Source organism: Mitsuaria sp. RG (assembly GCF_028369275.1).
Classification (GTDB): domain Bacteria; phylum Pseudomonadota; class Gammaproteobacteria; order Pseudomonadales; family Pseudomonadaceae; genus Aquipseudomonas; species Aquipseudomonas peradeniyensis.
The window spans coordinates 1-50,282 of the sequence record NZ_JAQMYQ010000043.1 but is presented as its reverse complement, the minus strand read 5'-3'; the positions used below and the strand labels follow the sequence as shown (position 1 = coordinate 50,282).

General features: G+C 66.5%; 47 protein-coding genes and 1 pseudogene. 25 read left to right on the top strand and 23 right to left on the bottom strand.

What is annotated here, in order from left to right:
• Nucleotides 1-245 precede the first annotated feature (245 nt).
• The 3 genes from POF53_RS20670 (at nucleotide 246) to POF53_RS20660 (ending at nucleotide 3,578) form a co-directional block, all read left to right on the top strand.
• Nucleotides 246-1,061: an isocitrate lyase/PEP mutase family protein gene (locus POF53_RS20670; protein ID WP_498969215.1), complete on the top strand. Its 816-nt coding sequence runs from the start codon at nucleotides 246-248 to the stop codon at nucleotides 1,059-1,061.
• 301 nt (nucleotides 1,062-1,362) lie between these two features.
• Entirely contained in the window at nucleotides 1,363-2,403 is a 1,041-nt protein-coding gene (locus POF53_RS20665; RefSeq protein WP_254464685.1) for a hypothetical protein, read from the top strand.
• A 311-nt stretch (nucleotides 2,404-2,714) separates the two neighbouring features.
• Nucleotides 2,715-3,578, top strand: coding sequence for a sensor domain-containing diguanylate cyclase (locus POF53_RS20660; protein ID WP_203647288.1), 864 nt, complete (start codon nucleotides 2,715-2,717; stop codon nucleotides 3,576-3,578).
• Nucleotides 3,579-3,684: 106 nt separating this feature from the next.
• Here POF53_RS20660 and bla read toward each other — a convergent pair whose 3' ends face one another.
• Nucleotides 3,685-4,560, bottom strand: a complete 876-nt coding sequence (gene bla, locus POF53_RS20655) for a class A beta-lactamase (RefSeq protein WP_332880092.1) — start codon at nucleotides 4,558-4,560, stop codon at nucleotides 3,685-3,687.
• Nucleotides 4,561-4,765: 205 nt separating this feature from the next.
• Between bla and POF53_RS20650 the strand changes: the two genes are divergently transcribed.
• The 4 genes from POF53_RS20650 to POF53_RS20635 all read left to right on the top strand — a co-directional run bounded on the left by POF53_RS20650 (nucleotide 4,766) and on the right by POF53_RS20635 (nucleotide 6,505).
• Complete coding sequence (locus POF53_RS20650; RefSeq protein WP_203647290.1) at nucleotides 4,766-5,083, top strand: hypothetical protein; 318 nt, start codon at nucleotides 4,766-4,768, stop codon at nucleotides 5,081-5,083.
• A gap of 99 nt (nucleotides 5,084-5,182) precedes the next feature.
• Nucleotides 5,183-5,566, top strand: coding sequence for a tautomerase family protein (locus tag POF53_RS20645; protein ID WP_232856893.1), 384 nt, complete (start codon nucleotides 5,183-5,185; stop codon nucleotides 5,564-5,566).
• Nucleotides 5,567-5,616: 50 nt separating this feature from the next.
• Nucleotides 5,617-5,835 carry a hypothetical protein gene (locus POF53_RS20640; protein ID WP_232856894.1) on the top strand — a complete coding sequence of 73 codons (219 nt, stop codon included), beginning with the start codon at nucleotides 5,617-5,619 and terminating at the stop codon, nucleotides 5,833-5,835.
• Between the two features lie 16 nt (nucleotides 5,836-5,851).
• Nucleotides 5,852-6,505 carry an HD domain-containing protein gene (locus tag POF53_RS20635; RefSeq protein WP_232856895.1) on the top strand — a complete coding sequence of 218 codons (654 nt, stop codon included), beginning with the start codon at nucleotides 5,852-5,854 and terminating at the stop codon, nucleotides 6,503-6,505.
• A gap of 124 nt (nucleotides 6,506-6,629) precedes the next feature.
• Here POF53_RS20635 and POF53_RS20630 read toward each other — a convergent pair whose 3' ends face one another.
• Nucleotides 6,630-7,091 carry an Lrp/AsnC family transcriptional regulator gene (locus tag POF53_RS20630; protein WP_232856896.1) on the bottom strand — a complete coding sequence of 154 codons (462 nt, stop codon included), beginning with the start codon at nucleotides 7,089-7,091 and terminating at the stop codon, nucleotides 6,630-6,632.
• Nucleotides 7,092-7,220: 129 nt separating this feature from the next.
• Here POF53_RS20630 and POF53_RS20625 point away from each other — a divergent pair, with 129 nt between their 5' ends.
• The 6 genes and pseudogenes from POF53_RS20625 (at nucleotide 7,221) to glsB (ending at nucleotide 13,348) form a co-directional block, all read left to right on the top strand.
• A complete protein-coding gene (locus POF53_RS20625) occupies nucleotides 7,221-8,456 on the top strand; it encodes a Zn-dependent hydrolase (protein WP_232856898.1) in 1,236 nt (411 codons plus the stop codon).
• Between the two features lie 37 nt (nucleotides 8,457-8,493).
• Nucleotides 8,494-9,699 carry a diaminopropionate ammonia-lyase gene (locus POF53_RS20620; RefSeq protein WP_232856900.1) on the top strand — a complete coding sequence of 402 codons (1,206 nt, stop codon included), beginning with the start codon at nucleotides 8,494-8,496 and terminating at the stop codon, nucleotides 9,697-9,699.
• A gap of 196 nt (nucleotides 9,700-9,895) precedes the next feature.
• Nucleotides 9,896-11,065: a MerR family transcriptional regulator gene (locus tag POF53_RS20615; RefSeq protein ID WP_498969210.1), complete on the top strand. Its 1,170-nt coding sequence runs from the start codon at nucleotides 9,896-9,898 to the stop codon at nucleotides 11,063-11,065.
• A gap of 25 nt (nucleotides 11,066-11,090) precedes the next feature.
• Nucleotides 11,091-11,651: pseudogene (locus tag POF53_RS20610) on the top strand (HD domain-containing protein); the annotation flags it as partial.
• A gap of 6 nt (nucleotides 11,652-11,657) precedes the next feature.
• Nucleotides 11,658-12,164, top strand: coding sequence for a GNAT family N-acetyltransferase (locus tag POF53_RS20605; protein WP_234562457.1), 507 nt, complete (start codon nucleotides 11,658-11,660; stop codon nucleotides 12,162-12,164).
• A gap of 266 nt (nucleotides 12,165-12,430) precedes the next feature.
• Complete coding sequence (glsB, locus tag POF53_RS20600; protein WP_028691427.1) at nucleotides 12,431-13,348, top strand: glutaminase B; 918 nt, start codon at nucleotides 12,431-12,433, stop codon at nucleotides 13,346-13,348.
• A 7-nt stretch (nucleotides 13,349-13,355) separates the two neighbouring features.
• Here the strand turns inward: glsB and POF53_RS20595 are convergent, their stop codons facing one another.
• The gene (locus POF53_RS20595) at nucleotides 13,356-14,390 is read right to left on the bottom strand and encodes an AraC family transcriptional regulator (protein WP_203647295.1); all 1,035 of its coding nucleotides are present in this window, start codon (nucleotides 14,388-14,390) and stop codon (nucleotides 13,356-13,358) included.
• A gap of 238 nt (nucleotides 14,391-14,628) precedes the next feature.
• Here POF53_RS20595 and POF53_RS20590 point away from each other — a divergent pair, with 238 nt between their 5' ends.
• A complete protein-coding gene (locus tag POF53_RS20590) occupies nucleotides 14,629-15,576 on the top strand; it encodes a SphA family protein (RefSeq protein WP_498969207.1) in 948 nt (315 codons plus the stop codon).
• A gap of 183 nt (nucleotides 15,577-15,759) precedes the next feature.
• On the opposite strand, the gene POF53_RS20585 is transcribed toward POF53_RS20590, so the two are convergent.
• The 8 genes from POF53_RS20585 to POF53_RS20550 all read right to left on the bottom strand — a co-directional run bounded on the left by POF53_RS20585 (nucleotide 15,760) and on the right by POF53_RS20550 (nucleotide 29,312).
• Entirely contained in the window at nucleotides 15,760-17,037 is a 1,278-nt protein-coding gene (locus POF53_RS20585) for a DSD1 family PLP-dependent enzyme (protein WP_498969205.1), read from the bottom strand.
• A 15-nt stretch (nucleotides 17,038-17,052) separates the two neighbouring features.
• On the bottom strand, nucleotides 17,053-18,447 hold the full coding sequence (locus POF53_RS20580; protein ID WP_232856904.1) for a D-arabinono-1,4-lactone oxidase: 1,395 nt from the start codon (nucleotides 18,445-18,447) through the stop codon (nucleotides 17,053-17,055).
• A gap of 15 nt (nucleotides 18,448-18,462) precedes the next feature.
• Nucleotides 18,463-18,819: a c-type cytochrome gene (locus POF53_RS20575; RefSeq protein WP_203647298.1), complete on the bottom strand. Its 357-nt coding sequence runs from the start codon at nucleotides 18,817-18,819 to the stop codon at nucleotides 18,463-18,465.
• A gap of 302 nt (nucleotides 18,820-19,121) precedes the next feature.
• Complete coding sequence (locus POF53_RS20570; protein ID WP_498969203.1) at nucleotides 19,122-23,357, bottom strand: hemagglutinin repeat-containing protein; 4,236 nt, start codon at nucleotides 23,355-23,357, stop codon at nucleotides 19,122-19,124.
• A 39-nt stretch (nucleotides 23,358-23,396) separates the two neighbouring features.
• Entirely contained in the window at nucleotides 23,397-25,070 is a 1,674-nt protein-coding gene (locus POF53_RS20565; protein ID WP_498969201.1) for a ShlB/FhaC/HecB family hemolysin secretion/activation protein, read from the bottom strand.
• Nucleotides 25,071-25,869: 799 nt separating this feature from the next.
• Nucleotides 25,870-27,195, bottom strand: coding sequence for an MFS transporter (locus POF53_RS20560; protein ID WP_232856908.1), 1,326 nt, complete (start codon nucleotides 27,193-27,195; stop codon nucleotides 25,870-25,872).
• Nucleotides 27,196-27,223: 28 nt separating this feature from the next.
• On the bottom strand, nucleotides 27,224-28,294 hold the full coding sequence (locus tag POF53_RS20555; RefSeq protein ID WP_498969199.1) for a C45 family autoproteolytic acyltransferase/hydrolase: 1,071 nt from the start codon (nucleotides 28,292-28,294) through the stop codon (nucleotides 27,224-27,226).
• 100 nt (nucleotides 28,295-28,394) lie between these two features.
• Entirely contained in the window at nucleotides 28,395-29,312 is a 918-nt protein-coding gene (locus POF53_RS20550; protein WP_498969197.1) for a LysR family transcriptional regulator, read from the bottom strand.
• A gap of 186 nt (nucleotides 29,313-29,498) precedes the next feature.
• On the opposite strand from POF53_RS20550, the gene POF53_RS20545 reads away from it, so the two are divergent.
• Nucleotides 29,499-31,220: an amidohydrolase gene (locus tag POF53_RS20545; protein WP_498969195.1), complete on the top strand. Its 1,722-nt coding sequence runs from the start codon at nucleotides 29,499-29,501 to the stop codon at nucleotides 31,218-31,220.
• A 24-nt stretch (nucleotides 31,221-31,244) separates the two neighbouring features.
• Here POF53_RS20545 and POF53_RS20540 read toward each other — a convergent pair whose 3' ends face one another.
• Nucleotides 31,245-31,820 carry a hypothetical protein gene (locus POF53_RS20540; RefSeq protein ID WP_498969193.1) on the bottom strand — a complete coding sequence of 192 codons (576 nt, stop codon included), beginning with the start codon at nucleotides 31,818-31,820 and terminating at the stop codon, nucleotides 31,245-31,247.
• A gap of 142 nt (nucleotides 31,821-31,962) precedes the next feature.
• Between POF53_RS20540 and POF53_RS20535 the strand changes: the two genes are divergently transcribed.
• From POF53_RS20535 to POF53_RS20495, 9 genes are all read left to right on the top strand, one after another.
• Nucleotides 31,963-32,421, top strand: a complete 459-nt coding sequence (locus POF53_RS20535) for a GNAT family N-acetyltransferase (protein ID WP_498969191.1) — start codon at nucleotides 31,963-31,965, stop codon at nucleotides 32,419-32,421.
• Nucleotides 32,422-32,700: 279 nt separating this feature from the next.
• Nucleotides 32,701-34,203 carry a glycine betaine/L-proline transporter ProP gene (gene proP, locus POF53_RS20530; protein ID WP_203647303.1) on the top strand — a complete coding sequence of 501 codons (1,503 nt, stop codon included), beginning with the start codon at nucleotides 32,701-32,703 and terminating at the stop codon, nucleotides 34,201-34,203.
• A 148-nt stretch (nucleotides 34,204-34,351) separates the two neighbouring features.
• Nucleotides 34,352-34,807 carry a (2Fe-2S)-binding protein gene (locus POF53_RS20525; protein WP_203647304.1) on the top strand — a complete coding sequence of 152 codons (456 nt, stop codon included), beginning with the start codon at nucleotides 34,352-34,354 and terminating at the stop codon, nucleotides 34,805-34,807.
• Nucleotides 34,807-37,050, top strand: a complete 2,244-nt coding sequence (locus POF53_RS20520) for a xanthine dehydrogenase family protein molybdopterin-binding subunit (protein ID WP_203647305.1) — start codon at nucleotides 34,807-34,809, stop codon at nucleotides 37,048-37,050. Before POF53_RS20525 ends, POF53_RS20520 begins: the two co-directional genes overlap by 1 nt.
• Before the next feature lie 17 nt (nucleotides 37,051-37,067).
• Nucleotides 37,068-38,402 carry a c-type cytochrome gene (locus tag POF53_RS20515; protein WP_498969188.1) on the top strand — a complete coding sequence of 445 codons (1,335 nt, stop codon included), beginning with the start codon at nucleotides 37,068-37,070 and terminating at the stop codon, nucleotides 38,400-38,402.
• A gap of 216 nt (nucleotides 38,403-38,618) precedes the next feature.
• Nucleotides 38,619-39,635 carry an XdhC family protein gene (locus POF53_RS20510; protein ID WP_232856918.1) on the top strand — a complete coding sequence of 339 codons (1,017 nt, stop codon included), beginning with the start codon at nucleotides 38,619-38,621 and terminating at the stop codon, nucleotides 39,633-39,635.
• Nucleotides 39,636-39,840: 205 nt separating this feature from the next.
• On the top strand, nucleotides 39,841-40,422 hold the full coding sequence (locus POF53_RS20505) for a hypothetical protein (protein ID WP_203647308.1): 582 nt from the start codon (nucleotides 39,841-39,843) through the stop codon (nucleotides 40,420-40,422).
• A gap of 64 nt (nucleotides 40,423-40,486) precedes the next feature.
• Nucleotides 40,487-41,041: a lipocalin family protein gene (locus POF53_RS20500; RefSeq protein WP_498969186.1), complete on the top strand. Its 555-nt coding sequence runs from the start codon at nucleotides 40,487-40,489 to the stop codon at nucleotides 41,039-41,041.
• 58 nt (nucleotides 41,042-41,099) lie between these two features.
• Nucleotides 41,100-41,405, top strand: a complete 306-nt coding sequence (locus tag POF53_RS20495; protein WP_203647310.1) for an NIPSNAP family protein — start codon at nucleotides 41,100-41,102, stop codon at nucleotides 41,403-41,405.
• Between the two features lie 61 nt (nucleotides 41,406-41,466).
• Here POF53_RS20495 and POF53_RS20490 read toward each other — a convergent pair whose 3' ends face one another.
• The 10 genes from POF53_RS20490 to POF53_RS20445 form a co-directional block, all read right to left on the bottom strand.
• Nucleotides 41,467-41,733: a hypothetical protein gene (locus POF53_RS20490; protein WP_203647311.1), complete on the bottom strand. Its 267-nt coding sequence runs from the start codon at nucleotides 41,731-41,733 to the stop codon at nucleotides 41,467-41,469.
• A gap of 71 nt (nucleotides 41,734-41,804) precedes the next feature.
• Entirely contained in the window at nucleotides 41,805-42,359 is a 555-nt protein-coding gene (locus POF53_RS20485) for an EndoU domain-containing protein (RefSeq protein ID WP_203647312.1), read from the bottom strand.
• Nucleotides 42,360-42,437: 78 nt separating this feature from the next.
• Entirely contained in the window at nucleotides 42,438-43,220 is a 783-nt protein-coding gene (locus POF53_RS20480; protein ID WP_203647313.1) for a glycoside hydrolase family 19 protein, read from the bottom strand.
• A 96-nt stretch (nucleotides 43,221-43,316) separates the two neighbouring features.
• A complete protein-coding gene (locus POF53_RS20475; protein WP_186732609.1) occupies nucleotides 43,317-43,703 on the bottom strand; it encodes a hypothetical protein in 387 nt (128 codons plus the stop codon).
• 31 nt (nucleotides 43,704-43,734) lie between these two features.
• Nucleotides 43,735-43,908, bottom strand: coding sequence for a hypothetical protein (locus tag POF53_RS20470; RefSeq protein WP_225933215.1), 174 nt, complete (start codon nucleotides 43,906-43,908; stop codon nucleotides 43,735-43,737).
• Between the two features lie 43 nt (nucleotides 43,909-43,951).
• Nucleotides 43,952-44,257, bottom strand: a complete 306-nt coding sequence (locus tag POF53_RS20465) for a hypothetical protein (protein ID WP_232856924.1) — start codon at nucleotides 44,255-44,257, stop codon at nucleotides 43,952-43,954.
• Nucleotides 44,257-44,529: a hypothetical protein gene (locus POF53_RS20460; protein WP_050706449.1), complete on the bottom strand. Its 273-nt coding sequence runs from the start codon at nucleotides 44,527-44,529 to the stop codon at nucleotides 44,257-44,259. Before POF53_RS20460 ends, POF53_RS20465 begins: the two co-directional genes overlap by 1 nt.
• Nucleotides 44,530-44,616: 87 nt before the next feature.
• On the bottom strand, nucleotides 44,617-45,225 hold the full coding sequence (locus POF53_RS20455) for a DUF2589 domain-containing protein (protein ID WP_050706450.1): 609 nt from the start codon (nucleotides 45,223-45,225) through the stop codon (nucleotides 44,617-44,619).
• A gap of 11 nt (nucleotides 45,226-45,236) precedes the next feature.
• Nucleotides 45,237-45,725, bottom strand: a complete 489-nt coding sequence (locus POF53_RS20450) for a DUF2589 domain-containing protein (protein WP_232856925.1) — start codon at nucleotides 45,723-45,725, stop codon at nucleotides 45,237-45,239.
• Between the two features lie 196 nt (nucleotides 45,726-45,921).
• The gene (locus POF53_RS20445; RefSeq protein WP_232856926.1) at nucleotides 45,922-46,962 is read right to left on the bottom strand and encodes a helix-turn-helix domain-containing protein; all 1,041 of its coding nucleotides are present in this window, start codon (nucleotides 46,960-46,962) and stop codon (nucleotides 45,922-45,924) included.
• Nucleotides 46,963-47,186: 224 nt separating this feature from the next.
• On the opposite strand from POF53_RS20445, the gene glpT reads away from it, so the two are divergent.
• Entirely contained in the window at nucleotides 47,187-48,539 is a 1,353-nt protein-coding gene (gene glpT, locus POF53_RS20440; protein WP_203647318.1) for a glycerol-3-phosphate transporter, read from the top strand.
• Between the two features lie 48 nt (nucleotides 48,540-48,587).
• Here glpT and POF53_RS20435 read toward each other — a convergent pair whose 3' ends face one another.
• Entirely contained in the window at nucleotides 48,588-50,192 is a 1,605-nt protein-coding gene (locus POF53_RS20435) for a mechanosensitive ion channel family protein (protein ID WP_498969180.1), read from the bottom strand.
• Nucleotides 50,193-50,282 lie beyond the last annotated feature (90 nt).

The following is a 50,282-nucleotide window of genomic DNA, read 5'->3' as shown; positions in this document are numbered from 1 at the left end:
TTGAGACAGGTGAGGCGCCAGTGGTGCCCACATTGAAACCGCGTCGTACCAACAAGGCGGACAAGGTATTGGCACAGGATTGACTGGCCCGAAACAGATGTAGGAGCGGCCTTGCGTCGCGATGCGCCGCGCGGGCGGCGCTCGATCTCACAGGCGCTGCAACACTCTCGTCGAACCCCAGGGAAAATGGCAATCTAGGTCCCGCAGTGAACCATCAACAGGATGTTCAAGGGAGTCATGTCGTCATGGCAGCACTGGATCGCGTATTTCATGGTCTTCACCAGCAAGGGTTGTTACTTCTGGCCAACGTGGCGGACGCCGGCGGCGCGCGCCTGGTCGAGCGCCAGGGCAGCCAGGCGGTCGCCACCAGCAGCGCCGCCGTGGCCTGGTCGCACGGTTACCAGGACGGCGACAAGCTGCCCCTGGCACTGCTGACCGGCACCGTCGAGTCGATGGCAAGGGTGCTCAGCGTGCCGCTGACGGTGGATATCGAAGGCGGCTATTCGCACGCCCCCGAACAGGTTGCCAAGGTCGTCGACACGGTCATCGCCGCAGGCGCGGTGGGGATCAACATCGAGGACGGCACACAGCCTCCCGAACAGCTCCTGCGCAAGCTCGACGCCGCCAGAAACGCCGCGAGCCGGCGCGGGGTCGACCTGTTCATCAACGTGCGCAGCGATGTCTACCTGAAGAACCTGCTGCCCGCCGAGCAGCGCCTCGAGGAGCTCCTGCGGCGCGCCGCGCGCTATGCCGCTGGCGGCGCGAACGGGCTGTTCGCCGCCGGCGTGGTCGAGCCCGACGAGATCGCTACGCTGTGCCGGGAGCTGACGCTGCCGGTCAATCTGCTCTGGCGCGCAGGCTTGCCCGGCCCGGCCGAATTGCAACAGCTTGGCGTTCGCCGCCTGAGTGCCGGATCGAGCATCGCCGAGTTTCTCTATGGCGCCATGAGCGGCCTGGCCCAGCGTTTCCTGGAAAGCGGCCAACTCGACACCAGCGGGTTGAAGGCACACAGCTATGGTGAACTCAACGCACTGATGGCCAGCCAGGCCGATGGTTCCTGAACGGTAGGGAGAGCCTGTAGAAGCTGAAAAGCACCTGGCCCTCATCGGTTCGCTCCACTACCGTGGGCTGATCATTTCCGGCCCACTGGACCAGGCCTTTCAAGGTGTTCGACGACAGAGTTGCAGCGCTCTTGAGACCGAGCGCCGCCCGCGCGGCGCTCGGTCTTATAGGCGTTGCAAGGTTTGCGGCGGACACCTTGAGGCCCTTATCCGGTAAAGACCTTGAAAGGGATGGCCCACTGGACGAATCGCCGGAATCGCCCTAGCATCGGCGCCCCCACGGCCTCACTCACGGACGATCATGCCCCCCGCCACCCGACTGCTTGCCCTGTTCGCCCTGTCCACCCTGGTCAGCGCCTGCAGTGTCAATGGCACCTATATCGACAGCACCCGCCCCGATGCCGCCAAGCTGCGCTACATCTCGGGCAATAGCAGCTCCACCCTCGACCTGTTCGACAGCGAGCGCTGTGAAGGGCGGACCACCGGCATGCTCAACAACCTGTTCGTCCCCGACTCCCGCCGGCGCGCCGACATGAGCGTACCGCCGCCAGCGCACAGCAACAGCTACTACGAGATCCGCCTCGAACCCGGCAAACCAGTACATGTTCGCGCCAACACCCAGGGCGCCACCACGGTCTGTGCGGCCTCGTTCACCTTGACACCGCAGGCAGGTTCCGAATACGAACTGAGCTTCGACAAGTCGCCTGGCTACTGCCAGGTGGAACTGGTGCGCCTGCAACGGGTCGAGGGAGAGGACCAGCGCCAGCCCTATCCGATGATCGACACTGTTCCAACCGTCTGCTGGGGTACGTCAGCGCTGTTCCCGAAACAACCCACGCCCCTGCCCGATTCCGCCCGGCGCACCGCGCTGATCGACAGCATCCTGCGCGACAGCGTCACACCGGAGATGGAACAGTTGACCACGTTGCGCACAGCCGTGGTCCTCACCCGCCAAGCCTCCCCCGAAGTACAGGTAGCGGCACGCAAACAGGAAATGGGCCTTGATTTGACTGAGGCCTATTGGCAGCAATACCAGCAGAACCTGCAGACATTCGCCGAGGCGCTCGCCAACCTGAAGACTCGTACGCTGGAGCGCTACGACACCGACAACCGCGCCTACCTGCGCAGTGTCCTTGACCAGCAACTGCAGGTCTGGGCTGGTGACAACAACGACCCGCACCTGCCCAGCAGGGCCCAGCGTATGCGCGACATGGCGCACTACTACAACTATGTCCTGCAAGAGACGGTCGCCCAGATCAGACTCGAACACTTGCGCAGCATGGCTGAACTGGACCAACGCGAAGGGGTTTGCAAGCGCTTCGCCGGATGCTGGAAACTCTAGGCCGTCAACCGAGCGAAGGGCTGCCCCATGCCGTCGGGGCATGACGGTCACGGTCTTCGACCCCGACCTGGACCCCGATGGGCGCTGCGCGACGACAATCGTCGAGTTGCTGGGGCGGTTGCCGTTTCCGCCAGACAGGGGCACTTGAAGCAGCCGACAGTCTGCTTGCCCACAGGTAGTGTGCCGCGCCCCCGAGCCTGTGTATGCTGCACGGGCGCGGCAAGCGGCCCCCGGCGGCTTGCAGGACCTCGCGCCGCCGCCCTGCGTGATCGGACCATGACCGGGCTACCCGTATCGGACACCCCTGCCCTATGCCCGTCGACCTGCAAGCGCTCTACCCCAGGCTGATCCACCTGATGCTGGACACCGTGTTCGTGGTCGACCGGGACGACACCATCGTGTTCGTGAGCAACGCCTGCGAAGCCTTGCTCGGCTATCGCGCCGACGAACTGACCGGCACCCCGATCACCCGCTACATGCACCCGGACGACCTGGAAACCACCCGCGCCTCGATCGTCCGGGTCATGGACGGCACCCCGCACTTCGACTTTCGCAACCGCTATGTGCGCAAGGATGGCGAGATCGTGCATATCCTCTGGGCGGCCTTCTGGTCCGACGAGGTGGGCGCGCGGATCGGCGTCGCGCGCAACATCACCGCCCTCACCCAGGCCGAGCAGGAACTGCGCTTTCTCGCCCATCACGACCCGCTGACCAAGCTGACCAACCGCTCGCTGTTCAACGACCGCCTGGCCTCCGCCCTGCGCGCCGCCCGTCAGCAGCAGCGACGGCTGGCCCTGCTGTTCCTGGACGTCAACGACTTCAAGGGCATCAACGATGTGCACGGCCACGCGGCCGGCGACCGCGTGCTGTGCACCATCGCCCGACGCCTGCAGGACAGCGTGCAGGAAGCAGACACCGTGGCGCGGATCGGCGGCGACGAGTTCATCGTGCTGCTGACCGATGTGCCGTCGGAGGACGCCGTGTACGAGGTGGTCGAGCAGATCGCCATGGTCATGGAGGAGCCGCTCGGGGCCGAGTTCGGCGATGTCAGGATGCCGTCCTGCAGCATCGGCGTGGCCTGCTATCCCAGCGATGGCGAGGATGCCGACACCCTGCTCAGCCATGCCGATGGCGAGATGTACCGCAAGAAGCGGCGGCGAGTGCGGGTGGGGTGATGGCCTGTTGTGGCCTCATCGCGGGGCAAGCCCGCTCCCACGCTGATGAGCACGCGCAACCACTCGTGGGAGCGGGCTTGCCCCGCGATGTGGCCCGCACACTTGCTCAGCCCTTCCAGGCCTCCACCACGATCCGCGTGGCCGCCGCAATCGTCTCGCTGTTCCACGGCGCGTCCTGTTTCGTAGCACGGCTGAACACCACCAGGATCCACGGCGCCCGGCCCTTGGGCCAGATGACCGCGACATCGTTGGCCACGCCATAGTCACCCGAGCCGGTCTTGTCGCCCACCACCCAGTCCTTCGGCAGCCCGGCGCGAATGCGCGTGTCGCCGGTGGTGTTGCCCTTGAGCCAGGCCTGCAGCTGTTGTTGCGCGGCGGCGGGCAGGCCATCGGTGAGCAGCAGGCGCTGCAGGGTCATGCCCATGGCCAGGGGCGTCGTGGTGTCACGCGGATCACCCGGCAAGGCGGTGTTCAGCGTCGGCTCGTTACGGTCGAGGCGGAAGGTCGGATCGCCCAGGCCACGGACGAACGCCGTCAGCCCGGGTGGACCACCGACCAGCTCGAGCAGCAGGTTGCCGGCGGTGTTGTCGCTGTACTGCACCGCGGCGGCGCACAGTTCGGCGACGGTCATGCCAGGCCCGACATGCTTTTCGGTGACCGGCGAATAGACCACCAGTTGCTCGGCGCCATAAGCGATGCGCCGCGCCAGCAAACCCGGCTCGGACGCGCTGCGGTGCAGGACGGCACCGGCAAGGACGGCCTTGAAGGTGCTGCAGAAGGCGAAGCGCTCTTCGCCACGCCAGGCCAATTGCCGACCGCTGCCGGTGTCCAGGGCCCACAGGCCGATGGTACTGCCGCTGGCCGCCTCGAGCTGTTGCATCGCCTGGCGCAGCGAATTGTCCGCCCAGGTGGGCAGGGTCAGCAGGGCCGAGCAGCCGAGCGCGCCCTGGAGCACGCGGCGGCGGCTGAGGGTGGGGATCATGCAGGCATTCCTTAAGAAAATGAGCAAAACGCGAAGGCTAGAACGTTTTAGCACCTGAGCCAAGCACCGCCTTGTCCCTCCAGCAGGACCAGCCATGCCGTGGGAAAGCGGATTCTTTTCGCGCCACTGCCCTGGCCACCCTTGCGTTGACCGGCAAAAGGCAGGACAGTAACCGGGTGTTCCCGCAATGAAACGGAGATTCGCCTTGACTACCGATCGCCTGAGCCTGCTCCAGTTCGAGCAACTCAGCCTGAAGCCCGCCGCCGCCAGCCAGTTCGCCCTCTCGCTGAAGGACCTCGAACAGCTGACACTCCCCGAGCGCTACGCCTATCGTGCTGCCCACTACCTGGGCGACATGGCCGAGGCAGAGAACAGCCAGCAGCTGGCTGTCGCCAAGGAGCAGGGCATCGGTTTCACCCAGGGCCTGCTCACCGCCGCGGCCATCGAAGACGCCCTGGCGAAAAGGCTGATCGAGGTCTTCAATAACGCGAGCGAGCGCGCCTCCAAGCTGCTGCCACAGTAACGGTAGTTGCCTTCCCGAGCCCGGCGCCTGTCCGGGCTCATGCCTGATCCTGCCCTACCAGCTTCTGCGTCTCGCCTGGCCATCGTCCAAGGAGTCCACATGCCACTGGTACGCATCGATATCAAGCGCCACCCCGACCCGGCTCATCTGCGCACACTCGGCCAGATCGTCTACGCCTGCATGCGGCGAACGATCAATGTGCCCGAACACGACAATTTCCAGATCCTTACCGAACACGATGGCGAACACCTGGTGAGCGACCCGCAGTACCTGGGCATCCAACGCTCCGACGGCCAGGTGTTCATCCAGATCACCCTCAACGAAGGCCGCACCCTGGAGCAGAAGAAGGCGCTGTACCAGGCCATCGCCGAAGGTTTCGAGCGCGAGGCCGGGGTGCGGCCGCAGGACGTGTTCATCAACCTGGTCGAGGTGCGCAAGGAGAACTGGTCGTTCGGCAACGGTATCGCCCAGTACGCCAGTTGACGGCAGTGGGCTGCCTGGCACCGTCCTTACCATGGCCGCAGGAGCCTCCGATGATCAGCGAACTGTCCGTTCATGTCCTGTTCCGCAGCCTGTGCTATCCGCTCGGTTGGCCACTGGTGAAGCTGGCCACGCTGGGCAGGTATCCGTCCAGGGGCGCCTGGTACACCGAGCGCGCCGAGGCCGAGTGGACAGCTGCCATCGGCCTTGTCGTACTCTTGCTGCTACTGATGCTGTTGCTGGGACAATTCGACATTGCGCCTTTCCCCTGATCCGCTGGAGCCCTCGTTGACCAACACGCCCTTCTTCCCCTTGCAGGCCCTCGCAGCCGAGTTGCTGCCCCACCTGCCCGCCGACAGTAACGACGGCTCCCATGACCTCGCCCATCTGCAACGGGTCTGGAGCAATGTCCGGCGTATCCAGGCCAGGGAGGGCGGCGACCTCGAAGTGCTGCTCGCCGCCACCGTGCTGCACGATTGCGTGGCGGTGGAAAAGAACTCGCCCCTGCGTGCGCAGGCCTCGACGCTTTCGGCCGAACGCGCCGCCGCGATCCTTGCCGACATGGGCTGGCCGCAACCGCGCATCGAGCAGGTGACCCATGCGGTGATGACCCACAGCTACTCGGCGGGCCTTTCGCCGCAGAGCCTGGAAGCGAAGATCCTCCAGGACAGCGATCGCCTGGACTCCATGGGCGCCGTCGGCATCGCCCGCTGCTTCTATGTGTCCGGGCGCATGGGGTCGGCGCTCTACGACGTCGAGAACCCCACCGCCGCAGGCCGGGACTATCGCGACAACCGCTTCACCATCGAGCATTTCCAGACCAAGCTGCTCAAGCTTGCCTCGGGCTTGCAGACCGGTGAAGGCGCGCGCCTGGCCGCGCTCAGGCATCAGCGGCTGGCGTCGTTCCTGGCCGAATTCATGGAGGAAATCGGGGTGGAATGATACCCGTCCCGGTCTACTGCTCGTGGAACTGGGCAACGGCCAGGAGCACGACCGCAAGGAGTGGCCTGCGGAGCGCTTCGTGTACCTTTTGCAAAGCGGCTGAATCGATCACGTCGGCATCGACTCAGGCCGCAGGCACCTGCATGCCTGTCTTCACATTGCTCATCGACACCAGTGTCTTGAACCGCTTGACATTGTTGCTCTCGAAGAACAGCGCTCGCGTCAGCTGGGTGTACTGTTCCATGTCTCGCACCAGCATGATCAGCACGAAGTCGCATTCCCCCGCCACGTAATAGCACTGCTGCACCTGCGGGCAGGCCATGAAGGTGCGCTTCATGGCGTCGAGCAGGTCGAGTCGCTCGTTCTCCACCTCCACTTCGGTGATCACGGTCAGGCTGTAGCCCAAGGCGGCAGCGTCCACCTGGGCCACGGTGCGCTGGATCACACCGTCGTGGGTGAGTTTCTTCAGCCGGCGATTGACCGCAGCTGACGACAGGTTCACCTGCGCGCCCAGCTCGATCTGCGAAGTGCTGGCGTCACGCTGCACGGCGTCGAGCAGTGCGCGGTCGAAGGCGTCGAGGCTCATGGCATGAGTCCTGAAAGGTGTACGAAAACGCAATGAAATTACGTTTCATACCCAAAAATCAATATTTCAGTTCGCAACTACTAAATACCATTTCAGCAACACCGCATGAAACGCTTACCGGAGAACCCCATGAGCGAGCTGCACCTCAATGGTCCGAAACTGTTGGAGCAAATCCAAGATTTGGGCAAGATCGGTGCCGATACACTCGGCGGCGGTCGGACCCGCATCGCCTTCACCGACGCCGACAAGGCCGGCCGCGACCAGCTGGTGGCCTGGATGCGCGAGCTTGGACTGGAGATCGACGTCGATCGCATCGGCAATATCTTCGGCACCCTGCGCGCCTCCAACGATATCGCGCCACTGATGATCGGTTCGCATATCGACAGCGTCACCAACGCCGGCGCGCTGGACGGCTGCTACGGCGTACTGGCCGGGCTGGCGGTGCAGCGTGCCTACCGCGAAGCCGGCGTGCTGCCAGCGCGGTCGATCACCGTGGCGGCCTTCAGCAACGAGGAAGGCGTGCGCTACCAGCCGGACATGATGGGCTCGCTGGTTCATGCCGGCGGGCTGGCGGTACAGGCGGCGCTGGACACGCTCGGCAGCGATGGCACGCGCCTGGGCGACGAGCTGCAACGCATCGGCTACGCCGGCGACCTGGAGCCTGGTGCCATCGTGCCCCACGCGTATCTCGAGCTGCATATCGAACAGGGCCCGATCCTCGAAGCCGAGCAAACGCTGATCGGGGTGGTGGAAAACCTGCAAGGGATTTCCTGGCAGCAAGTGACGGTGACAGGCAACGCCAACCATGCCGGCACCACCCCGACCCGGCTGCGACATGACGCAGGTTACGTAGCCTGCGCCGTGGTCACCGAACTGCGGCGCCAGGCGCGCGACAGCGGCACGACGCTGGCCACCACCGGTTGCATGCGCTTCGAGCCCGATGTGATCAATGTGATCCCGCGTCGCGCCACCTTTACCGTCGACCTGCGCGATCCGGACGAACAGCGCCTGCAACAGGCCGAGACACACCTGGCAGATCTTCTGCGGCAACTTGCCGAAGCCGAAGGCGTGGTCATCGAAACCGAGCAAAAAGTACGTCTGGAGCCGGTGATTTTCGATGCCACGCTGGCAAGTGCCATCGAGGCCAGCGCCGGGCGCCTGGGCCTGAGCCACCGGCGCATGACTTCCGGCGCCGGCCACGATGCGCAGATGATCGCGCGTATCGCCCCAGCGGCGATGATCTTCGTGCCCAGCCGTGGCGGTATCAGCCACAACCCGCGTGAGCACACCGACGACGACCAGTTGCTCGATGGCGCACGGCTACTGCTGGACGTGGTCGTTCAACGCCTGAGCGTCATGCGCTGAAGCCTGCCCCCTCGCCGCCTGTCGAAAGGAGATCCCCATGCTGTTCGCCAACCCCAACGCCATACGCACGCCCTACCCCGCCTCCCTGCAAGCCCTGATGAGCATTCGCCGGGCCAACGAAAGCCGTCAGTGGCTGTCGCACTGGCCGCAGTTGCGCGCCACCGGCACCCCGCTCTATAACCTGCCAGACCTTGCCGCCGAGCTGGGTGTCGGGCAGGTGCTGGTCAAGGACGAGTCGGTGCGCTCGGCGCTGGGCAGCTTCAAGGCACTGGGGGCGCCCAACGCCCTGGTACGCCTGATCCTGCGCACCTTCCCCGAGCTTGGTTTCAGCGCCGCCGGCCTGTTCGCTGGCCAGCACGCCACTCAGCTGGACGGTTTCAGCGTGGTCAGCGCTACCGACGGCAACCATGGACGAGCCCTGGCAGCCGCCGCTCAGAGCATCGGCTGCCGTTGCATCATCGTCCTGCACGCCCAGGTCAGCGTCGAACGGGAACAGGCCATCGCCGCCCATGGCGCGCAGATCGTGCGGATCGAGGGCAATTACGACGCATCGGTGGCGCATGCCGCGGCACTGGCCCAGGCCCATGGCTGGCAGGTGGTCTCGGACACATCCTACGATGGTTACGAACAGATCCCGGGGGACGTGATGCAGGGCTACGGTACCCTGGTCGCCGAGCTCGTCGAGCCCGCCGGGCAGGCTCCGACCTTCACCCATGTGTTCCTGCAAGGGGGCGTGGGAGGGTTGGCGGCGGGCGTCGTCAGCTACCTCTGGGAGCTTCATGGCGAGGGACGCCCGACCTTCATCGTGGTTGAGCCCGAGCAAGCCGACTGCCTCCTGCAAAGCGCCATGGCCGGGCAAGCGCGTGCCGCCAGCGGCTCGGTGGACTCGTTGATGGCCGGACTGGCCTGCGGGCAGGCATCGCCGCTGGCGTGGCGATTCCTGCAACCGAGCGTCGATTTCTTCATGACCCTGGAAGACGTCGATGCGGTTGCCGCAATGCGCCGCCTGGCACAGGGCAGCGCCCGAGACATCCCGTTGCTCGCCGGTGAGTCGGCGGTGGCCGGACTGGCGGGGTTGACCCGTTTGATGGCACAGCCTGGCCTGGCAACCCAGGTGGGACTCGGTCGCAACTCGAGGGTGCTGTTGATCAGCACCGAAGGGGCCACGGCACCAAGCCTGTACGCAGAGCTGGTGGGCGAGACGGCAGCGTCGGTGCTGGCACGACAGCAGGCCTGGGGTTGAGTGCCGCCGGCCAGGCCTCATCGCGGGGCAAGCCCGCTCCCACGCAGGTGATGCCGACAACGCCGTTGCCTGCGTAATGGCGCGATCCCAAAGGTTGGGAGAACGCCTGAAAAAAATACCCGTATCTGCGAGAACCCGCTTTACCTGTCTATAACTTCATGGTTCATCATCGCCCCACTGCATGAGGGGAAGACCGGTGTATCGCATTTCCGAACTGGCGGCGAAGGTGGGCCTGAGCCGCTCCACGCTGCTCTATTACGAAAAACTCGGGCTGGTGACGTCACGGCGCCAGGCCAATGGATATCGCACCTACAGCGAACAGGACCTGCAGCAACTGCGGCTGTTGCAGCAACTACAGGCCGGCGGCCTGAGCCTGAAGCAATGCCAGGCCTGCCTGGAAGCGCGCCTGGACCGCGCAGCCCTGCTCGAACGCCTGCACACGCTGGACGAGGAGATCGCCGCCCGGCAACGCTCGCGTGACCTGCTGGCGGCGATGCTCGGCTTGTCGTCCATGCGCCCCTGGCACCAGGCCCTCGAGCAGCAGGCGCCCGGCGCCCACCTGGCGTGGCTGCGCCGGCAGGGATTCAATGAGAAACAGGCCCTGCGCCTGAAATGGCTGTCCCGCGACATGAACGAACACGACCGCTACATGGCCGACTTCGAACGCATTTTCGATGGCCTCGAGTACCTCGGCCCAGGCTCGGCACAGGATTCACTCAAAGCACTGCACGCCCTGCCCCAAGCCCCCGCGACACTGCTGGACATCGGCTGTGGTCGTGGCGCCTCCAGCGTGCTGCTGGCCGAACACAGCCAGGCGCACATCACTGCGCTGGACAACGACGAGCACAGCCTGGGCTGCCTGCGCGCGACCCTGGTCGCCAAGGGCCTGCAGGCGCGGGTCACGCCGATTTGCGCGAGCATGACCCAGCTGCCGTTCGCGCCCCGGCACTTCGACACGATCTGGGCCGAGGGCTGCGCCTACATCATGGGCTTCGACAACGCCCTGGCGTACTGGCGCGCCTTTCTCAAACCCCAGGGTTACCTGGTGGTCAGCGACCTGGTGCGGGTGGCCGACCGGCTCACTCCCTCGGTCGAGGCGTTCTGGCAGGCCGCCTACCCCGACCTGCACAGCGTCGACACGCGCCTGGCCGCCATCGCCCGCCTGGGCTATCGCACCCTGTCGCACTTCCCCTTGAGCGCGCAGGCCTGGAGCCACTATCTGGAGCCGCTGCGCGAACGCGTGGCCAGCCTGGCGGACGAAGACTTCGCCTCCCAGGCCCTGGCCGACATCCGCCGCGAACTCAAGATCCACGAAAACCACCTGGGCGAGTACGGGTATCATCTGTTCGTCATGCAGACGCGCTGAACCCGCCCCAGGACATGGAGTCACCATGAACATCGAAAAACTGCAGAACCGCCTCGCCTTCCTGCGCCAGGCCGAACAACTCAAGAGCGTGATCCGCAGCGCCCACACCTCCAGCGGCCGCGCCGAAAGCACCGCCGAGCACACCTGGCGGCTGTGCCTGATGGCCATCACCTTCGCCGACGAACTGGGCGATCTCGACCTGCTCAAGGTGCTGAAGATGTGCCTGGTCCACGACCTGGGCGAGGCCATCAGCGGCGACGTCCCGGCCGTCAGCAAACAGGGCTTCCCCGACAAGAACCGGCAGGAACGCGAAGACCTGCTGCACCTGATGTCGAGCCTGGACGCCGCCCTGCGCGACGAGATCATGGCGTTGTGGGAGGAATACGAGGCCGCCACCTCGGCCGAGGCGCAGGCGGTCAAGGCCCTCGACAAGCTGGAAACCCTGCTGCAACACAACCAGGGCCGCAACCCGCCGGGCTTCGACTATGCCTTCAACCTCGACTACGGCAAGCGCTATACCGCCGCCACGCCGCTGTTCGAGGCCCTGCGCGGCCTGATCGACGCCGACACGCGCCGGCATCTCGACAATGGCATCAGCCTGCGCGACGAGCGCCCGGAGGACACCGCCACCATCGGCCAACTGACCGAGGCCGCCTTTGCCAACGCCGAACACAGCAGCCACACCGAGCAGTTCATCGTCGCTGCCCTGCGTCAGGCCGGACAACTGACGGTGTCGCTGGTGGCGGTGGAGGCCGGCGCCATCGTCGGCCATGTGGCGATCTCCCCGGTAAGCCTGTCGTCGGGCGCCAAGGGCTGGTACGGACTGGGACCGGTCTCGGTGCTGCCGCAGCGTCAGGGCCAGGGCATCGGCTCGGCGCTGATCAACGCCGCGCTGGCCCGCCTGCACGGGCTGGGTGGCCAGGGCTGCGTGGTGCTGGGCGACCCAGGGTACTACGGCCGCTTCGGTTTCAAGGCCCAACCGGGCCTGAGCTTGCCGGGCGTGCCGGCCGAGTACTTCCAGGCCCTGGCCTTCAGCGGTGATGTGCCGAAGGGCAGCGTGCAATACTCCACGGCGTTCGAGGCAACCGCCAACGCGTAAACGCGATCACTGTAGGAGCGGGCTTGCCCCGCGACGGCGTCGGCAGCCACAACCTTGTCACCCGTGCCGACGCTATCGCGGGGCAAGCCCGCTCCCACGCTGAAACCCTGTTCCCTGCGCGACAGCGCAGCCCGGAAGGGCTGTGTGATCTCCTACAGGTTGCGCATCAGCACGCGAGCCAACGCGAACAGATGTGCTCCGCAGCCAGCAACCATCGTCTACCTGAACGTTTTCGAACGCGCCTTTCCTTCGCACCAGGTTTCCCGATGCAAGCACTCCTGCAAGAGATCCTCGACCACGTCCGCCCCCTGCTCGTCCAGGGCCAGGTGGCGCAATACATCCCCGCCCTCGCCCAGGTCGACCCGAACCAGCTGGGCATCGCCGTGCAGAGCCTGGACGGCCAGTTGCACTGCGCGGGCGATGCCCACACGCCGTTCTCGATACAGAGCATCTCCAAAGTGTTCAGCCTGGTGCAGGCGATCAACCACAGCGGCGAGGACATCTGGTCGCGGCTGGGCTACGAGCCTTCGGGCCAGGCGTTCAACTCGCTGGTGCAGTTGGAGGTGGAAAAAGGCCGGCCACGCAACCCGTTCATCAATGCCGGGGCGCTGGTGATCTGTGACATCAACCAGTCGCGCTATGCCACGCCCACCCTGTCGATGCGCGACTTCGTCCGCCGCCTGGCGGCCAACCCGCGCATCGTCAGCGACACGGTGGTGGCCGAGTCGGAATACCAGCACCGCGCGCGCAACGCGGCCATGGCCTACCTGATGCAGGCCTTCGGCAACTTCCACAACGATGTCGACGCGGTGCTGCGCAGCTACTTCCACCACTGCGCGCTGTCCATGAGCTGCGCCGACGTGGCCCGCGGCTTCGCCTTCCTGGCCAACAGCGGCTACTGCCCGCACAGCGGCGAGCAGGTGCTCAGCCCGCGCCAGGCACAGCAGGTGAATGCGATCATGGCCACCAGTGGGCTGTATGACGAGGCCGGCAACTTCGCCTACCGGGTCGGCCTGCCAGGCAAGAGCGGCGTGGGCGGCGGCATCGTCGCGGTGGTGCCAGGGCGCTACAGCATCTGCGTGTGGTCGCCAGCGCTGAACGCCTCGGGCAACTCGCTGGCGGGGCTGCGGGCGCTGGAGCTTTTGAGCGAGCGGATGACCGGGTCGGTGTTCTCGGCGGTCTGAGCGCCCCCTACAGGGTCGGGCTGTCGCGCCAGGCCGAGGGGCTCTGTCCGGTCCAGCGCTTGAACGCCCGGCGAAAGCCGCGCACATCGCTGTAGCCGAGCGCTTCGGCAATGCGTTCGATGGGCATGTTCGGGTTGCCCAGCAGGCTCGTTGCCCGCGATTGGCGCACCTGCTCCTGCAAGCCTTCGAAGGTCACGCCGTGCTCGGTCAGGTGCCGGCGCAGGGTACGGCTGCTCATGTTGAGGTCGGCGGCGACACTGTCGATCCGGCAGCCCCCGGGCAGGTCGCGGGCGATGGCGCGCTCCACGCTCTGCAGCAGGCTGGCCTTGTGCTGCAGCGGCGCGCACTCCAGCTCCAGCAGTTTGAGCGCCTGGCGCAGGGCGACCGGCTGATGCCCGGGCAACGACTGGTCGAGCCAACGGCTGGCGATCACCATGCGGTTGTGCAGGCAGCCGAACGCTACTGCCGGCCCTAACAGATGCACGTAAGTGTCCCGGTAGGCCGGCGCGGGATGGGTGAACTCGAAACGCAGCGGCTGGAACTCGGTACCGATCAGCGTCCGGCCGTAGACCATCAGGCTGGCGAAGAACTCCTCCACCGCGAACACCTGGATCTCGGCGTAGGGCAGCCGGCAGTCGACCTCGATAAAGGTCTCCCGCTCGTCCTCGTGAAGACTGTAGACCGCGATGCCGCCGCTGGCGTGCTGGTAGCGCGCGCCTACCTCGAAGGCATCGCGCAAGGTCCTGCACAACGACAGCACGTGGCCGAGCAGGCCCAGGGTGCCCAGTACATTGCGATGCCCGACCCACAGCCCCAGGCCCTGCCCGGGCAAGGCCTGCAGGGTGCGCTGGATCAGTGCCACGGCCTGGCGACAGGCGATGCGCTGGGCCGGGTCCTGCAGCTCGGCCGGGGTGAAGCCCAGGCCTCGACACAGCCGCTCGCCGTCCAGGCCACGGTCGCTGGCGAGCTGGAGCAAGGTCTGCAACATGAACGGCGAGGCCAGCGCCAGGTCGAGTTGCGGGTCAAGGGGGGTACTGGGCATGAAAGGCTGCTCCCGGGCCGAGGCGCCTGAGGTTCTTGTTGTCGGGGGCACTGCGCTCGGCGCCGTCATGATATCGCGCAGGGACGCGCCCCGACGGCGAGAGTAACAAAATATTGCAGAGTGTCCGGCAAAGCCCCCCTGCCTGTCCGGCACGGCCCTGCGCCCCCAGGCGGCCAGCGCTTATTTGTATAGGGCGGCACAACGCCGCTCGCCCACAACAATAAGAACGAGCCCGACCATGAACCCGACCCGCCTCGCCTGGCTGCCCCCGGCAGCCGCCTGCATGCTCAGCGCCAGCTTCGCCCTCCCGACCCATGCCACCGAAAACGGCGTGGACAACATCGGCCCCGGCACCGACGGTTTCTTCGTCCTGCCGCTGAACGTCGACCAGCTGCCGGCGCACATGTTCGCCTTCAATCTCTACTACAACCACTACCAGGCGCGAAAACTGGACATCAGCTCGCTCGGCGGCAAGGTCGAGCAGGTGAAGATCACCTCCGATGCGATCATCCCGCGGCTGGACTACCTCAGCCCGCTGCGCCTGTTCGGCGGGCGGGTCGGCGGCTACGTGGCGCAGCCCTACATCCGCCAGCAGGTGGCGATGTTCGGCCAGCGCAGCCGCCGCGAGAGCCAGGGCGATGTCACCATCGCACCGATCATCCTCTGGGACATGGGCGCGGACCTCACCCTCGGCGCGGCGCTGGAAATCACCTTGCCCACCGGCGACTACGAAGCCACGCGCATGGCCAACACCAGTAACAACTTCTACACCTACAAGCCGCTGCTGTCGGCGACCTGGCTGCCCAGCGAACGCAGCGAGCTGTCGGTCAAGGCCACCTACAGCTTCAACGAAGAGAACCATGACACCGATTACCGCTCGGGGCAGCTGTTCCACTTCGACTATTCGGCCAGCTACCGGGTGACCGACAACCTGCGCCTGGGGGTCAATGGCTACTACGTGAAGCAGACCACCGACGACAAGCAGTTCGGCCGGACCGTGAGCTTCATGGGTGAGGATGTCGATGATGGGGTGCGCGGGCAGGTGTTCGCCATTGGCCCGGCGCTGCATTACACCTTCCTCGAGTACGCCAGCATCGAGGCGCGCTGGGCCAAGGAGTTCGCGGTGCGCAACAGGCCGGAGGGGGAGATGTTGTGGGTCAAGCTGAGTTTGCCGTTTAGTTTGTGAGGCCCGATCAGTTGCTAATTTCAGCGTTTACGTCTTGATCGCCGGGGCTGCTTTGCAGCCCTTTCGCGGCACAAGGCCGCTCCTACAGGGAGTGCGGTCGCCTGTAGGAGCGGCCTTGAGCCGCGAAAGGGATGGCCGCCCATTCAGGGAAATGCATGAATTTATGGACTGCGCAGCAACCCGCTACGCATACACCGGCCAGCGCTCGACAATTCGCCCATCGCGTACCGCCAGCAGGTCGCCGAACTGCAGCAGGATGGCCTCGGACTGGGTCGGGCGCAGGAACACCTGGTCGTCGACCTGCAGGCCCACCGCCGCCGAGCCGTTGAGCATTTCCTGGTTGGAGCTGCGCCCATAAAGGCCGTTGAAACGCAGTCCCCTGGGCGACTCGGGCTCGGCCAGCCAGTTGCCGCCATAAATGAAGAAGGTCTCGCGCTGATTCGGGTCCCACCAGGCGAACAACGCCGACTTGCCGTCCAGCGCCGGAATCTGCACCGCACCCGTGCGCTTGATCACCGGCGTGGCAATATAGGCCGCCGGCTGGTGGTCCTGCAGCGACGGCAGGTCATAGTGGGTGGGCTTGAGCAACGCCGAACCCACCGATACCTCGCTACTGGTGCGCTCGTACTCGTGCATCCGGTAGCTAGGGCTGCCGGCGGTGTTGAGGGTCAGGTCCGTACGCCACAACCCGGGATAACGGCTGCGGGCGTGCTCGACAAAGCCGTCGTACAAGCCCATGACCTTGGCGAACAGCGCCTGTGGCGATCCGAGGATACCCGGCACGCCCATGCCGACGAAGGGGTCGTAGCCCATGAAGCCGGCGAAGGCCAGGTGCCGGGGATTGGCGGCGATGATCGCCAGCATCCGCTCCAGCTGCGCCGAGTCCTTGACTCCGCCCCGGTGCAGGCCGACATCCAGCTCGATGTTGATCCGCAGCCGGGTGCCCAGTCCCTGGGCCAGCGCCAGGTACTGTTGCAGGCGCTCGGGGGTGTCGAGCAACCATTGCAGTTGCCTGGCCGGGTCGAAAGCGCCGCGGTGCTCTTCGTAGAACAGCTGCGCCGAACGCACCGGCAGCGGCTTGCCCAGCAGGATGTCGGCATCCGGGAAGCGCAGCGCATCGTGGTTGAGAAACGGCTGGTGGAACGACATCAGCCGGCGGGTATCGGCGCGCCGGGCGATGTAGTCGAGCAACTGCGGCGAGGGCAGCGACTTCTCCACCAGGCGCAGCTGCTTGCCGGCGCGGCGCACCGACTGGGTCACCACATCGATGTTGTGGTCCAGGCGGTCGAGGTCGATCAGCATCACCGGGCGCATCGGCCCGTGCTCGCGCAGCTCGCGCTGCAACCTGGCGAAATAGTCATCGTGCGGCGCCCCTTGGGCGCCAGGGCGCAGCCAGGCGCCGGCAGCGGCCAGCAGCACACCGGCGCCCGCTGCGCCGACCAGGAATTTGCGTCTGTTCATCACCTCTCCTTGTGCTCAGGCAACGCCGAGGATCGAGGCCAGGTGGCCATTGAGGAACTTGCCTGTCGGGTCCAGCGCCTGACGCACCTCGGTGAATGCCTTCCAGCGCGGATACAGCGGCTGCAGGGTGCGCGCATTGAGGGTGTGCAGCTTGCCCCAGTGCGGGCGCCCGGCGTATTTCCAGAAGATCGGCTCGATGGCGGCGAAGAAGTTGTGGTGGTCCATGCTGTAGTGCTGGTGCACCGAGATCGAGCAGCTGTCACGCCCTTCGAACATGCTCAGCGGGATATCGTCGGCCTTGACGTAGCGGTACTCGATGGGGAACCAGGTTTGCAGGTCGCGCTCACGGATCAGCGCGAGGATCTCGCGCAGGCAGGCCGGACCATGCTCGGCGGGCACCGAGTACTCCATCTCGTTGAAGCGCACGTTGCGCACATTGGCGAAGATCTCGTACGAGTCACCGACCCGCTCGTCGAAGCTGGCGACATGCCGCAGGCTGTTGAGCAGTACGCGCCGGGCTTCGGGAAAGTCGCTGCCGTACTTGTCGAGCTTCTCGATCAGGCTGACGAATTCGTTGCCACTGCCGCCGGCCGTATCCTGGTCAGCGGTGGCGGCATCCTTGGTTTCATTGAGGGCGATGGACAGCGCATAGTCGGAATGGGTGATTACCAGCATTTCCCAATGCTGGTTTTCCCGGGTGTTCTTCTCCACGTCCTCCAGCAACTCGTCGGTGCGAGCGATCCATTGCCGCTCGCGCAGACGGAAAGCCTCGCGGTTCTGCAGGCGGATCCGGGTGGCCACGCCCAGTGCGCCGAGGGACACCCGCGCCGCGGCGAACACCTCGGGGTGGCGATGGCTGTCGCAGTCGAGGACCTCGCCGCTGGCCGTGACCAGTTGCAGGCCGGTGACCTTCGAGGAATACGAGCCAAAGCCGACGCCGGTGCCATGGGTCGAGGTGGCGATCGCGCCGGCCAGGGTCTGGTAGTCGATGTCGGCCATGTTCGGCAGCGCCTGGCCGACCGCCTTGAGCGCCGCGCCCATCGCCGACATCGGCGTGCCGGCAGCGAACTCGGCCTGCAGGGTGGCGGGGTCGTGGTCGAGCAAACCACTGAAATAGCCGAGCGACACTAGAGTGCCGTCGCTGGGCACCAGGGCGCTGAAGGAATGCCCCGAACCGACCGGACGCACCCTGCCGGGGGCCTGGCGGATGGCCTGGGCCAGTTCGTCAAGGCTCTGCGGCGCCAGCCGCGCCTCCGGCAGGCAGCTCTGCGCGCCGGACCAGTTGCGCCAGGGGATCAGCCGCGGCGCGCGCAGCAGTTGCGCCAGTGCCGGGTTGGCGGAAAGCGCGAGCAACGCGCAGGCCGCGCCGGAGTGTTGCAGCCAGCGACGACGGGAAAGGTGAATCGTCATGGGAGTACCTTGCGCTCAGTGGAGGGGCTGGCCGGACATGTAGCCGATCAGGGCAAGGAACTGCGCCTCGCTGCACTGCATGCACAGGCCCATGGGCGGCATGCCCTGGTAGCCGTTGATGCTGTGCTCCAGCAGGCGGTCGACGCCCTGGGCCAGGCGCGGGGCCCAGGCCGCCGCGTCGCCTGCCAGGGGGGCGCCGGACGCTGGGTTGGCGTGGCAGGTCTGGCAGGTGCTGGCGTACAGCGCGGCCAACGCAGGGTCCGCGGGGGGGGCCTGGGTGACGGCGGGTTTGCTGTCGTCCCGGCAACCGCCGAGTAGCAGGGCCAGGGTGGTCAGGACGGCTGCAGGTAGCAGCGGTGGGAAAAGCGCCATGGTGCTCCCCTCTTCTACCGTGCTTGGGCACGGCGTTTTCTTGTGGTGGGTAGGAAGCAACAGTAAGGCGGGGACAGGCTGGGGGTTCAGGGCAATGGCGGACAGCGAGGGGGGTGGGATCGGACAATCCTGCGCAGGGCAAGCAGCAACAGGCAGCCCTTTAAAGGTGTTGAAAATTGGCGTCCGACTTGGGCTTGCCGGGGCTGCTTTGCAGCCCATCGCGGCACAAGGCCGCTCCTACAGGGGTACGCGTTCGCCTGTAGGAGCGGCCTTGTGCCGCGATGGGCCGCAAGGCGGCCCTGTCAGCCCTTGTTGGTCAGTCCGTCAACCTGGCCTTCGACCGTCACCGGCCCGACCTTCAGCTTGCCGCCCTCCAGCGACACGCTGGGTAGGCCCGCCTCCGGCAGCTTGGGCAGGTCGAGGGTGGCCTTGACCTGGTAGCCGAGCGGCTTGACCTCGGCCCCGAGCGTGGTACCGCCCTGCTCCACGCCCTTGACCTGCAGCCCCAGCCCACGCTGCGCCGCGATGCCCGAAGCCTGCGTGACCCCGGCCTTGCGCACGAACTCGCCCTGGGCATTGAACGATGGCGTGTAGTCGAAGCCTGGCTTCTCCTGGCCCTCCTTCGCCTCGCCCGGCTTGCCGGCCAGGCCCGCGCCCAGGTCGACCCGCACCGAGGTGGTGGTGTCCTGGCGTTCCGCGACCGTCAACCCGCCCGCCAGCTTGCCGCCGACCTGCTGGCCGTCGACCCGTGCGCCGCTGAGTTGCGCCGCACCGTCACTGTTCAGGGTCACCTCGCCAGCGGCGATATGGCTGTTCTGCTGGGTGGTGGCCTGCAGATGATCCACCTGCACCTTGCCGCCCAGGTCGAAGTCATGGGACGAACTGACCTGTTGCCCGGCGTCCGCCGGTGTATTTCGGCTCAGGTTGCTCCCGGCCTTCACCTCGACGCCCCAGTTGGTACGGCTCTGGGTGGACTGCGCCGACTCCAGCGCCAGGCCACCCTCGCCTGCGCCAACGTTGACGGCCGTAGCGCCGACCTGCGTACCCTGCAAATGCACCGACTGGCCGGCCAGGTCCACGTTGCCGCGGCTGTTCAGCTGGCCGCCGGCCAGGGTCTGCGAGCGTTCGTTGGTCTGGCCCACATTGAAGTTGCCGCCCAGCTTGCCGCTCAGGTCACGGCCCTGCTCACCGGTGGCGGCCTTGCCACCGAGATTGAGGCCACCGCCCAGATGGCTGCCGCTGACGGTGCGGGTGTCGCTGGCGGCCTGCAGGTCGAGGGCGCCACCGGCCTTGAGTTCGACCGGGCCGTTCGCGTCGATGCGCGTGCCCTGCAAGGTCTGGTCGCCAGCACTGCCCAGCCGCACCGGGCCGTTGCCGCTGATGCTCGCCACCTGGGCCTTGCTGTCGACACTGTGCTCGCCGGCATGGTCAAGCTGGAACCCAGCGCCCAGGTCGACCTTGTCGCCCACCGGCAAGGTGCCCACGGTCAACGAACCGCTGCCACCGAGGCTGCCGGTGTCGCGACGCGCCTGGTTGCTGGCCTGGTCCAGGGCCAGCTTGCCGCCGGTGTTGACAGCCACCGCGCCCTGGCCACCGTCGAGACGGCTGCCTTCGAAGCGGGCATCGCCACCGACCTGGATGTTCAGGCCCTGGCTGCCACTGAAAGCGCCGACCACGGCAGTGGATGCATCTTCGTTCAGGCGCTTGCTCCCGCCCGAACCATTGGCGGTCACGTTGAGGTCTTCGCCGGTCTTGGTGTAGATCCGGGCGGACACATCAGCGTTCACCTGCTGCTCGCTGCGGCTGTGGGTGTTGCTGGCCGCGTCGGCCTGCAGCGAACCGGCCTTGACCTCCAGCGCGCCACCGTTGGCGTTGTAGCGGGTGCCCTGGTCCTTCAGCGCGCCGACCACGTCCAGCTGGACGCCCTGGCCGTTGAACTGGCTGACCACCGCGGTGCCGGTCTGCTCGCCCTGCTGCTGGCTGGCATGGCCCACGGCCAGGTCGACGCCCAGGTTCGGCGTGCCGAGTTTGCCCAGGGCCGCGGTCAGCGAAGTCTTGCCGTCCAGCACGTCCTTGACGTCGTTGAGCGGCAGCTTGCCGTCAAGGGCATCCTTGACCGACACCTTGCCGTCCACCACGTCCTTGACCGCCCCGGCGATCGGCCGGGCGATGTCCTTGTACTCGACATTGACACCGACATCCGCCGTCCAGCTGCTCTGCTGGTGGCTGCTGTTGGTGGTGTCGCGGGCCGCGCGGTTGTCCACCTGGCCTGCGCTGATGCTCAGGGTGCCGGAGCTGTTCACCTGCGCGCCCTCGCTGGCCAGGGTATCGGCCTTGATTTTCACGCTGCCGGCGCTGTCGAGGCCGGTGGTCTTCGCCGTGGTACTGCTCGAGGCGTCCTGCTGGGTGCCATGGGCGAAGTCGACCCCGGCGCCGGCACGGTCGAGGCCAGCGGTGAGGTAGACGCCACCGCCGGTATGGCTGCTGTCGCGGGACTCGCTGCGGCTGTCCTGCTCGGCCAGCAGCGACACCTGCTTGCCGGCCAGGGTGGTATCGCCCGCGGTGGACTTCACCGCGGCACCCTTGACGGTCAGGTCACCACCGGCGGCCAGCTGTACTTCGCTACCGCTGAGGCTGGAACCCTGCTGGCTGACCTGGCTGCCAGCGGCGCTCTGGCGATCGCTCGCATAGCCGACGCCAGCACGATACTGCCCGGAGCCCGGCGCGGTCTCCTTGGCCGAAGCAACGAAGCCACGGCTGCTGCTGGCGCTGTTGTGTTCGCGGGTGTCCTGGGCCGAGGCGACCTTCAGATCCCCCGCCGCCTCGGCGTTCAGCGCACCGGTGGCCTTGACCGTCGAGCCGACCACGTCGATGCCCTCGGCGCTGCTCAGGCCGACGCTGCCACCGGCCACCAGCTCGCTGCGCACCGCGGTGCTTTCCCGGCTGTTCTGCTTGGCTTCGTTGTGGCTGACGCCGAAGAACTTGCTCTGCTGGTTCTGGCTGTCACGCTGGTCGGTGCGCGAGGCGTTGCTGATCTGCACCTGCTTGCCGGCGATGCGGATGTCCTGGCCACTGGTCAGCTGGGCACCTTCGGTCAGCACCGAGGCCTTGGCGTGCAGTGCGATGTCGCCACCCTTGAGCTGGCTGGTGACGCTGCGCTGGGTTTCATTGCGGTTGTCCCAGTCGGCCTTCCAGAAGCCCTTGGTGTGCTTGCCCTGGTCGGTCTGCACCTGGCGCTCGGTGGCGGCGGTCAGGCGCAGGTCGGCACCGCTGTCCAGGCGCAGTTTGCCGGGCGCCTCGAGGCTGGCGGCGCTGAGGGTGAGGTCCTGGCCGGCGTGCAGCCCGGCATCACGCTGGGCCACGACCCGGGTGGCGTGCTCGCGGGTGTCGCTGTCGGTCTGGGTGCGCTGGTAGGTCTCCCAGTCGATGCCCAACGCGCCGCTGCGCCAGTTTTCGCGTTTTTCCTGGAGCTTGCGGCTTTGCACGGTGCTCAGGGTGAGATTGCGTCCGGCGTCGAGCTTGACGTCGCGCCCGGCCACGTCGGCAGCGGCCAGGGTCAGGTCCTGGGCACCATGCAGCTCGACATCGCCCTGGCTGCTGCGCACGCCGGCACGGGTCGCCTGCAGCGAGTCGGCCACGGCGGCGCCGCTGATATTCAGGTCACCCGCCGAGTCGATACGCACGCCGTCGCGGCCGTCGATCTGCCCCGACCCGACCCGCACACCGGCGCCCTGCGCGGTGCTGACGATATTGATGCGTCCGGCCTGCATCGCGCCGAACAGGCTGGCGTCGATACGCTGCTCGCCACTGTTCGCGCCGTGGTCGACAACCTTGGCCTGGCCGCTGGCATAGTCCACCTGATTGCGGCCCACGGTGAGGTTGAGCTGGTCACGGGCATCCAGGCGACCCTGGCTGTCGATGCGCGGGGCGATCAGGTTGACCGAACCGCCGTCGTTGCGCAGGCCGGCGCCCTGCACCTGCAACTGGCCGCTGGCGTCCTGGGTGCCCAGGGCCTTGAGCCGGCCCGCGTCCAGTTCAGGGCGGCCCACCACCAGGCTGGCATTGGGCGCGTTGATGAAGCTGGCGCCGTTGACCGAGATGCCGTTGGGGTTGGCCAGCACATAGTCGGCGGCGCGGCCGAAGATTTCCTGGGCGCCATTGATGGCGGAGGCGTTGCGGCTGACCACTTCGTTGAGGATCACGCTCGCCGCCTGGCCCTGGAACTGCGGGTTGGCCGCCAGCTCACCGGCCAGCTGCGAGTGGCCGGCCTGCAGGGCGTTGTTCAGTACCAGGCCCTGGCGGTCGACGTTGTAGTCAAGGAACTGGTTGTGCGACAGGCCCGCGCCGTTGGGCGCGACGATATTGACGATGGGCACGCCGCCCTGGGTCTGCAACTGTGCCGTGCCCCCAGGGCCGGGGGCGACCACGACGCCGCCGGCCAGCGCCTGGGGCAGGCTCGCGGCCAGGAACAGGCTGGCTATCGCCCAGCGCAGCTTGCCTTGCGGGGACAGGTTGAAGGTAAAGGGGGTCTTGGGCATAGGTCACTCTCCATGTCGGTACTGCTAATTCGGTGCGACTCAAATCTGCACGGCGGCCCTGAACAGCCAGACTTCAGGCTCGCGGTGGTAACCGCTGGGGGTGGTCAGGCTGCGCTGGTAGTCAACGTCCAGCTGCAGCGCCTTCCAGCTCAGGTTCAGGCCCAGGCTCGCGCCGCTCAGGCGCTGGCTGGCGGCGCCGTGATCGGCCTTGATCCAGCCGTGGTCCAGCCCCAGCCGCGGGGTGATGGTCAGCGGCCCCTGGGGCTGCAGCGGCAGGCGCAGGGTGTTGCGCCACACCGCCCCGCTGGCCCCGGACAGGCTGCTGAGGCGATAGCCGCGCACGGCGGAATCGTCGGTGCCGAGCAACTGCTCGATGGCTGGCAGCGGGTCGGGGCTGTACTGCAGGTTGAACTGGCTCTGCCACTGCCAGGGTTGGCCCAGCAGCTGACCATTGCGCCACTGGCCGAGGCCGGCGCGGTACTTGCGAAACTGCGCCATGGGCAGGTCGGGCACCGGCCGATCGGCATCGTCGTCGGCGCCAAACCAGTGCAGTCCCTGGGCGTAGTTGAGGTCCAGATTCCACACCGCGCTGTCGAGCCAGAACAGATTGAGCCCGGCCTCGGCCACCGTCAGCGTCGGGCTCTGCACGTCCAGGCGGACCTTGGCGAATTCGCTGTCGACGTCCTTGTGCGCCAGTTGCAGGCTGGCGCTCAGCTGATGACGCTGGTCGCGCCACAGCACGCGCTCGCCGCGCAGGCTGAGCTGGTCGGTGATGCCGGTGCTGTGCAGGGTCAGGGTGCTGAGCTTGATCGGCGAGCGGTACTCGGCATGGCTGGCGAACAGGCTGAAGGTCCAGTAGCCATAGGGAATCGCGTAGTACAGGCTGGCGTTGCGGCTGTAGCGGTCGCCCTGGTTGAGGGTGTCGCTGGCCGACAGGCTGAGCAGGTCATTGAGCGCCAGCGGGTTGTCCAGGCTCATGCTGAGCACGCTGCGGTCACGGCCAGTGCTGGCGCTGCCGAGATTGTCCAGGCCCAGGCCCACGGAAACCCGTGGCTGGCCTGCGCTGCGCGGGCGCAGGATGATCCGCGAGGCGCCCGGCTGGCTGCCGGGGGCGATGTCGGCGGTGAGGTCGACCGAGCGCAGGCGGTTGAGCTGGTCCAGGCCCTGCTCCAGGTCGCGCAGGTTCAGCGGCTCGCCAAGCATGCCGGGGAAGGCCCCGGCCAGGGACACCGGCAGGCGCTGGTCGGCCAGTTCGATGGCCTCCAGGTAGCCTTCGTCCACCAGGATGTCCAGCGACTGCCCGGCCGCCGGGGCGCTGCTCAGGTAGGGGCGGCTGGCGATATAGCCCTTTTCCAGGTACAGCGCGGTGATGCCCGACAGCAGCTGGTTGATCTGCCCCACGCCCATGCACGCGGCCACCAGGGGGTCGATGCGGGCATCGAGGGTGGCGCGGTCGATCAGCGTGACACCGCCGATGCGCACCCCGGCCAGCGGCCAGCAGCGCGCATCCGGGGCCGAGGCCTTGGGTGTCTGTGGGGTGGTGTCGGGCGCGGTGAACGCGCCGCGTTGCAGTTGCCGGCGGCGTTGTTCCAGTTGCAGTTGCTGCAGGTCGTGTTGCTGCTGTTGCTGTTGGCGCAGCACTTCCTGGCCGGGGGTAAATGTCTCGGCATGCAGGTTGCCGGCGCACAGGCAAGCCAGTACGACAGACAGCATTAATTGACGACGATCAACAGCAGACAGGTACGACATACAACACCCATTCGCAGGCAAAGGCACAGCGAGAATCGCAGTACTTGGAACTTCCCAGCACGGTCACCGAGGGTTATCGGCACACGCGCAATAACTTTAGAAAGTTGAGCGTTGTTTGTTGAAACGCTCGCGGAAAAGTTAACGACTGCTAATTACCACATGGCTACGGGCATGACCGCATGGTCACTTGATAGCCCTTGGTAAAGCGGGTATAGGGGCTGACGCGATCGAATTGTCCAACAATCGAACTGAATGACTGTCTGGCCCCACGGTACTTGTAGACACGAGCGGGAGACACCGGACTTTAGTCGTAGGGGGAATAGTGGGGCAACTTTATGGTTTGCGGGCAGATTGGGCGAGAGACAAGTTGGCTGAAAATTGCGCAAAAGTTGCGCTGAGGAATGGGGAGTAATTGTTCTGGAATTGAGGTGTTCGACGAGAGTATTACAGCGCCTATTAGACCGAGCGCCGCCCGCGCGGCGCATCGCGGATGAATCCGCTCCTACATTTGTTGCAACGTGGCCATGCCTGATAGGCCATGGTTGTAAGCCTTGTGTGCACGACGCGGTTTTTCGGTGGGCATTGCCGCCGCCCCACCTGTCTCAAGACAGGCGCCAAGGCTGGCAACCATGGCCTGACAGGTTCGGTACGTTGCAACAGATGTAGGAGCGGATTCATCCGCGATGCGCCGCGCGGGCGGCGCTCGATCTGATAGGCGCTGCAGGACTATCGCCTGCCACTCACTGCCCTCACACAATCCCCCTCACCGCTCCAACGCCGAACCGCGCAACAATCCCCCCTCTTCACTCCCCTCGCCCAGCCCATCGATCTGCGCCATGCTCAGCCGCGCCGTCTCCTTCAAGCCCAACGAACACAGCGCCACCAGCGCCAGCGCCGCCGCCCCGTACAACGCGACGCCCAGTGGGTCATGCCCGTTGAGAATCAGGATCGCCGTGGCAATGCTCGACGCCGTCCCGCCCCCCAGTGCCGCGCCGACCTGGTAGCTGGCGGAAATGCCCGAGTAGCGCATTTCCCGGGGAAACTGCTCGCCCAGGAACGCCGGGATCGGCCCCTGTGTGGCGCCCATCAGTGCACCGACCAGGCTATAGGCGACCAGGGCGATACCGAAGTGGCGCATGTCCACCAGGGCAAAAAAGGCGAACAGGCCCAGCGCCATGACCAGCGCCCCGAACACCATCACCACGCGCCGCCCCAGGCGGTCCGACAGGTGCCCGAACAGCGGCGCCGACAGCACGATGGCCACCGACAGGGTCAGGTCGAACATCAGGGCCTCGGTGCTGCCGTACCCCGCCTGGGTGGCGTAGGTCAGGAAGAACGTGCTGCCGATGTAGGCGATGGTGCAGTAACCGAAGGCGATACCAGTGCACAGCAGCAATTGCCGTGGCCGTTGCCGCAGGGCTTGCGCCAGGGGCGCCCGCACGGGTTTGACGGTGGATGCGGTCAGCGGCGTCTTCAGCCGTGCATACAAGCCGATCAGCACCAGGGTGCCTCCCAGCCAGAACGGGATCCGCCAGGCGAAGTCCACCAGGTTGTCATCGAACGCGGCGCTGACCAGGGCGAATACCGCCGCACCGAGAATGCCGCCCACGCCGATGCCCATGCTGGTGAAACTGCCCCACAGGCCGCGCCGGCCAGGCGGCGCCGACTCGATGCCAAACAGCGCGGCGCCACCCCACTCGCCCCCGGCGGCAAAGCCCTGGACCAGGCGCAACAGCACCAGCAGGATCGGCGCAACCACACCAAGGCTGGCATGCCCCGGCAGGCAGCCGATGAGGAAGGTGCTCAGCCCCATCAACAGCAAGGTGGTGACCAGTACCTTCTGCCGACCGACGCGGTCGCCGAAATGGCCAAACACCAGGCCGCCCAGGGGCCGGGCGAGGAACCCCGCGCCGAAGGCACTGAACGCCACCAGGGTGGCGGTCAGGTGGTCCAGACCGGGAAAGAACACCTGGGGAAACACCAGCGCGGCGGCGGTGCCATAGATGATGAAATCATAGAACTCGAGGGCCGTGCCCAGGCCGGAGACGCAGAAGGTGCGCAAGGCGGAGCGGGAAGGTTGTGCATGCATTGTTGTTGTTCTCGTGATGCGGATGGGCTCAGAAACGTTGGCAGCCGGCCTTGGCCAGTTGTAGCGGGGTGCCGGCGACGTAGTCGAGATGGCCGTGCTCGGTGTCGATGGCCACGCTGAGCAGGGTTTCCCAGCGCTCGGTGTCGGGCAGCGCCAGGTCCGGATGGAAGCAGATCGGCGCGGCATCGCCCGCAGCGCCGCACATGGCCTCGGCACGGGCACGCGGGTCGGCGCTGGTCATCTGGCCGACCACCTGTTGCAGATGGGCCAGCCGGCCCTCGGTCTCGGCCCGGTCGGCGACCTGCTCACCGGTACTGAGCTGCGGGTCGAGGAAATGGTTGGTGTGCAACAGCCAGCCATCCTCGCGGGGCAGCACCAGCGCCGTGCGCTCGGGACTCAGCTCGATGCTCACCGCACGTGGGCTGCGGTCCTCGCGGGAGAACACAGTGAGCACGGTGGAGGCGCTGACCCGCGCCGAACGGGCCAGTTCGATGGCCTCGTCGACACTGCGAGCCTCCTCCAGCAGCCGTCGGGCGATGGCATGCACCGGCACGCCGCCGGCGGTGTTGTCGCTGCGGTGGTGAAGGATGTTGAAGTGCAGGCCCAGGCCCGCGCTGTTGACCCCCAGCTTGGCCAGCATGCCAAACTCGCAGAACAGCTTGACCGCCAGGCCCTGGCGGCTGCGCAGGGCCAGCATCAGGCCATGGGGGCACAGGCTGTCGTGCCAGTCCCAGGTCTGCAGGGTCTGCGGCGCACGCGGGCCACGGGGGGCGTGCACGGTGGTGGAGCATTCGCTGTGGCGGGTGCGTGCCGCCAGCACCTCGGTGCGGGCGTTGAGGCTCGCCAACTGCCACAACGGCAGGCCGCTGCCACTGGCCAGGCCGGTGATTTCCGCCGCCAGGTCCGGGCTCCAGGCCTCGAGGGCGGCCAGGCTGTTCTCGCCGATGCGCTGCGCTTCGCCCAGCGTCACGCCGACGCGGGGAAAGAAGTCCAGGTACAGCTGGGTGGTCTCGCCGATCTGCCCGGCAAAGCGCTCGCCGACCTGACGGCCGCGGGCATGGGGATCGAGGGTATCGGTGACGCAGGTATGAATCTTCACGGCGGCTTTCCTGATGGGACGCGAGCGGCAAGCCTAGCGGCGAGGCCCCACCCCGATCATCGCCAGGCCCCGCACAACTTTTGTGCCCGCCAGGAAAAACTCAGGCGCGCAGGCCCTGCCCGCGCAAGTGCTCATGCAACAGGGCGATGAATGCCTGCACCTTGCGCGTATTGCGCCGATGCGGCAGGTACAGCACATGCACCCAGGGACCGAACGCGCTCAGCGCCCGCCAGTAATCAGGCATCACCTCCAGCAGTTGCCCATTGGTCAGGTAGGGTGCCGCGCACCAGGTGGGGATGAACTGCAGCCCCTGGCCATCGAGCAGGCAGGCCAGCAGGAAGTCGAAGTTGTCGCTGACCAGCCTGGCCGTCGGCTGGCGCACGCGCTGGGTCTGGCCCTCGTGCTCGATCCACCAGAAGCTGCGGTTGAGCAACGGGTGGCGCAGCAGCAGCCAGTCATGCTGGGCGTAGTTGTCCAGGTTGATGACCTCGCCGCGTCGGGCAAGGTAGTCCGGGCTGGCGCACAGGATCACGCGGTTCTCGATCAGCGGCTGGGCGATCAGCTCGGGCTGGTCGGTGGGACCGTCGCGCAGCGACAGGTCGTAGCCGCCGTCGATCAGGTCCTCGTTGGCATCGTTGAGGTTCACCTCCAGGCGCACCTGCGGGTGCTCGCGCATGAAGCGGCAGCACACCTGGTTGAGAAAGGCCGGGCCGAACGACGGTGGTGCGGTGATGCGCAAGGTGCCGCGCAGTTCATGCTGCAACTGCTCCACTTCTTCGGTGACCCGCTGCAGATGCATCAAGGCCTGTCGCGCGCCTTCCAGGTAGAGGGTGCCGGCTTCGGTCAGCGCCATGCGTCGGGTGGTGCGCTCGAACAGGCGCACCCCCAGCTCGGCTTCCAGATGGGCGACGGCCTTGGTGATGGCCGACGGCGTCTTGCCCAGCTGCTCGGCGGCACGGCTGAAGCTGCCGTGTTCGGCGGCGGCGACGAAGATGGTCAGGGCCGTCATTTTGTCCATGGTTGCTTCCTGGTTGGCACACTTGGGGCGCCGTGGAGTATCCATGGATTCATGCGCAGGCGGCAATCGATGGGGAGCAGCAAGCACTCTTTCCAGAACGCGAATAAAGTTGTGCCTGCCGTGCCGTTTAAACACCCTTCCCGCTTGGCTAGCCTGCCGCCTCCCCCATCAAGCACGAGGCATCGCATGAAGCAGTTCCTGAAGATCGCGCTTGGCGCCGGCCTGGCCTGCGCCGCCCTGCCCGGCTTCGCCGCCGTCGACCTGATCCTGCACAACGCCAAGGTCTACACCGCCGAGCCGGGCCAGCCACTGCAGCAAGCCGTGGCGGTGGAGGGCGAGAAGATCGTCGCGGTGGGCTCCGACCAGGCCGTGCTGCGCCTGAAGGTCGATGGCACGCGGACCATCGACCTGGGCGGCAAGGTGCTGATGCCCGGCCTGCTCGACTCCCACTCCCATGCCATCAAGGGTGGCCTGCAGCTGGAGTTGGCCGACCTGGCCGGTGTGCAGATCCCCCTCGACGCGCTGGAACAACGCCTGCGCCAGTGGCGTGAGGACGGCAAGGCACGACGCGGCGAGTTCCTCAGCGTCGGCGGCTTGCCGCCAACCTACTGGGACGACCTGGCCGCGCTCGAGCAGCGCTTCAACCAGGGCGAGTGGGCCGACCAACCGATCCTGTTCGCCGCCAACGACATGCACACCGGCTGGGCCAACCGCGCCATGCTCACCCGTGCCGGCATCGATGCGGCGAAGATCGCCGCCCTGCCAGCCGTGGCCCGCAACACCATCGGCCAGCACTCGGACGGCACGCCGAACGGCTTTCTCGTCGACGCCGGGCTGTACCCGGTCACCGACCTGCTGCCGGCACTGACCCACGACACACTGATGAGCGCCGGGCGCCAGGCCCTGGCGCACTATCGAAGCCTGGGCGTCACCGGCTGGATGGACCCGCTGGCCAACGAGCTGCCCGGTGCCGACGTACACAACGATTCGCTCGGCGTGCTGCCGGTGTACAGGGCCCTTGCCCTGCGCGGCGAACTGACCGCCCATGTGGCCGCGCTGCTGATGGCCGATTCCAAAGCCCGTCCGGCCGACCTGGATGAGCTGGACAAGGTGCGCCGGCAGTTCCTCGGCGTACCCAACCTCACCCTGCCCGGCATCAAGGTGTTCGCCGATGGCGTCGCCGAGATGCCGGCGCAGAGCGCGGCGATGCTCGAGCCTTACCGCAACTCGGGGCAGCACGGCGAACTGCTGCTGGACCCGGCGCACTTCGGCGAACTGGTGAGCGCCGCCGACGCCCGTGGCTGGCTGGTGCATGTGCACGCCATCGGCGACCGCGCCGTGCGCGCGGCGCTCGACGGCGTGGCCCAGGCCCGCCGTGATCGCGCCAGCGGCATCGCGCACTCGATCACCCACCTGCAGATGGTCAACCCGAAAGAGTACGCACGCTTCAAGCAGCTGGACGTGATCGCCTCGATGCAGTTGTACTGGGCCAGCGCCGACGAGGCCAATCTGGAGCTGGTCAAACCCTACGTCGATGCCATGGCCTTCCTGCACACCTTCCCGGCGCACTCGCTGCTCGCCCACGGCGCCACCATCGCCGGCGCCAGCGACTGGCCGATCAGCACCCCTGATCCCTGGCAGGCCATCTACCAGGCCATCAGCCGCGTCGGCCCCAAGGGCGTGCTCAACGCCGCCGAGGCCCTCGACCGCGAGACGATGCTCCAGACCTATACCCTCAACGCCGCCCGGGCCATGCGCCTGGAACGGCAGATCGGTTCGCTCAAGGCCGGCAAACAGGCCGACATGATCGTACTCGACCGCGATATCTTCAGTGTTGCACCCCAGGCGCTGCGCGACACCCAGGTGCTGCAGACCTGGTTTGCCGGAAAACCCATCTACACGCGCTGAGCCAGCTTGCGCGGGTCGGGTCGATCAACCGTCCATGCTCTTGGTCAATGCTTCGCTGCCCTTGGGCGGGTAGACCACCTCCCGGGTATCGAGGTCGCGAATCTCGGAGGTAATGGTGATGGTCATCGTCTCTCGCCCGGGCGGGCCGTTGATGGCATCGACGGTGTCGAAGTCGACGATGTAGCGCTTGCCTGCACGGAACTCGACGTCGCGCGCGGTGAAACCGCATTTGCCGCCACCGGTGCCCAGCGCGTTCATCGAGGCCCAGCACCAGCTCAGCGAGTGCTTGCCCGGCGTCAGCCGCAGCGCCTGCTTGCCCGCGATATCGAGGATCGAGCGGCGCCCGGCCCCCTCGAGCAACTGGTCATCGACATGGGTGGCCAGCAGCAGGCGATGGAACGGCACGCCCAGGGCGCGGTAGCGGATGGTGGCGAAGTACACGACCGGCGCGTCGGCCTGGTTGCCGGACAGATCATAGGGCGTCATCGTCTCAGGCGCCCAGTCACCCTGGTACTCCTTGTAGTGGTAGTTGGAGCAGGCTCCGAGCAGGGCGGCCAGTGACAGGGCGACAACCGATTTGAGGCGGGACGACAGACGCATGGTTCTTCCTTGGTGAATACAGGCGCAAGGATAGCGGCTGCGCACCCTTAAAATCAAAACGCCATCATCCTCGTCGATCACGCACCGCGGTGTATGCTTCGCGCAAAGGTCCGCCCCTCCTGCCCCTGAAAAGGACATCGTCATGCGCCGCCTGGACTGGCTGAAACACCACATGGCCCACAGCGATACCCTCGCCCAATGGCTGCACCAACAGTTCCACTATGAATACGCGGACGTGCCGCTGGCCGACTGGCAACGCGAGTTCGCCGAAGGCCAGCACAACGGGCAATGGCAATGCCTGGTCGCCCTGGACGGCGACCGCCTGCTGGGCAGTGCGGCCCTGGCCAGCGATGACCTGCCCGGGCGCCGCGACCTCGGTCCCTGGCTGGCCTGCGTGTTCGTCGCCCCAGAGGCGCGTGGGCAAGGCCTGGCGGAGCAACTGATCGAAGGTATCTGCGAGCATGCCCGCAGCAACGGAGTTGCCACGCTCTACCTGCATACCCACGACCAGGATGCGTATTACGCCAAGCGCGGCTGGACGCACATGGAACCGTTCGAGGCCTGGGGGCATAGCCATTGGTTGATGTGTCGCACGCTCTGACCAGCGCCGTCCTCAAGCCATGCGCCCTCCCCTGTGTAGGAGCGGCCTTGCGCCGCGAAAGGGCTGCAAGGCAGCCCCAGGATCTCAGCGCAGACGCATAATTCGCCGGGGCCGCTTTGCGGCCCTTTCGCGGCGCAAGGCCGCTCCTACAGAATTCGCGCATGGTTTACCCCACGCAAATGCCCCAGCAGGGAATTATTTAGCGCGCCGTTGTATCTGACCCTAGGTACAAGGCTGGCCAAACCATGGCCATGCCCCAAGCCTCAAGGACAACGGCCCATGAAATCACGCAGGAAACCCGTCAAGCCCATCGGTTTGAAGGACATCACCATCGTCGACGACGCCAAGATGCGCAAGGCCATCACCGCCGCCGCCCTGGGCAATGCCATGGAGTGGTTCGACTTCGGTGTCTACGGCTTCGTCGCCTATGCCCTGGGCAAGGTGTTCTTCCCCAACGCCAGCCCCGGCGTGCAGATGATCGCGGCCCTGGCCACCTTCTCCGTGCCGTTCCTGATCCGCCCGCTGGGCGGGCTGTTCTTCGGCGCCCTGGGCGACCGCTACGGACGCCAAAAGGTGCTGGCCGCGACCATCGTGATCATGTCGCTGAGCACCTTCGCCATCGGCCTGATCCCCTCCTACGCCAGCATCGGCATCTGGGCGCCGATCCTGCTGTTGCTGGCGAAGATGGCCCAGGGCTTCTCGGTGGGCGGCGAATACACCGGCGCGTCGATCTTTGTCGCCGAGTACGCCCCGGACCGCAAGCGCGGCTTTCTCGGCAGCTGGCTGGACTTCGGCTCGATCGCCGGCTTCGTCCTCGGCGCCGGGGTGGTGGTACTGATCTCGACGGTGCTCGGCGAGGAGCAGTTCCTCGAATGGGGCTGGCGCCTGCCGTTCTTCCTGGCCCTGCCGCTGGGCCTGATCGGCCTGTACCTGCGCCATGCACTGGAGGAAACCCCGGCGTTCCAGCAACACGTCGACAAGCTTGAGCAAGGCGACCGCGAAGGCCTGGCCAGCGGCCCGAAAGTATCGTTCAAGGAAGTCGCCACCCAGCACTGGCGCAGCCTCCTGACCTGCATCGGCGTGGTGATCGCCACCAACGTCACCTACTACATGCTGCTCACCTACATGCCCAGCTACCTCTCGCACAACCTGCACTACAGCGAGGACCACGGTGTGCTGATCATCATCGCGATCATGGTCGGCATGCTCTTCGTGCAGCCGATCATCGGCCTGCTCAGCGACAAGTGGGGACGCAAGCCGTTCATCATCATTGGCAGCGTCGGCCTGTTCCTGCTGGCGATCCCGGCGTTCATGCTGATCACCAGCGGCAAGCTGGCGGTGATCTTCGCCGGCCTGCTGATCCTCGCCGTGCTGCTGAACTTCTTCATCGGCGTGATGGCCTCGACCCTGCCGGCGATGTTCCCCACCCATATCCGCTACAGCGCCCTGGCCAGCGCCTTCAACATCTCGGTGCTGATCGCCGGCCTCACCCCGACCTTGGCCGCCTGGCTGGTGGAGACCACCGACAACCTGTACATGCCGGCCTACTACCTGATGGTCATCGCCGTGATCGGCCTGCTCACCGGCCTGACCATGAAGGAGACCGCCAACCGCCCGCTGCGCGGCGCCGCCCCGGCCGCCTCGGATATCGAGGAAGCCCGCGAGCTGCTGCAGGAGCACCACGACAACATCGAGCAGAAGATCGAGGACATCGACGCACAGATCGCCGAGCTCGAGGCCCGGCGCCAGACCCTCGCGCAACAGCATCCGCGCATCGATTGAGGCTACTTGCGCATTCCGCCGGATTGCTTGCCTGATCCTCTGAATCTGTGGGGTGTATCGGTTGCGCAATGGGCCCCTGTGCTAGCGTTTCTGGATTGGGGAACAGCGTATTCCCCGCTTCCACAACCGATGATCAGCAGGTGAGCCCATGGAACTACGAATCAACCAGCAGACCTACCAGGTCGAGGCTGACGCCGACACGCCCTTGCTCTGGGTGATCCGCGACGACCTGGGCCTGACCGGCACCAAGTATGGCTGCGGCCTGGCCCAGTGCGGCGCCTGCTCGGTGCTGGTGGACGGCAACGTGGTGCGCGCCTGCGTCACCCCGGTGGCCGGCGTGGTCGGCCGCGAGGTCACCACCATCGAGGCCATCGAAAACGACGCGGTTGGCAAGCGCGTGGTCGCCGCCTGGGTCGAGCACCAGGTGGCCCAGTGCGGCTACTGCCAGTCCGGCCAGGTGATGGCGGCCACCGCGCTGCTCAAGCACACGCCCAAGCCCAGCGCTGCGCAGATCGACGCGGCCATGGTCAACCTGTGCCGCTGCGGCACCTACAACGCCATCCATGCCGCCGTGCACGATCTCGCCGAAGGGGGTAAAGCCTGATGAGCACACGCATCGATACCCCCGAAGACTTGCTGAAACTGCCAGCAGGCGAAACCGTCAACCTGTCGCGCCGGCGCTTTTTGGTCGGCACCACCGTGGGCGCGCTGGTGCTCGGCTTCGGCCTGCCAGTGGGTGCACCACGCGTACAGGCCGCCAGCGCCACGGAGCGCGGTACCCAGGTGCCGGCTTTCCTGGAGCTGCGCCCGGACGGCAGCGTGCGTCTGCTCAGCCCATTCATGGAGGGTGGGCAAGGCGTCAACACCGCCATGGCGCAGATCGTCGGCGAGGAGCTGGACCTCGAGCCTGCCCGTTTCCTGGTCGAAAGCGCGCCCGCCGGCGAAGCCTACGTGGTCATGGAAAACGGCCTGCGCATCACCGGCGGCAGCATGTCGGTGCGCATGAGCTACCCGACCATGCGCCGCCTCGGCGCCCTGGCCCGGGCCATGCTGCTGCAAGCCGGCGCCCAGCAGCTGGGCGTGCCGGTGAGCGAGCTGACCACCGAGCCGGGCAAGGTGGTGCATGCCGCTTCGGGCCGTTCGCTCGGCTACGGTGAACTGGCCGAAACGGCCATGGACCTGCCGGTGCCGGACCCGGCCAGCGTCACCTTGCGCGACCCCAGCCAGTTCCGCTGGATCGGCAAGCCGGTGCAACGCCTCGACGCCTACGACAAGTCCACCGGCAAGGCCATCTACAGCATCGACATCAAGGTCGACGGCATGCTCCACGCCGCCGTGCAGCATGCGCCGCGCCTGGGCATGAGCGTCGGCGGACTGCGCAACGAGGAACAGGTCAAGGCCATGAAGGGCGTGCACTCGGTGCACCAGCTGCCCGGCGCGGTGGCCGTGGTCGCCGAACGCTGGTGGCACGCCAAGCGCGCGGTCGAAGCGCTGCAGGTGGACTGGAAGGAGGCGGCTGCCGACAGCCAGGTGCGGCCAATGCCCGCCGATTTTTCCACTGACGGCTGGCGCGACCACCTGGCCGCCCAGACCGGGCCGAGCCGCGACGAGGAAAACCAGGGCGACGTAGCTGGCGCCCTGGCCAGCGCCAAGACCACCGTCGAGGCCACCTACCACAACCAGTACCTCAACCATGCTCAGCTGGAACCGCCCTCCGCCACCGCCCGTTTCAACCCCGACGGCAGCCTGGAGGTGTGGCTGCCGAACCAGGCCCAGGACATGTTCCGCGACGACATCGCCAAGCGCACCGGCCTGGACCCTGCGCGGATCACCCTGCACTCGCCACTGCTCGGCGGCTTCTTCGGCCGCCACTTCCTGTACGACTCGGCCAACCCCTACCCGCAGGCCATCGCCCTGGCCAAGGCCGTGGGCCGGCCGGTGAAACTGATCTGGAGCCGCGAAGAGGAGTTCCTGCGCGATGCCATGCGCCCCATGGCTGTGGTCAAGTTCCGCGCCGGCCTGGACGACAAAGGCCTGCCGGTGGCCATCGAGGCGATCAGCGCCACCGAAGGTCCGACCGAGGCGCTCGCCGGCAAGCAGGGTGACAAGGTCGACCCCACCGCCCTCGAAGGGCTGTCGGGCAAGGCCTACGCCATCGCCAACAAGCGCATTGCGCAGATCTACGTCAAAGGCCCGGCCATGCTCGGCTACTGGCGCTCGGTGGGCAACTCGCTGAACGACTTCTTCTACGAGTCGTTCCTCGATGAACTGGCCGACAAGGGCGGCCATGACCCCTACGAGCTGCGCCTGCAACTGCTGCAGGGCAACCCTCGCCTGACCACACTGCTGCAGGCGGTGGCGGAATTGTCCGGCGGCTGGAAACGCGGCCCGTTCACCGCCGAGGACGGCAGCAAGCGCGCCCGTGGCGTGGCCATGGCCTCGCCGTTCGGCTCGGAGGCGGCGGTGATCGCCGAGGTATCGCTGGAGGGCGGCCAGGTCAGGGTGCACGACATCTGGCAGGCCATCGACCCAGGCAGCATCGTCAACCCGGCGATCATCGAAGCCCAGGTCAACGGCGCGGTGTCCCTCGGCCTGTCCCAGGTGCTGCTGGAGGAGGCGGTGTGGCTCAACGGCGTGCCACGGGCGCGCAACTACGACCTGTACCCGGTGCTGCCGCCGTCGCGCATGGCCCGGGTGCATGTGCGCATCGTCGAGAGCGGGGCGAAGATGGGCGGTATCGGTGAGCCACCGCTGCCGGCGGTGGCGCCCGCGGTGGCCAACGCCGTGGCGCAGCTCACCGGCCAGCGCGTGCGCAGCATGCCCCTGAGCCGCCATACCTTCAGCTGACACGACAAGGACAGCCCATGAACAACAGCCGATTCGCAAGAACCGCAGGCTGGCTGGCCTTGCCGTGCCTGGTCGCGGCAGGCCTGCTGGCCTGGTACGTCACCCGCGAGCCCGCCTCGCCCTTCAGCGCCACCGACAGCGCCGACGCCGCCCTGGTCAGCCGTGGCGAGTACGTCGCCCGGCTCAGCGACTGCGTGGCCTGCCACAGCCTGCCGGGCAAGGCACCGTTTGCCGGCGGCCTGGAAATGGCCACGCCGCTGGGCGCCATCCATGCCACCAATATCACCCCGGACCGCGAGCACGGCATCGGCGCCTACAGCCTGGCCGACTTCGACCGCGCGGTGCGCCAGGGCGTCGCGCCGGGTGGGCGACGGCTGTACCCGGCCATGCCCTACCCGTCCTACGTCAAGCTCAGCGACGACGATGTGCGGGCGCTCTATGCGTTCTTCATGAAGGGCGTGCAGCCGGCCGTCGAGGCCAATGTCCCCAGCGACATTCCCTGGCCGCTGAACCTGCGCTGGCCCATCGCCCTGTGGAACGGCCTGTTCGCGCCGACCAGCGCCTATGCGCAGAAGGCCGACCAGGACCCGCTGTGGAATCGCGGCGCCTACATCGTCCAGGGCCCCGGCCACTGCGGCAGTTGCCACACACCTCGGGGCCTGGCCTTCAACGAGAAGGCCCTGGACGAGAGCGGCGCACCGTTCCTCGCCGGCGCCCTGCTCGATGGCTGGTACGCGCCGAGCCTGCGCCAGGACCACAACACCGGACTCGGGCGCTGGAGCGAGCCGGAGATGGTGCAGTTCCTCAAGACCGGACGAAACAAGCACGCGGTGGTGTACGGCTCGATGAGCGAGGCGTTCAACAACTCCACGCAGTTCATGAGCGACGACGACCTGAACGCGATCGCCCGCTACCTCAAGTCGCTGCCCGGCGACCCGGGGCGTGACGGCGCACCCTGGCAGTATCAGGCGGTAGCCGCGGGGCCCGACACGCCGGGGGCGCATACCTACGCGACCCGCTGCGCCAGCTGCCATGGCCTGGACGGCAAGGGCCAGGCCGAGTGGATGCCGCCGCTGGCGGGCGCCACCTCGATGCTGGCCGCGGAAAATGCCTCGGCGATCAACATCACCCTCAACGGCTCGCAGCGCATCGTCGCCGCCGGGGTGCCGGATGCCTACCGCATGCCGGCGTTCCGCGAGCAGTTATCGGACCAGGAGATCGCCCAGGTGCTGAGCTTCGCCCGCAGTGCGTGGGGCAATCACGGCGGCGCGGTAGAGGCCAAGGCGGTGGGCGCGTTGCGCGGGCATACCGACCCGGCCAGTAGCAGCCCGATCATCCTGCATATGCGCTGAGCAGCGCTGTGGGAGCGGGTTCACCCGCGAAGCCGGTGACGCGGTGGATGGCACCGGCTCTGCCGGTGTTCGCGGGTAAACCCGCTCCCACAGGGATCGCGCCAGATTCTAAAAATTGAGCAAGACAGTTGCTCCCACAGGGATCGTGTCAGCTTTTAGACATTGAGCAAGACCGTTGCTCCCACAGGCACTCGGCAACACGAGGTTTCATACACCATGGAAAGCATCGACCTGCTGGTCCTGCGCACCACCCATGACTGGCTCCAGGCCGGCCACCGCGTGCTGCTCGCCACCGTCGCCCGCACCTGGGGCTCGTCGCCGCGTCCGGTCGGTTCGATGATGGCCCTGCGCAACGACGGTCGGGTGGTCGGCAGTGTATCCGGCGGTTGCATCGAGGACGACCTGATCCACCGCTACACCACCGCCTACGGCGGCCCCGGCCTGCCCGAAGGGGCACCCGAGGTGATCCGCTACGGCATCAGTGCCGACGACGCCCACCGCTTTGGCCTGCCGTGCGGCGGTACGCTGGAGCTGATCCTCGAGTTCATGCCCGCCGCCGCCTCGCTGCGACAACTGCTGGGGCAACTCGACAACGGCCAGCTGATGCGTCGCCAACTGACCCTGGCCGACGGCGCGGTCAACCTCGAACCCACCGCCACCCCGGAACAGTTCCGTTTCGACGGCCGGCAGATGACCAACACCCTCGGCCCCGGCTACCGCATGCTGCTGATCGGCGCCGGGGCGCTGGCCGAGTACCTGGCGACCATGGCCCTGTTCAACGGCTTCCGGGTGGCGGTGTGCGACCCTCGGCCCGAGCACATGGCCACTTGGTCGGTCGCCGGCGTCGAATACCTGAAGGGCATGCCGGACGATGTGGTACGCGACTTCAAGGCCGATCTGCGCACCTGCATCATCGCCGTCAGCCACGATCCCAAGCTCGACGACCTGGCGCTGCTAGAGGCCCTGCATGGTCCGGCATTCTACATCGGCGCCATCGGCTCGCGACGTAACAGCCAGCTGCGCCGCGAACGGCTGATCGAGCACTTCGGCGAAACCGAGCAGTCGCTCGAACGGCTGCATGGGCCCATTGGCATCTACATCGGCAGCAAGACCCCGGCGGAAATCGCGGTGAGCGTGATGGCCGAAGTGCTGGCGGCGAAGAACGCCGTGAGCTTGCCGGGGGCGGTGAGTGTGTCCAAGGCCAAGCGCGAGCGTGATCATCAACCTTTGTAGTGCCTGAACCGGCCTCATCGCGGGGCAAGTCGCATCGGCGCACCGCCGCTCCCACGACCGTCAGAGCGGCGCCAACGTGGGAGCGGCGGTGCGCCGATGCGACTTGCCCCGCGATGAGGCCAGCATTGGCCACACACCTGCCAACCAGTGTCTATGCTTCTTCTCGCATACACCCACCGGTATCGACCACAAGGAAGACAGGCCAATGACTGCCACCCTCGCACGCGCTGTTGCTTTCGCCTCGCTAGTGTCCGCCGCCAGCCTCACCGCCCACGCCGCCGAACTGCCCATCGCCAGCGAAGCGCTGGAAAGCCATGTCACCACTGAAGTGACCAGGATCGACCTGCCCAACCGCCAGGTCACGGTGAAGGGCCCCCACGACAAGGACGTGACCTTCCAGCTCACCGAACAGGCCAAGGCCCTGCCCAATCTCAAGGTGGGCGATCAGGTCGATATCAAAGTGACCCGTGCCATCGCCTATGTGCTCAACACCAATGTCGGCGGCGCTCCCAAGGCCTCCGAGGAATCGGGCACCATCCGCGCCACCAAGGACAACCCCAACCCGGGTGGCGAGGCGTTCCGTCAGGTCAAGGTCACCTCGCAGATCAAGAAGATCGACCTGAACACACACGAAGTCACCCTGCTGCCACCGGAAGGCAAGCTGCAGGTGGTCAAGGTCGAGGACCCCGAACTGCAGGCACGCATGAAGAATCTCAAGCTCGACCAGACCGTAGAAGCCATCTATACCGAAGTGCTGAGCGTGGAGACCTCACGCCCAGCCCAGTAAAACCTTTGGCCGGCCCGCGCATCGAACATCATGTGAGCCCTTCCCCCCCTTCAGGAGGTTTCCCATGGCGATGCGCCTGGCCGTGCCGTTTTGCTGCTGCCTCACCCTCGTGCTCATGGGCTGCACCAGCGCCCGCGATGAGCCGCCGCCCACCACGCAGCAGGTCGAACTGCAGCGCTACCAGGGCACCTGGTACGAACTGGCGCGCCTGCCGATGTTCTTCCAGCGCCACTGCGTGCAGTCCGAGGCCCATTACGGCCTGCGCGAGGACGGCCGTATCGACGTGACCAATCGCTGCCTGGAGCAGGACGGCCAGTGGAACGAAGCCCTAGGCGTCGCCGAGCCGCAGGTGGCCGGACGCACCGACAAGCTCTGGGTGCGCTTCGACAACTGGCTCAGCCGCCTGGCACCGAACCTGACAAAGGGCGAGTATTGGGTGCTCTACCACGACCCGGACTATCGCGTGGCACTGGTCGGCCACCCGAACCGCGAGTACCTGTGGCTGCTGTCGCGCTCAGCGACCGTCAGCGCCCAGACCCGAGAACAGCTGCTGGAGCTGGCACGCCAGCAGGGCTATCCCACCGACCAACTGATCTGGCGCCAACCAGCCCCCCGGTGACGGCCGCCATCCGCCCCTGTAAGGTGGGCCACCCGGCTCACCCGAAGGATTGCGTGCAATGATCACCTGCCACCTCAAGTACATCATCGACCCCTACCAGATCCCGGCCTTCGAGGCCTACGGCAAGCTGTGGATCGGCCTGGTCAACCGCATGGGCGGCACCCACCACGGCTACTTCCTGCCCAGCGAAGGCGCCAACAATGTTGCCTACGCCCTGTTCAGCTTCCCCAGCCTGGCCGCCTACGAACAGTACCGCACAGCCTCGGAAACCGATCCGGAGTGCATCGCCGCCTTCGCCCTGGCCAACGAGCAACGCTTCATCCTCAGCTACGAACGCAACTTCCTGCGGCCAGTGCTCGATTGACCTTCACAGGCCCGCGAAAAACCTGGTACGCATCACCGGCGTGCAGGCCCGGCGCAGGGTTTCAATAACGCGCTTTCGGCTGCCAACCCTGGAGGGTCTCGATGAAACTGTCCAAAGGCAGGCGCAGCGCAGGCCAGTCCTCCCTGTAGTGGTGTTCGATCACCACGGCGTCCTCTTCGAAGGCAACGTGGTAGGCGTTGCCGCTGTAGGCCTCCACCACTCGGTTGCGACGTGCGGCCAGGGCCTTCTCGAGCAAATGCTCAAGTGCCACGGCCGTCACCTCGTCGTCGAGAAACTGCTGCAGGCCTGGGGGGCGGGGATTGGACATGAGCAGGCTCCTTTGCCAGGGATACGGAAGAGCCGGGCATGATGCCCGGCCCTGGTGAGGGTGACGCAGGATCAGTAGTCAGGATAGGCGGTGGTCACCACCGTGCCAGCCCCATTCAGATATCCGACGATGTTGAACGATGCGCCAGGGTTGCCCGCCACGCAATGCGCCCCCGACGGCCCGCGGAACTCGTTGCCGTTCAGCGAGGTGCGGTTGTTGTAGGCATTCTGGATGGCCGCCACCACATTGGCTTGCGAGCAGCTGTCCGGGAACATGGTGGAGATGGACTTGCTCGCGGTCACGCCGTTCTGGGTGATGTTGAAGCTGCGCAGGACATAGATCCCGGCCGGCCCGACCGGCGTATTGGTGGTCGCCGCGGTGAAGGCCACGGTGGCGGGCAACTGTCCGCCAGGCCTGCTGTGGAAGCCCTTGGCCCGGTTGTTGGCCACCTCGCCGCAGAACACATGCTGTTGATTGACCGCCGGCACGCCGCCCGAATTGGGCTGTGGGCATGCCACGGCGGCCTGGGCGGACGCCACCGGCACCAGGCTGAACGCCAGGCTGCCGATGACCGCCAGCCCAGCCAACGCGACGCGTGCATGTGGGAACACGAAAGTCTTTTTCATCATGAAGCTCCTTTTTTACGGTGACAGGACGTTGTTGTCCTCGGGTTCCGCCGCTGCCGGCGAAAAGGGGGAATGGGATCAGCCGACCAGCAGCCACCTGGCCCGGGCGAGGTACGCGGCGCGGTCGTCCAGGCCGTTGAAACCGCCATTGACCCTGCGGGTAACCTCACGCAGGTCATCCTTGTCGGCCCAGTCGTTGAGCTTGCGGTTGGCCCAGAACCAGCCGGCGACGTCCACCGCCAGGGCCGGGTCGCTGCTGACCAGGGAGGGGTCGTCCTTGTTCTCGAAATCGCGCTTGCAGTACTGGCCGTACTGGCGGTAGTTGGCGCGACCGGTCAGCTGGATCAGCCCGCGCCCCTTGAAGCGCGGCCCGTCGCCCGGTTGCAGGTTGCCCAGGTCCTTGCGACCCTCGTAGGCACTCCCGCTGGCCAGCTCCTCGGTGTAACGCAGGCAGCCGCTCTCATGGGCGATCTGGGCAAGGAAGTGGGCGATGCGCAGCGGCGTGTCGATGCGGTAGCGGGTCAGCACGTCGAGCACCGGCTGGTGGAAGGCATCGATACGTGTGCCGCTGGCATTGATCAGCGCCAGCCACAATTTGGGCGCGACCAGCCCACCGGGCAGGCCCACGCGCAAGGCGGCCAGGGTCGCATCGCCCGGCGCCACCGGCTTGCCCTGCGGGCTGCCGATAAGCTGCTGGAAGTTGTCCAGCGCACTGCGCGTGCCGCCCCCCCACAGGCCATCGATGCCAAGCGCGCAGCTGAAGCCGCGTTGACCGCTGTTGAGGTTGAGCAGCAGCTGCAGGCTGCGCACATCGGCGGTGGCGTTGTTGCCGCCCGTCCCTACGGTGTTGGTGATGCACATGGTCAGCTCCTTTTTTCGGGCAAGCCGCTCCCCGTGGGGCAGCGGCCAGGCCGTGCCTTGATGGCGAAGCGAATGGATGTCGGTTGCTTGTGGCGGCTACCTGGCGGGCGGCACCAGGGTGGCGCTGTAGGCGAGCTTGTTGGCCTGGGTGAACAACTGGATCTGCAGGCCGTCACTGCCCTGGCGACTCTGCAGGTAGCCCAGGGTCAGCGGCCCGCAGCGGCCCGCCCCACCGCCTTTGAGGCTGTAGCTGCGCTCCGGCCCGTCTGCGCCGTTGAACTCCAGGGCGAAATCGCACGCCCATCCCGCGCCGAAGCGCACCTTGCCGGCGTTCTTGCCCAAGCCCGCGCCAGGATCGATGTTCAGCAGCACCGGCACGTTGGTGCCGTTGTCCTTGAATGTGCCCTGGTACTCGTCGGCCCACGCCGATCCCAGGCCGGCCAGTGCAAGGGCACCGGCCAGTGCGGTTGCCAGATGTCTCATGGTGACTCTCCTTGTTGGGTGATTCATGGGTTCAGAACGCCAGCACCAGCCCCGCCCACTTGGCGATGGCCAGGGCCAGGTCGGGCTGGATCGCCCCCAACGCCACCAGCGCCGACAATGCGGCCGCGCCGATGGCGCACAGCACGCGTTTGCCGGTGGACATCCGAGCCGGTTGGCCTGGTTTGTTCTTGAGAATCGTGCGCATGGTTCGGGTCTCCTGGGTTGAAAGCAGCAAACGCATCGAGCGCTCAGTCGGCCTGGCCATCACCGGGCCTCCCGTAGTGGCCGAACAGCTCGCCATCGAGGCAAACGACAATCGCCTCACCGGCATCGCCGGGCACGTTGATACTCAGCTCATGCAAGGTTTCATTGCGCCGTGGCGCGCGACCGACACGCAGCGCCAGACTCCCCGGCGCATCGCCGGGCTCGAGGGTGGCGGCCAGCACCACCTGCATCTCTGCGATCCGGATCCCCGGCCAGCGTTGCCCGGTGGCGTGCCGCGCGCACTGCACGGCGCCGCCCAGCGCGTGGACGAACTCTGCGAAGTGGTTCATCACGAGGCCTCCTGTTCGTCGGCCAGCCAGAACGGCCGACGGGCGAAGCCCACGTGGTAGATGAGTGACTGCAGCACCACCTGGTGCTCGCCGATGTTGAGCAGGTTGAAGGTTTTCTCGATGCCGACGATGCGCCCCTTGGGCGGTTCGCTGAGGCAGCGGTTGAGCAGCGCGGTCTGCGCCTGGATCAGCTCGTGCGACGTCAGCTTCTCCGGATCGGTGCTGCCGACGACGATGCGTTTCACATATCCCACGTCCGTTAGATCGAACATCACGGAACTCCTTTCCGGAAAAGTCTGACGGCCAACCCCTGGCTAGCGCTCACACGACCACAGGGCTGGCATTGGGCCGATCACCGCTTACTGCTGGGTGATGGCTTTGGGCGCGACCGACTGCGAGATCATGTCCAGCACCCGGGCCAGTCCTTCCGGCATACCGTCGTCGGCCGCGTGGACCTCGACGTGATACTTGGCCGACTGGTCGGTCGAACGGGTGTTCTCCTTGTGCGAGGACACCGAGCCGGAGATGTTGACCTTGGCGCTGAACGGCCCCCAGCCCACGCTGGCCTCGGCCGACATCGCCGCCTGGGCGTCGGTGGCTTCGCGCGATTGCTCGGAGTTCTTCACCTCCATGTCGAAGGTGATGTCGACCTTGTTGATCGACAGGTTCGGCACCTTGACCACCGCCAGCAGCGGGACTTCGAGCTCCACCCGTTCCATCGGGATGGTGCCGTCGTCGGGCTTGCTGGTGGACGGACGGTCGAAGCGGAAGCTGACCGTGCGTACATCGCCCACCGCGTTGGGGTCGGTCGGGTTGTTGGGGTCAGGCAGGAAGCCGATCACCTTGATGAAGTCGGCGGTGGCATTGGCCAGGCGGACCTGGGCGTCGCAAGCGGCTGTGAGAGGACCGCCGATCAGGTCGCCCATAGGCAGGCCGCGGAACTGGTCACCCATCGAGAAGTTAGCCATTTGTGTTTCTCCTAGATCAATTTATCGAGGTTTTGCAGCAGCCGAGCCATCCCCTCCGAAGGGGGCTGGGTTTCGACTTTGAGGGTGACGCGCGCCAGCGGCCCGCCTTCACCATTGCGGCGAACGCCCAGGTCGACGTTCAGAGCCTTGTGGGTCTCGCTCGGCCAGCCCGAGTCGTCATCACCGGCAGTCGCCGGGCCGACGTTCGCGGCCGAACCGTCATCGGCGTTCAGCCCTACCTCGAACGAGATTTCCATGTCCTTCACGGCCATCAGCCGCGCCCCCACCAGCGACAGCAGCGGGACCCGTACCACGCGCTCCTCGCCTTCCTTCGCCTCGGGCGAATGGGACGGCAGGCGCACATCGATGCTGACCGGCCGGTTGTCCTCGTCGAAGTACTGGCGCACGGTCGACACCTGGAAGCGCTGGATCTTGTCCTGCGCCTCGGCGACCGCGCCGGCGATGCTCTGGATGAGGTGATGGAGGGATTGATTCGCCACGACCGACGCTCCTTGTCTCATGCGGTGCCGATGCCGTCCGGGTGGCTTCGGTATGCCCCACGCGTTGCAGGGTTCAGGCCCTGACGACGGCACCGGGTTGGATGGATGGTTGGGTTTCCAGGTGAGCCCAGATTACGGATGGGCCTGGGGCGTGTCCGGGGGCGTGCGTCCCGGAAATCGGGTCAGCCGTCCCGAATCAATGACTGGCCAACTCGCGCAGCCAGCGCGCCATCGAGGGCGGCTCGCCGACTCGCGCATCCGGGCAGGCCAACTCGCCTCGCTGCAAGGCGGTACGCGCCGCGCGTGGAGACAGGCCGAAGGCCTTGCGGAACACCTTGCGCAAGTGCGCCTCATCGGTAAAACCATGGTCGTAGGCCAGGTCGCCGATGCGCCGCCCGGCATTGCCGGGCTCGCCCAACGCTTGCAGGTAGCGGCGCAGGCGCCGTTGCAGCAGGTAGTGGCGCACCCCGCCGAATCGCTCGAATGCCCGATACAACTGACTGCGCGAGGTACCCATGGCCTTGGCCAGCACCGTCGGGGTAAGGTCGTTGCGTTGCAGGTTGCGCTCGATGTAGCTGCGCGCCCGTCGGCCGAGGTCGCCCTGTGTGGGCGAGGCCCTGACCTGGCGGCAAGCTGCCGCGCTGATCAGGCAGGCACCGATCACTCCCACCAGCGGCTGGCCCAGGTGTAGCAATTGGTCCTGGGTCAGTTGCGGCGCGGCCGTGGCGAGCGACGACAGCAGGCTGGCGAGCAGGCGCCCCATCGGGCTCTCCCGTCCCAGGCGCAGGCCATGCAACTGCCATGTGGGGTGCGCCAGCGCGGTACGGGGTATCACCAGGCTCAGGCCTTCGCCGCCGGCCATGGCAAAAGCCGCCGGCTGTGTCAGGTCCAGCACCACCACATCCCGCGCCCGCACGCGCATGCCATTGCCAGCGGCCAGGCCACGTTGCAGCGGCAGGTGCAGCACATAGTGATCGAGGTCGCACCCGTCCAGACGGTGCGCGTCACGGCCATAGCGGGCGCCCTCCAGGTAACCACGGCACAACAAAAATCGCTGGCAATGAAAGACCTCGAGCGAGGCACTGAATGCATCGCCTGCCCTGGTCGCCGTGCTGAAGAGCACGTCGGCCGCCAGGCGCCAGGCACGCAAGTGCTCCGTTGTGATGTGCAGGAGGGGCAGTTGCGTGTCGCGGGGGGCGGTGCTGGTGCGCTCGGCTTGCGTTACGTGAATATCCATGTGTTTCGGCTCTTCTATCCATAGTCGAGCCGGAAAAGTGGTTCACTTCCGATTAGCCTGTAGCCTTTTGCCATTATTCGTGTCAGGTATCTGCCATCAACCTGTCGTCGAGAAACACGGCAATTTTCACAAAACAACACCTGCTCCCCGCGAAACAGATATTTTTTCTGTAACGAAAATGTAAAATTCGTTTTCGCATACCTATAACAAGTTGGGAGCTTCACATGTTTGCCTTCTTCCGCCCTGCCGCGCACCAGGCGCCGCTGCCCGACGAGCGCGTCGACAGCACCTATCGTCGCCTGCGCTGGCAAATCTTCGCCGGGATCTTTTTCGGCTATGCCGGCTACTACCTGCTGCGCAAGAACTTCTCCCTGGCCATGCCCTACCTGATCGAGGAAGAGGGCTACACCCGTGGCCAGCTGGGCGTGGCGATTTCCGCCATCGCCATCGCCTACGGCCTGTCCAAGTTCCTCATGGGCCTGGTCTCGGACCGCTCCAACCCGCGCTACTTCCTGCCCTTCGGCTTGCTGATCTCGGCCGGGGTGATGTTCATTTTCGGTTTCGCGCATTGGGCCACGTCCAGCGTGACGATCATGTTCGTGCTGCTGTTCATCAACGGCTGGGCCCAGGGCATGGGCTGGCCGCCGAGCGGGCGGACCATGGTGCACTGGTGGTCGCAGAAAGAGCGCGGTGGCGTGGTCTCGGTGTGGAACGTCGCCCACAACGTCGGCGGCGGCCTGATCGGCCCGCTGTTCCTGCTGGGCCTGGGCTGGACCAACGACTGGCACGCCGCCTTCTACGTGCCCGCCGCCGTGGCGGTGCTGGTGGCCGTGTTCGCCTTCGCCACCATGCGTGACACCCCGCAGTCGGTCGGCCTGCCGCCGGTCGAGCAGTACAAGAACGACTACCCGGAAGGCTACGACGAAAGCCACGAGCAGGAGTTCAGCGCCAAGCAGATCTTCGTCGAGTACGTGCTGCGCAACAAACTGCTGTGGTACATCGCCCTGGCCAACGTGTTCGTCTACCTGCTGCGCTACGGCGTGCTCGACTGGGCGCCGACCTACCTGAAGGAAGCCAAGCACTTCAGCGTCGACACCACCTCGTGGGCGTACTTCTTCTACGAGTGGGCCGGCATCCCCGGCACCCTGCTGTGCGGCTGGATGTCCGACAAGATCTTCCGCGGCAACCGCGGCCTGACCGGCATCGTGTTCATGGCCCTGGTGACCGTCGCCACCCTGGTGTACTGGCTCAACCCGCCGGGCAACCCGACCGTCGACATGATCGCGCTGTTCTCCATCGGCTTCCTGATCTACGGACCGGTGATGCTGATCGGCCTGCAGGCGCTGGAGCTGGCGCCGAAGAAAGCCGCCGGCACCGCGGCCGGCTTCACCGGCCTGTTCGGCTACCTGGGCGGCTCGGTCGCGGCCAGCGCGGCGATGGGCTACACCGTCGACCACTTCGGCTGGGACGGCGGCTTCGTGCTGCTGGTGAGCGCGTGCGTGCTGGCGATCGCGTTCATGGTGCCGACCCTTTGGCACACCAAGGCGGCAAGTGCCAGTCGCGAGGCGGTGGCCTGATAGCCAAACCCTGAATCGGCGGCGCCCGTTGTAACGGCGCCGCTGGTCTCACTCCCCGGGCGCATCCGGCGCCTGCGCCGGCGCGCTGTACCAGCGCTCGGGCGGCACCCACTTCTCCTGTGCCGGGTCGCCCAGGTAATGCGGCGACATGATCTGCACGCCGTATTCGTTGAACACATCCTGGATATTGGCGTGCAGCAAGCTCAGCAGCTCCGCCCGCGGCCTGGGCTCGCTCGGCACCGCCTGGGCGACCAGGCGGTATTCCGGGTAGAAGTCCGACAGCCCGGTCTGGAACACCTGCGGCCTGGGACTGGCGAGGATGCCGTCGGTGCGCCGCGCCGCCTCGGTCAGCATCGCCTCCACCTGGCGCCAGGGCGTGTCGTAACCAATGGTGACCACGGTATCGACGATATAGCCCGCCCCCTGTACCGCCCTTGAATAGTTGCGGGTCACGGAACCTGTGATCATCGAGTTGGGCAAGGTCAGCACTTCGCCCAGCCCGGTGCGGATGGTGGTGTTGAACATCCCCACCTCGGTCACCGTCCCCTCGTGCTCACCGACCCGCACGTACTCACCGGCCTTGAGCGTGCGCGAATAGGTGAGGATCAACCCCGCCGCCGCCTGGCCGACCACGCTGGAGGCGCCCAGGGAAATCATCAGGCCCAGTAGCACCGACAAGCCCTTGAACGCATCAGTGCCCGAGCCCGGCAGGTACGGGTAGGCCATCACCAGGGCGAACAGCCAGATGGCCAGGGAGGTCAGGCGCGTGGTCGGTTGCAGGGTCTCGCCGGTCAGCCAGGGCACGCTGCCGGGGCGCGCCAGGCGCTCCAGCAGGCGGCGACTGAAGCTGCTGATGCCACGGGCGATGAAGAAGATGGTGATCGCCACGGCGATGCCCGGGATGGCATGGACGATCCCGTCGAGCAGGTAGCGCAGCAGGTCGAGCAGGTGCAGGTTGAGGCTCTCGCCCCAGGGGCGGGTGTAGGGGAAGCGCGACAGCACGAAGCTCAGCCACTGGTAGCTGAACAGCGCCACCAGCAGCCAGTAGAACAGGCGCAGCAAGCGGTCGACCAGGGCATAGACGTACTGCATGTCGAACAACGGCAGTTGCCCCACCTTGAGCTGGTAGGCCCGGTTGCGCATCAGCCTGGGCAAGAGGCCAGTGAGCTTGCGCCGGGCAACATGAGTGGCCTTGAGCAGCGCGAGGTAGATCAGCGTGGCCAGCAGCGAGTAGCCCAGGGCCACGAACAGGAAATGCAGGCTGCGCGCCTCGCCGGTTTCGTCCACCACCTGGCGCAACACCATGGCGGCCTGCTCGGCGGCCGCCCGGGTATCGCCCGAGCCGCCCGGCAGGTCCTGCGGGGCGACGATGAAGGCGCGCCGGTCACCGATCAGGACCAGTTGGCTGTCCATCATCGGATCGACCCGCACCTGCAGCCCCTCGGCACCGCGCAGGGCCTCGTCGACCACCGCCCGGGCGCGCTGCGCACGCACTGTCGGGGGTTCGCCGAGCAGGCTGGCGTGGAAGGTGAAGACCGTGCGGTTGGCCACCGTCAACTGCGCCGCGACAGGTGCTGTGCCATCGGCGTCGTCGGCCATGGCGGCGGGGATCAGCGACAACAGCGACAACAGCAGGCAGTACAGGCATTTCATCAGGCAGCTCCCTGGCCTTGCGTGACCTATAGCACGCAAGCGTAGCTGCTCGTTGCGGGGGCTTCAGGCTGCCTGGTGTCCGCCGCAAGC

Coding starts and splice junctions, on each gene's coding strand:
- POF53_RS20670 (WP_498969215.1), top strand. CDS start 246: ATGGCAGCACTGGATCGCGTATTTCATGGTCTTCACCAGCAAGGGTTG.
- POF53_RS20665 (WP_254464685.1), top strand. CDS start 1,363: ATGCCCCCCGCCACCCGACTGCTTGCCCTGTTCGCCCTGTCCACCCTG.
- POF53_RS20660 (WP_203647288.1), top strand. CDS start 2,715: ATGCCCGTCGACCTGCAAGCGCTCTACCCCAGGCTGATCCACCTGATG.
- bla (WP_332880092.1), bottom strand. CDS start 4,560: ATGATCCCCACCCTCAGCCGCCGCCGCGTGCTCCAGGGCGCGCTCGGC.
- POF53_RS20645 (WP_232856893.1), top strand. CDS start 5,183: ATGCCACTGGTACGCATCGATATCAAGCGCCACCCCGACCCGGCTCAT.
- POF53_RS20640 (WP_232856894.1), top strand. CDS start 5,617: ATGATCAGCGAACTGTCCGTTCATGTCCTGTTCCGCAGCCTGTGCTAT.
- POF53_RS20630 (WP_232856896.1), bottom strand. CDS start 7,091: ATGAGCCTCGACGCCTTCGACCGCGCACTGCTCGACGCCGTGCAGCGT.
- POF53_RS20625 (WP_232856898.1), top strand. CDS start 7,221: ATGAGCGAGCTGCACCTCAATGGTCCGAAACTGTTGGAGCAAATCCAA.
- POF53_RS20620 (WP_232856900.1), top strand. CDS start 8,494: ATGCTGTTCGCCAACCCCAACGCCATACGCACGCCCTACCCCGCCTCC.
- glsB (WP_028691427.1), top strand. CDS start 12,431: ATGCAAGCACTCCTGCAAGAGATCCTCGACCACGTCCGCCCCCTGCTC.
- POF53_RS20595 (WP_203647295.1), bottom strand. CDS start 14,390: ATGCCCAGTACCCCCCTTGACCCGCAACTCGACCTGGCGCTGGCCTCG.
- POF53_RS20590 (WP_498969207.1), top strand. CDS start 14,629: ATGAACCCGACCCGCCTCGCCTGGCTGCCCCCGGCAGCCGCCTGCATG.
- POF53_RS20585 (WP_498969205.1), bottom strand. CDS start 17,037: ATGAACAGACGCAAATTCCTGGTCGGCGCAGCGGGCGCCGGTGTGCTG.
- POF53_RS20580 (WP_232856904.1), bottom strand. CDS start 18,447: ATGACGATTCACCTTTCCCGTCGTCGCTGGCTGCAACACTCCGGCGCG.
- POF53_RS20575 (WP_203647298.1), bottom strand. CDS start 18,819: ATGGCGCTTTTCCCACCGCTGCTACCTGCAGCCGTCCTGACCACCCTG.
- POF53_RS20570 (WP_498969203.1), bottom strand. CDS start 23,357: ATGCCCAAGACCCCCTTTACCTTCAACCTGTCCCCGCAAGGCAAGCTG.
- POF53_RS20565 (WP_498969201.1), bottom strand. CDS start 25,070: ATGCTGTCTGTCGTACTGGCTTGCCTGTGCGCCGGCAACCTGCATGCC.
- POF53_RS20560 (WP_232856908.1), bottom strand. CDS start 27,195: ATGCATGCACAACCTTCCCGCTCCGCCTTGCGCACCTTCTGCGTCTCC.
- POF53_RS20550 (WP_498969197.1), bottom strand. CDS start 29,312: ATGGACAAAATGACGGCCCTGACCATCTTCGTCGCCGCCGCCGAACAC.
- POF53_RS20545 (WP_498969195.1), top strand. CDS start 29,499: ATGAAGCAGTTCCTGAAGATCGCGCTTGGCGCCGGCCTGGCCTGCGCC.
- POF53_RS20540 (WP_498969193.1), bottom strand. CDS start 31,820: ATGCGTCTGTCGTCCCGCCTCAAATCGGTTGTCGCCCTGTCACTGGCC.
- POF53_RS20535 (WP_498969191.1), top strand. CDS start 31,963: ATGCGCCGCCTGGACTGGCTGAAACACCACATGGCCCACAGCGATACC.
- proP (WP_203647303.1), top strand. CDS start 32,701: ATGAAATCACGCAGGAAACCCGTCAAGCCCATCGGTTTGAAGGACATC.
- POF53_RS20525 (WP_203647304.1), top strand. CDS start 34,352: ATGGAACTACGAATCAACCAGCAGACCTACCAGGTCGAGGCTGACGCC.
- POF53_RS20520 (WP_203647305.1), top strand. CDS start 34,807: ATGAGCACACGCATCGATACCCCCGAAGACTTGCTGAAACTGCCAGCA.
- POF53_RS20515 (WP_498969188.1), top strand. CDS start 37,068: ATGAACAACAGCCGATTCGCAAGAACCGCAGGCTGGCTGGCCTTGCCG.
- POF53_RS20510 (WP_232856918.1), top strand. CDS start 38,619: ATGGAAAGCATCGACCTGCTGGTCCTGCGCACCACCCATGACTGGCTC.
- POF53_RS20505 (WP_203647308.1), top strand. CDS start 39,841: ATGACTGCCACCCTCGCACGCGCTGTTGCTTTCGCCTCGCTAGTGTCC.
- POF53_RS20500 (WP_498969186.1), top strand. CDS start 40,487: ATGGCGATGCGCCTGGCCGTGCCGTTTTGCTGCTGCCTCACCCTCGTG.
- POF53_RS20495 (WP_203647310.1), top strand. CDS start 41,100: ATGATCACCTGCCACCTCAAGTACATCATCGACCCCTACCAGATCCCG.
- POF53_RS20490 (WP_203647311.1), bottom strand. CDS start 41,733: ATGTCCAATCCCCGCCCCCCAGGCCTGCAGCAGTTTCTCGACGACGAG.
- POF53_RS20485 (WP_203647312.1), bottom strand. CDS start 42,359: ATGAAAAAGACTTTCGTGTTCCCACATGCACGCGTCGCGTTGGCTGGG.
- POF53_RS20480 (WP_203647313.1), bottom strand. CDS start 43,220: ATGTGCATCACCAACACCGTAGGGACGGGCGGCAACAACGCCACCGCC.
- POF53_RS20475 (WP_186732609.1), bottom strand. CDS start 43,703: ATGAGACATCTGGCAACCGCACTGGCCGGTGCCCTTGCACTGGCCGGC.
- POF53_RS20470 (WP_225933215.1), bottom strand. CDS start 43,908: ATGCGCACGATTCTCAAGAACAAACCAGGCCAACCGGCTCGGATGTCC.
- POF53_RS20465 (WP_232856924.1), bottom strand. CDS start 44,257: ATGAACCACTTCGCAGAGTTCGTCCACGCGCTGGGCGGCGCCGTGCAG.
- POF53_RS20460 (WP_050706449.1), bottom strand. CDS start 44,529: ATGTTCGATCTAACGGACGTGGGATATGTGAAACGCATCGTCGTCGGC.
- POF53_RS20455 (WP_050706450.1), bottom strand. CDS start 45,225: ATGGCTAACTTCTCGATGGGTGACCAGTTCCGCGGCCTGCCTATGGGC.
- POF53_RS20445 (WP_232856926.1), bottom strand. CDS start 46,962: ATGGATATTCACGTAACGCAAGCCGAGCGCACCAGCACCGCCCCCCGC.
- glpT (WP_203647318.1), top strand. CDS start 47,187: ATGTTTGCCTTCTTCCGCCCTGCCGCGCACCAGGCGCCGCTGCCCGAC.
- POF53_RS20435 (WP_498969180.1), bottom strand. CDS start 50,192: ATGAAATGCCTGTACTGCCTGCTGTTGTCGCTGTTGTCGCTGATCCCC.